We start from the raw sequence: 55654 nt of genomic DNA, 5'->3' as shown, positions 1-55654 counted from the left end.
ACTCAGCTGATCCGACCGAGCAGTTCGTCGGAGATGATCCGCATCTGGATCTCGCTCGTCCCCTCGAAGATCCGGGTGAGGCGCGCGTCCCGCCAGTGCCGTTCCACCTGGAAGTCCGTGGTGTACCCGGCCCCGCCGTGGATCTGGATGCCCTGCGAGGTGACGCGCTCGGCCATCTCGGTCGCGACGAGTTTGCACATCGCCGCCTCGAGCGAGCACCGCCGCCCCGAGTCGATGGCGGTGGCCACCGAGTACATGAGCTGGCGGGCGGCCTCGATGTCCGCGGCCATCTTGGCGATCTGGAAGCGCAGGTACTGGAACTCGCCGATGGGCCGGCCGAACTGCTCGCGGGTCTTCACATAGGCGATCGAGTCCTCGAGCGCGGCGCGGGCGAGGCCGATGGCCCGCGCCGCGGTGTGGGCGCGGCCGACCTCGAGCCCGGACACGGCCAGATAGAAGCCCTTCCCCTCTTCGCCGAGCAGGGCCGAGGCCGGGACGCGGAAGTCGTCGAACGACAGCTCCCAGGTCTGCCAGCCGAAGTACCCGATCTTGCGCACGGGGTTGCCGGTGATGCCCGGCGGGAACCCCCCGCGCTCCTTCTCCACGAGGAAGGCGGAGATCCCACGGTGCGGCTTGTCGGGATCGCGGTGGGGGTCGGTCCGCGCGAAGAGCACGAGGTAGTCGGCCTGGTCGGCGTACGTGCACCACATCTTGGTGCCGTTCACGACCCACTCGTCCCCGTCGCGGACCGCCCGACACGAGATGTTGGCGACGTCGGACCCGGCTTCGGCTTCCGAGAGCGCGTACGCCCCCAGCCACTCGCCGCGCGCGACGCGGGGGAGCAGCCGGGCCTCCTGCTCGGCGGTGAACCCGCCGCCCATGCCGTTGCCGCGTGCCAGCAGGCCCGAGACGGACAACCATCCGCGGGCCAACTCCTCGGCGACGAGGCAGTACTCGAACACGCCGAGGCCCAGGCCGCCGTGCTCCTCGCCGATCATGATCCCGAAGAACCCGATGTCGGCCATCTTCTGCCGTAGTTCGTCGGGGATGTCGCCGCGTTCGGGGTCGAGTCGGTCGGCGACGGGCAGGACCTCCCGTGCGGTGAACTCGCGGGCCAGATCGCGGATCGCGAGACGTTCCGGCGTGAGGTGGACGGGGACGTCGTCGCGCGCGGTGGGCTTGTGGGTCATGCCAGTGATCCTCCGGTCGTCAGGCGGTCGGTGTCCGCTCCGAGTCGGGGCGCGGGCCCGGTGGTGAGGTGTGCGCCGTCGAAGGTGGCCGGGTGGGCGGCGGCCAAATACGGGCCGATGCCGGGTTGGTCGAGGCGGGAGAACAGCGGGTTGGCCTCGAGGTCCCCGTCGGAGACGACCTCGGCGAAGGTGCGGTACCGCTGGTGGAGGACCACCGACTCCGACAGCGCCCGGGCGACCTCGTCGGTCGTGTGGGCCGAGAACCAGCGGGCGAACAGGGCGGCGAGCACCTCGCGGTAGGAGTATCGGTCCGCCTCGGTGGAGAAGTCGGCACCGGTCGCGGTCTCGAGCGCGTCGACGGCCTCGCGGGATCCGGTCAGGCGCGCGAGATCGTGGAAATGTCGGGTCGTCAGGGCGACGATCATGAACCGCCCGCCGTCGCTGGTCGTGAAATCCGTACCGAACGTCCCGTAGACGTGGTTGCCCACCGCCGGACGGGAGGACCCGTCGAGTTGGGGCTCGGTCAGGTACCCGAGCGTGCCCGCGGTGGCCAACGCGACGTCGTCGAGCGGCAGGACGATGTGCCGCCCCCGCCCCGTCCGCTCACGGTCGCGGACCGCGGCGACCACGGCGAGGGCGGCGTGGAGCCCGGCGGCGACGTCCCAGGCGGGGAGGACGTGGTTGACCACCCGGCCGACGCCCTGCCCGGCGCCCCGCCCGCTGCTCTGCGCGTCGCCCTGCCCGGTGATGGCGGGGAAACCGAGGGAGGCGTTGACGGTGTAGTCCACCGCCGGTCGGCCGTCGCGCCGGCCGAGCAGTTCCAGGGTGATCACATCGGGCCGGACCGCGGACAGGACGTCGTGGCTCATCCAGTCGCGGCCGGCGGAGTTGGTCACGAGGATCCCGCCGCCCGCACCGGGCTCGGTGACGAGGTCGCGTAGCGACTGGCGGCCCGCGTCGGAGCGGAGGTCGAGCGTGACCGAGGCCTTGCCGCGGTTCAGGCCGGTCCAGTAGATGGACGTGCCGTCCGGCGCGACGGGCCAGCGGTCGACGTCGGCGGCCCCACCCACCGGATCGACCCGGATGACCTCGGCGCCTAGCTGGGCGAGCGTCAGTCCGCACAGGGGTGAGGCCACGAAACTCGACACCTCGACGACGCGGATGCCGTCGAGGGGAAGTCCCGCCCCCGCGGGAGGAGTCTGGTCCGTCATCGGTGCCTCCGTGGAAGAGGGGCGGTTGAGACACCCCGCAAACGATGATAATAGTTGCTAGCATACAAGCGACGCGCTGGAAGCGGCGGAAGGCGGGCGATGGACACGACGGCGGCCGACCCGGAGGTCTCCGGAGACGATTTCGCGGACATCCTCGCGACGACGCGTGACTACGTCCGCACGGTGGTGCTGCCGCGTGAACGGGAGATCGCCGACGCCGACGAGGTCCCGGCGGATATCCGCGCGGGGGTGGCCGACATGGGCCTGTTCGGTTACGCGATACCGCAGCGCTGGGGCGGCCTGGGGTTGGACCTGACGCAGGACGTCGAGTTGGCGATGGAGTTCGGCTACACGACCCTCGCGATGCGGTCCCTGTTCGGGACCAACAACGGGATCGCCGGGCAGGTGCTGGTGAACTTCGGGACGGACGAGCAGAAGGCGAGGTGGCTGGGGCCGATCGCCTCCGGGGAGGTGATCGCGTCGTTCGCCCTCACCGAGGACGGCGCAGGGTCGAGCCCGGCGGGACTGACCACCAAGGCGGTGCGCGACGGAGCCGACTGGGTGATCGACGGATCCAAGCGTTTCATCACCAACGCGCCGCTCGCGGGCCTGTTCGTCGTGTTCGCCCGGACCCGCCCGGCGGACGCCGACGGCACCGGCATCGCCGTCTTCCTCGTGCCCGCGGACACGCCGGGCGTGACGGTGGGGCCCAAGGACAGGAAGATGGGCCAGGAGGGAGCCTGGACCGCCGAGGTGAGCTTCCAGGGCGTCCGCGTCCCGCACGACGCCCTGGTCGGCGGCGATGAGGACGCGGGCTACCGGGCCGCGATGACCTCGCTCGCGCGGGGCCGCGTGCACATCGCCGCGTTGGCCGTGGGTGCCGCCCAGCGCGCGCTGGACGAGTCGCTCGCGCACGCCTCCACCGCCACCCAGGGCGGGAGGGTGATCGGCGAGTTCCAGCTGGTGCAGGCCATGCTGGCGGATATCCAGGTGGGGGTGATGGCGGGCCGGGCGATGGTCCGCGAGGCCGCCGCGAGGTATCACTCCGGTGAGGATCGCCGGATCGCCCCGTCGGCGGCGAAGCTCTACTGCACCGAGATGGTCGGTCGGGCCGCCGACCTCGCCGTGCAGATCCACGGTGGCAGCGGGTACATCCGCGGCGTCCCCGTCGAGCGGATCTACCGGGACGTCCGGCTGCTGCGCCTGTACGAGGGGACCAGCGAGATCCAGAGGCTCATCATCGGCGGCGGGCTCGTCCGGGCGACCACGCGGGCGGCGGGGACCCGGTGACCGCCGCGGGGTCGGTGGGTGGCTCGCGCGCGGCGGGTGGCGCAGGCGATCCGCGTGCGGGCGGTGACGCCGCCGACCCGCTCCCGCTCGCCGGGATCACCGTCGTCGCGGTCGAACAGGCCGTCGCCGCGCCGCTGGCAACCCGGCACCTGGCCGATCTGGGGGCACGCGTCATCAAGATCGAGCGGGAGGGCGAGGGCGACTTCGCCCGGGCCTACGACGACACCGTTCACGGGCAGGCGTCCCACTTCATCTGGCTGAACCGTGGCAAGGAGTCGATCGAACTCGACCTGGCCACGAGTCGCGGCCGGCGGGTCGCGCTGGCACTGATCGACCGGGCGGACGTCGTCATCAGCAATCTGGCCCCCGGGGCGATGGCCCGACTCGGACTCGGGGCGGCTGAACTGCGCGAACGCAGAGCGGACCTCGTCGTCGTCACCATCTCCGGGTACGGCGGCGACGGGCCGTACCGCGACCGCAAGGCCTACGACATGCTCGTGCAGGCCGAGTCGGGCCTGTGCTCGATCACCGGCACGCCCGAGACCGCCACCAAGACCGGCGTCCCGGTCTCCGACATCGCCACGGGGATGTACGCGCTCTCGGCGATCGAGGCGGCACTGTTCCGCCGGGAGCGGACGGGGCTCGGCGCCGCGATCGAGGTGTCCATGTTCGAGGCCACCGCCGAGTGGATGGGACACCCCATGTACATCCGGATGTACGCGGGGCGGCAGGTCGGGCGGATGGGGTTGTCCCACGCGTCGATCTGCCCGTACGACGCGTTCCCGACCCGGGACGGACAGGTCATGATCGGCGTGCAGAACGACCGGGGCTGGACCGCGTTGGTGCGCGACGTCCTGGGAAGGCCCGATCTGGTCGACGACGAGAGGTACGCCACGAACATCGCGCGGGTGGCCCGGAGGGCGGAGGTGGACGCGCTGATCGGGTCGCTCACCCGCGAGTTCGACTCGGTGGAGCTGGCCGACCGACTGGACCGGTTCGGCGTGCCGGCGGCGCGGCTCAACGATGTCGCCGGGCTGGTCGACCACCCGCAACTCGAGGCGAGGGACCGCTGGCGCGAGATCGAGACCCCGGCCGGAGCGGTCCGCGGACTGCTGCCGCCGATGACGTTCGACGGCGTCGAACTGCCCATGGGCCGAGTCCCGGCGTTGGGCGAACACACCGAGGCGATCCTGGCCGAGCTGGCCGGAGAACTGGACGAAGGGGACACATGATGGGACTTCTCGAGGGCAGGACGGCGGTCGTCACGGGGGCCGCTCGCGGGATCGGGCTCGAGATCGCCCGGACGTTCATCGCGAACGGCGCGCGGGTGGTGATCGGGGACATCGACGACGAGGCCGGTGCCGCGGCGGTCGCCGAGCTGGGCGGTGAGGACCGCGCCCGGTACGTCCATTGCGACGTGCGCGACGGTGACGCCGTCGAGGCGATGATCGACGTGGCCGAGGAGGCGTTCGGACCACTGGGCGTGTTCGTCAACAACGCGGGGATCACCCGCGACGCCACCATGCGCAAGATGACCGAGGACCAGTTCGACGACATCATCGCCATCCACCTCAAGGGCACCTGGAACGGCACCCGCGCGGCCGCCGGGCGCATGCGCGGGCACGGGGGAGGGGCGATCGTCAACATCTCGTCGATCTCCGGGAAGGTCGGGCTGGTGGGGCAGACCAACTACTCGGCCGCCAAGGCCGGGATAGTCGGACTGACCAAGGCCGCGGCCAAGGAGGTCGCCTTCGCGGGGGTCCGCGTCAACGCCGTCCAGCCCGGCCTCATCCGGACCGCGATGACGCTCGCGATGCCCGAGCACATCTGGGAGGAGAAGATGGCCGAGATCCCCATGGGGCGGGCGGCCGAGCCGAGCGAGGTCGCGCAGGTGGTGCTGTTCCTCGCCAGCGACATGTCGAGCTATATTACCGGCACGGTCCTGGAGATCACCGGCGGTCGGCACATCTGAGACCGTCCGCGCTCGTCACCAGGCGAGGTCCCAGCGGATCGGCTGCTCCAACGCCGCCCTGAACTTCTTCTGCAGGTAGACGTGATGGTCGGTGATGTGCTGTGCCATGAGGTCGTGGGCCGCCACGGCGTCGCGGTCGGCGATCGCCCGGTAGATGTCCTCGTGGATGTCGCACGTGTGGTCGCGCTGTCGCTTCGGGTAGGCCACTCCCATCGACGCCCCCGCCAGGATCCCCAGCAGCGCGTCGAAGAGATAGCCGAACAGGACGTTGCCGGAACCCCACGCGATGAGGGCGTGGAACCGCTCGGAATCGTCGGTGAAGGAGTCGCCGTCGACCGCCCCCTCACGTGTGGCCTCGACATTGAGGCGGAGTTCCTCCAGCGCCTCGCGGCTCATCCGCGCGGCGGCCAGTCGCGCGATCGACGGCTCCATCGCCGCCCGCGCCTCCATGATCGTGGAGAACGGGGCGTTTTCGAACTGCATGAGCAGGCTCAGGGCGGCGGCGAGCGTGCCGCCGTCGGGCTGTTGGACGATCGGGCCGCCGCCCGGTCCGGGCTTGAGGGTGATCGCCCCCTGGAGTTCGAGGTACCGCAGGGACTCCCGGAGCGTGCCTCGGCCGACGCCGTACTCCTCCAGCATGAGGTGCTCGGGCGGCAGCCGGTCGCCGACGGTGTTTCCGCGTCGGGCGATGTCCTCGATGATCCGCTTCGCGACCAGCAGCGCGGTCTTCTGCGGACGCGAGACCCCTCCGGGCCCGCGCTGCGCATCGCCTGTCGTATTCATGTGCACCATCATCCTGCACTCACGGCATGAGGACCGTGCAGGCCCAGTCGAGGACGTCCACGTCGCCGTCGGGACGGTGGGCGCGCACGCGCGAGCGCAGATCGAGCGCGGTGCCGCCGCCGGCGAGCGGTACGGCGACCCCCACCTCCAGCTCGCTGGACAGGGTGTCGCCCTCGCGCACGGGACCGGTGTGCTCGCAGGACCGCCAGCCGAGCACCGTCAGCATCGACGGAAGGACGCGCGTGGCCTGGGCGAGCGCGAGGCCGATGGTGTGCCCGCCGTAGACGAGCCGTCGCCCGCCGGCCACGCGCTCGTCGTGGTGCGTCTCGGCGATGTTGAGCGTGAGCCGGGCGAGCCCGGGGGCGCCGGTGACGACGTCCGCGCCCGATCGCAGGACGGTTCCGGGCGCGGGGAGCGGGTCGTCCGCGCCGGGCACCGCGTCGCGGTAGGCCGCCACGTCCCATCCCTCGGGCGCGGTCCACGGGCCGGGGTCGGCGGTGCCGATCGTCGACAGGTCGTCGGCGTGGTCGACGCGCTCGGGGTCGGCGTCGGGGGACAGGGGGAGCATGGCGCAACGGTGGAAGTCCAGGACGGTCCGGCCGCGCTGGTCGGTGGTGGTCATCCGCAGGGCGGCCAGCCCGGTGCTCGGGCGGCCCGGTCGCGGGGTGTTGCGCTTGAGGGCGACCACCTCGGTGCGGGTGGCGAGGGTGTCGCCGAGGTGGGGGAGGCGGTGGAACCGCAGCCCGCGGTAGAACAGGTTGGCCCTGACGCGCTGCGTCACGACGGTCGACTGGCCTATCGCGACGTCGGTGACCAGGCCGGGATGGGCGACAGGTGCGCCGGCGACCGCCGCGCTCAGGTGGTGGTCCAGGGGGAGGCGGAGGCGGTCGCCGAGCGCGGCCTGGTGGGCGGCGGCCATCCCGTCGGTGAGGGTGAGCGTCGGCGCCCGGTCGAAGACCATGCCGCGCGCGAGATCGTCGAAGTAGGGACCGCCCCCTGAATCGATGCGCATGATTATTGACTATAGCGGCGTGGGTGGGGAAGATGGCGGGAGATCGCCGCGGGTGACGGTGGACGGCGTGTGGCGTGGTGACCACGGTGACGTGACGACGACGAGGTGTGACAGGTGCCGGAACTGAACGACGAAGAGTCCTACCTCGTTGCCACGGTCCGGCAGTTCATCGACCGTGAGGTCAAGCCGTCGGTGCGCGAGGTGGAGCAGACGAACGCCTATCCCGAGCGCTGGATCGAACAGATGAAGCAGATCGGGATCTACGGGCTCGCCGTGCCGGAGGAGTACGGCGGGATGCCGGTCTCCATGCCCTGTTACGTCCGGGTCACCGAGGAGCTGGCCCGCGGGTGGATGTCGCTGGCCGGGGCGATGGGTGGGCACACGGTGGTGGCCACGCTCCTGTCGCGGTTCGGGACCGAGGAGCAGAAGTGGGCGTACCTCCCCCGCCTCGCGACCGGCGAGATGCGGGCGACGATGGCGCTGACCGAACCGGGCGGCGGCTCGGACCTGCAGAACATGTCGACGGTCGCCCGCGCCGACGGTGACGAGCTGGTCATCACCGGCGCCAAGACGTTCATCACCAATGCCCGCCGGTCGGGTCTCATCGCGCTGCTGTGCAAGACCGATCCGGAGGCGACCCCGCCGCACCGGGGGATGTCGATCGTTCTGGTCGAACACGGCCCGGGGCTGACGGTCTCGCGCGACCTGCCCAAGCTCGGTTACAAGGGGGTCGAGACGTGCGAGCTGACGTTCGACGGCTACCGGACCAGCGTGGATCGCGTGCTGGGCGGCGAGCCGGGCCGGGGGTTCGCCCAGATGATGAAGGGCCTCGAGACGGGACGTATCCAGGTCGCCAGCCGAGCGCTGGGCGTCGCGGCGGCGGCCCTCGAGGACTCGCTGGCCTACGCGCAGTCGCGGGAGTCGTTCGGGCAGCCGATCTGGAAGCACCAGGCCGTCGGGCACCATCTGGCGAACATGGCCACGACCCTCACGGCCGCCCGGCAGCTCACCCTGTTCGCGGCGGAGAGGTACGACTCGGGTGAGCGGTGCGACATGGAGGCGGGCATGGCCAAGCTGTTCGCCTCAGAGACGGCGATGCAGATCGCGCTGGACGCGGTCCGCATCCACGGCGGGTACGGCTACTCGACCGAGTTCGACGTGGAGCGGTACTTCCGGGACGCGCCGCTGATGATCGTCGGCGAGGGGACCAACGAGATCCAACGCAACGTCATCGCCGCGCAGTTGGTGGCGCGTGGCGGCCTGGGATGAGGAGAGGACTGACATGAGGGTGTTCGAGGGACTGGACGAGGTGTCGGCGGCGATCGGCGAACACGTGGGTCACAGCGACTGGATGGAGATCACGCAGGAGCGCGTCGACGCGTTCGCCGACGCGACCGGGGACCACCAGTGGATCCACGTCGACCCCGCCCGGGCGGCGGAAGGTCCCTACGGCACCACCATCGCCCACGGGTACCTCACCCTGTCGCTGCTGCCCGTGCTGGGCAACCAAGTCATGGACATCCGCGGGTTCTCGATGATGATCAACTACGGGCTGGGCAAGGTGCGGTTCCCCGCGCCCGTCCCGGTGGGCTCCCGGATCCGGGCCGGCGTCGAGCTGACCTCACTCGACCTCAAGCCCTCGGGCGCCCAGCTCACCTCCCTCGTGACGGTCGAGATCGAGGGCGGCGACCGGCCTGCGGTGGTCGCCGAGGCCATCCGCCTCATGGTCGAGTGACCGATCGCCGGCGGGAGGGCAGCGCGGTGACCCCACGGATGGCCGAGGCCCTGGCCGACGTCGTGATCTGCGAGCCGGTACGCACGGCGGTCGGGCGCAGGCACGGCGCCCTCGCGCCACTGCAGGCCGCCGACCTGGCCGCGGCCGCGATCACGGGCCTGCTCGAGCGCACCGGACTCGGCACGGCCGACGTGGACGACGTGATCCTCGGGCAGTGCTACCCCAACGGCGAGGCCCCCGCGCTCGGCCGGGTCGCCGCGCTCGACGCCGGCCTCGACATCAGCACGCCGGGGATCCAGATCGACCGCCGCTGCGGGTCGGGCCTCCAGGCCGTACTCAACGCGGCGATGCAGGTCGCCGTCGGGGCCAGCGACGTGGTGATCGCCGGCGGTGCCGAGTCGATGTCGAACAGCGAGTTCTACGCGCTCGGCCTGCGGGAGGGCGTCCGCGGCGACCGGGTCGAGTTCATCGACCGCATCGCCCGCGGTCGCGTCACCTCCGGTGGCCGCGGTTACCCCGTCCCCGGCGGGATGCTCGAGACCGCCGAGAATCTCCGCGCCGAGTACGCCATCTCCCGGGAGGAGCAGGACGAGCTGGCCGCAGAGAGTCAACGCCGTGCGATCGCGGCGCAGGACGCGGGGGTCTTCGACGAGGAGATCGTGCCGGTGCGGGTCCCGCGGGGGAGGGACGACCTCGTCGTCGTCGACACCGACGAGCACCCCCGGCGGGGCGTCACCACGGACTCCCTCGCCGCACTGCGCCCCGTCCGGTCGCGCGTCGACCCCGACGCGACGGTGACGGCGGGCAACGCCTCCGGAGAGAATGACGGCGCGTCGGTCTGCGTGGTCACCACCAGGCGCCGCGCCGACGAACTGGGCCTGCGCGCCTTCGTGCGGCCCCTCGGCTGGGCCGTGACCGGCGTGCACCCCGCCCGCATGGGCATCGGCCCGGTCCCGGCCACGGCCCGGGTGCTCTCCCAGCTCGACCTCCGGCTGGCGGACCTCGACCTCATCGAGCTCAACGAGGCGTTCGCCGCGCAGGTGCTGGCCTGCCTGCGGGAATGGGAGGCCGACCACGGCTTCACCGCAGCGGATCGCGCTCGGCTCAACGTGCACGGCTCCGGGATCTCCCTCGGGCACCCCGTGGGCGCGACCGGCACCCGGATCCTCACCACCATGGCCCGCGAACTCGTCCGCAGGGACGGCCGCCTGGCGCTGGAGACGATGTGCCTCGGCGGCGGGCAGGGCATGGCGGCCGTGTTCGAGCGGGTCTGACGGCCGGGCGGCGCCGCGCCCCGGCGGAGGGCGCCGGGGGTGCGCACACAGTTCACGCGGACTTAACTACAGGATTGTCATTCAGGCACGCGGGGGAGGCGAAGTCGGCGTAGCGTCGTCACCAACGGTCGGTGGGGAAGCCGACCGTCGGGAGGTCCCAGCCGATGATCGTCTGTTGCGATCGGGAGGGGGCCGGCACCCGGCCCTGTCGTCCCCGGACGACCTGGGCCGACCGGTCCATCCCGACACGACCGCGGGTGCCGCGGCCCAGGAGCACGCCGTGACCGACACCGTCCGTACCTACGTCCTCGACACCTCGGTTCTGCTGTCCGACCCGTGGGCCGTCACCCGCTTCGGTGAGCACCGGGTGGTCCTGCCCATCGCGGTGATCGGCGAGCTCGAGGCCAAGCGCCACCACCCCGAACTGGGCTACTTCGCCCGCGAGGCACTGCGGCTGCTCGAGGACCTCCGCCTGCGTCACGGCCGCCTCGACGGCGACCTGCCGGTCACCGACACGGGCGGCACCCTGAGGGTCGAGCTCAACCACACCGACCAGTCGGTCCTGCCCGCGGGGTTCCGCGACACCGGGAACGACTCCCGGATCCTCGCCTGCGCCCTCAACCTGCGGGCCGAGGGCGCCGACACCGTCCTGGTCTCCAAGGACGTCCCGCTGCGGGTCAAGGCGGGCTCCGTGGGTCTGCCCGCCGACGAGTACCACGCCCAGGACGTCGTCCTCACCGGCTACAGCGGCATCGTCGACCTGCCGGCGACCCAGGAACTCGTCGACACCCTGTTCTCCGCGGGCGGCGTGTCCCCGCTCGCCGCGCGGGCGGCCGGCCTCGACTCCGATACCCCCGTCCACTGCGGGGTGCGGGTTCAGACCGAGTCCTCGTCGGCGCTCGCCCGGACCACGGTGGACGGGGGACTGCGACTCGTCCGCGGCGACGTCGAGGTGTTCGGCCTGCGGGGCCGGTCGGCCGAGCAGCGCATCGCGATCGACTGCCTGCTCGACGAGTCGATCGGCATCGTCTCCCTCGGCGGCCGTGCCGGCACCGGCAAGTCGGCGCTCGCCCTGTGCGCGGGACTGGAATCGGTCCTCGAGCGTCGCCGCCACCGGAAGATCGTCGTCTTCCGGCCCCTGTACGCGGTCGGCGGGCAGGAACTCGGCTACCTACCGGGTAGCGAGTCGGAGAAGATGTCGCCCTGGTCGCAGGCCGTGTTCGACACCCTCGAAGGGCTCGTCAGCGAGAACGTCATCGACGAGGTGATGGATCGAGACATCCTCGAGGTGCTGCCCCTGACCCACATCCGGGGCCGCAGCCTGCACGACTCCTTCGTGATCGTGGACGAGGCGCAGTCGCTCGAACGCAACGTCCTGCTCACCGTGCTGTCCCGGCTCGGAACCGGGTCCCGCGTGGTCCTCACCCACGACGTGGCCCAGCGGGACAACCTCCGGGTGGGCCGACACGACGGGATCCAGGCGGTGGTGGAGAAGCTCAAGGGCCACCCGCTGTTCGCCCACGTCACCCTGAGTCGCTCCGAGCGTTCGGCGATCGCCGAGCTCGTCACCACCATGCTCGAGGAGTTCCAGCCGGACGCCTCGGCCGGTGCGTTGCGGCGCATCCACGCCGCCTGAGGCGGCCCGAGGGGCAGGGCCCGGGCGGGCCCAAGGGGCAGGGCCCGGGTGGAGTCGCCCGGGCCCTGCCCCTGTCCCCGTGTGCGGTGGCGCGGGCTCAGCGCTCGCGGTCGAGGCCGGTCATCCCGAGCACGTCGAGGCGCCGGTCGAGCTCCTCCTCGGTCAGCGGATCGGGCACGAACCCCAGGGCGATGACGGCCTCGCGGATCGTCAGCCCCTCGGCGAGGGCGTGCTTGGCGACCCGGGCGGCCTCCTCGTAGCCGATCGCCGAGTTCAGGGGCGTGACGATCGAGGGGGAGGACTCGGCCAGACGGCGCATCCGGTCGACGTCCGGCTCGATGCCGTCGATGCAGCGCTCGGCGAACAGCACCGACGAGGTGGACAGGATGCGGACGGACTCGAGAACGTTGCGCGCCATCACCGGGATGGCGGTGTTCAGCTCGAACGCGCCGCTCGCGCCGGCCCAGGCGATCGCGGCGTCGTTGCCCACGACCTGCGCGGCGACCTGCGCGATCGTCTCGCACAGGACCGGGTTGACCTTGCCGGGCATGATCGAGGACCCCGGCTGCAGATCCGGCAGGTGCACCTCGGACAGGCCGGTCATGGGGCCGGACCCCATCCAGCGGATGTCATTGGCGATCTTGGTCAGCGAGACCGCGACCGTGCGCAGGGCGCCGGAGAGCTCGACCAGCCCGTCGCGCGCGGCCTGCGCCTCGAACGGGTCCGCGGACAGGCGCAGTTCCTCGAGGCCGGTCAGGGAGCGCAGTTCCTCCACGACGGCGGAGCCGAACCCGTCCGGCGCGTTGAGCCCGGTGCCCGCGGCGGTGCCACCGATCGGCAGCTCACCCACGCGGGGCAGGGTGCCGCAGACCCGCTCGACGCCCGCGCGGATCTGGCGCGCGTAGCCGCCGAACTCCTGGCCCAGCGTGACGGGGACGGCGTCCATGAGGTGGGTGCGGCCGGGCTTGACGACGTCGCGCCACTGCTCCGCCTTCGCCTCGAACGATTCCGCCAGCACGTTCAGCGCCGGCACGAGGTCGGCGATCACGACCTCCGTCGCCGCCACGTGCGTGGCGGTGGGGAACGTGTCATTGGACGACTGCGACATGTTGACGTCGTCGTTCGGGTGGACGGTCACACCCTCGGCCGCACACAGCGAGGCGATGACCTCGTTGGTGTTCATGTTGGAGCTCGTGCCCGAGCCCGTCTGGAACACGTCGACGGGAAAGTGCTCGTCGACCTCACCCTCGGCGATCCGGCCGGCGGCCGCGACGATCGCGTCCACCTTCTCCCGGTCGAGCAGCCCGAGCCGCCCGTTGACGGTCGCGCACGCGGACTTGAGCAGACCCAACGCGCGGATCTGTGCCCGCTCGAGCCCCCGGCCCGAGACCGGGAAGTTCTCGACGGCACGCTGGGTCTGTGCCCGCCACAGGGCGTCGACAGGGACCCGGACCTCGCCCATCGTGTCGTGTTCGATACGGAATTCAGTCTGATCGGCCATACGGCCACAGTAGGCGCGCCCGCCGCGCCGTGCAGGAGCTACGGCGCAGGCGCGGCGGGGCGGGGCGGCGTCAGCGGGCGTCGGCGCCCTGGCCGTAGTCGACCGCCGAGAACTCGCGGAGCTTCTCCATCTTGTGGCGGCCCTCGACGTGCCGGACCGTCCCGGACTTGGACCGCATGACGAGGGACCGGGTGACGGCGCCGTTGGCGCGGTAGCTCACGCCCCGGACCATGTCACCGTTGGTGATGCCGGTGGCGGCGAAGAAGCAGTTGTCGCCCTTGACCAGGTCGTCGGTGCCGAGGATCGCGTCGACGTCCAGACCGGCGTCGACGGCCTTCTGCCGCTCCGCGTCGTCCTGCGGCCACAGCTGGCCCTGGATCTCGCCGCCCATGCACTTCATGGCGCACGCGGTGATGATGCCCTCGGGCGTGCCGCCGATACCCATGAGCATGTCCACCGAGCTGTCCTCGGAGGCCGCGGCCACGCCACCCGCGACGTCGCCGTCCATGATGAGCCGCACCTTGGCGCCGGCCGCGCGGATCTCGGCGATCAGCTCGGCGTGACGAGGCCGGTCGAGCACACACACCGTCATGTCGCCGACGTCGATGTTCTTGGCCTCGGCCACCGACCGGATGTTCCACTCGGTGGACTTGGACAGGTCGATCCGCCCCACCGCGTCCGGGCCGACCGCGATCTTGCGCATGTAGAACACCGCCGACGGGTCGAACATGGCGCCGCGCTCGGCTACCGCGATCACGGCGATCGAGTTGGGGCGGCCCTCGGCCATGAGGCGCGTGCCGTCGATCGGGTCCACGGCCACGTCCACGGCCGGGCCCTCGCCCGTGCCGACCTTCTCGCCGTTGTACAGCATCGGGGCCTCGTCCTTCTCGCCCTCGCCGATCACCACGGTGCCGTCCATGTCCACCGTGGAGATGAGCTCGCGCATGGCGTCGACCGCGGCGCCGTCGCCACCGTTCTTGTCGCCCCGGCCCACCCAGCGCCCGGCGGCGAGGGCGGCGGCCTCGGTCACTCGGACCAGCTCCATGGCGAGGTTACGATCGGGGCGCTTGGCGTCTGACATAGGTGGTCTGGCTCCTCGGGAGGCGGGCGCGGGCGCGACGGGGTCACGCGCGACGCGGCGGGTTGTCGGCGCTCATTGTTCCACCTCCGCGATCAGGCCGGGGGCCACGCGCCGGAGTCGCCCCGGGTGGGTGGGATACTCACAGCCGTGGCCGAGGCGAAACCGAGAATCCTGCAGGGCAACCGCGACATGTTCTGGTCGGTGGTGGTGCTCATGGTCATCTGCGGGCTCTTCGCCGGCGTGGCCGGACTGTGCACGTTCAGCCCGTCCGGCCCCGAGCAGGGGCAGATCCCGCGGTTCGACGCCGAGGCGTCGCTGCGTCAGGACGCCCGCAGCCTCGACTACCCGATCCGCTCGCCCGAGGTCCCGGAGGACTGGACCTCCAACTCCGGTCGCGTCCAGGGCTTCGCCGGCACCACGTCCAGTCACGTCGGCTGGGTGACCGGCGAACGCAGCTACGTGGAACTCGTCCAGTCCGACGCCCCGGCGGACGCCTTCCGCTCCCTGGGCGGCGGCCCCCGGCCGGACCGCACCATGGTGCCGATCGCCGGACGGGAGTGGACGGTCCTCACCGGCGACGACGTCCGCCCCGTGTGGGTGCTCGACCTCGACGACGTCCGCGTGGCCGTGACGGGCTCCGCGCCGACCGATCAGTTCGAGACGCTCGCCGCCGCCGTCCAGGACGCGGAGCCGCTCCCCACGCAGTGATCGCCGACCCCGGGGGAGTGCGCCCGCCCGCACCGCCGGGCGGCGGGCTCAGCCCCGGGCGGTGCCGCCCTCGTCGTCGTCGCCGAGGACCGCGTCGATGCGCGCACGGGCGCCGTCGAGATGCTCGGTGCACCGCGCGGCGAGTTCCTCGCCCCGCTCCCACAGGGCCAGGGACGCGTCCAGGTCCTGCCCGCCGGCCTCGAGGATGCGCACCACCTCGATGAGTTCGTCGCGGGCCTGCTCGTAGCCCAGTTCGGAGACGGGGGTCTGCTCGTCGGACATCAGGACTGCTCCTCGGGGGTGGCGGACTCGGGGGTGTCGGACTCAGGGGTGTCGGACTCAGGGGTGCCGGTCTCGGGTGTAACGGTGGCGGGCGACCCGGTGGTGGCCTGCGCGGGGGTCGTGGTGCGGCCGGCGGCGGGCGTCGACCCCAGCACCGCCGCGGACAGGGCGCCGTCGGAGACCCGGATCCGCAACTGCGACCCGGGCGGGGCGTCGGCGATCGAAGACACCACCCGGCCGTCGTGCACCCCTGCCACCGACTGGACGACCGCGTAGCCGCGGGCAAGCGTCGCCGCCGGGCCGAGGGTGGTCAGGCGCGCCGACAGGTGACCGAGCGACGCGGTCTCCGAGTCGATGATCCGGGTGATGTCCCGCCGCGCCGCCCGCAGCGCCCCGGCGACGACCTCCGCGCGCGAGTCGACGATCCCGTACGGGTTCGCCATGCACGGTCGGGACCGCACCGCGGCGAGCTGGTCGCGCTCACGCTCCACCCACCCGCGCAGGGCCCGGGCGGTGCGGGCGCGGGCCTCGGCGATGCGCCGCCGCTCCTCGACCACGTCGGGGACGACACGCTTGGCGGCGTCGGTGGGCGTGGCGGCGCGCAGGTCGGCGACGAGGTCCGACAGCGGGGAGTCGGGCTCGTGCCCGATCGCCGAGACGACCGGCGTGCGGCACCGCGAGATCGCGCGGATCAGCGCCTCGTCGGAGAAGGGGAGGAGGTCCTCGACCGAGCCGCCGCCGCGGGCGAGGATGATGACGTCGACGACGGGGTCGGCGTCCAGCTCGGCCAGCGCGTCGAGGATCTGTGGCACGGCGGACACCCCCTGCACGGCGGTGTTGCGCACGGCGAAACGCACGTCCGGCCACCGGCCGCGCGCCACCTCGACCACGTCGCGCTCGGCGGCACTGGCCCGGCCCGTGATCAGACCCACGCACGTGGGCAGGAACGGCAGCGGCCGCTTGAGGCGGGGATCGAACAGGCCCTCCGCGGCCAGCGCCTGCTTGAGCCGCTCGATGCGCGCCAGCAGCTCGCCCACGCCGACCGGGCGGATCTCCGAGACCTGGAGCGAGAACGAGCCGCGGCCCGTGTAGAAGCGCGGGGTCCCGCGCACCACGACCCGGCTGCCCTCCGTCACCGGAACGGGTGACTCCGAGATGAGCCGCGGCGGGCAGGTGAGCGTGAGCGAGTTGTCGACGGACGGGTCACGCAGCGTGAGGAAGGCCGTGCGGGTGCCCGGGCGCAGACTGAGCTGGGTGATCTGCCCCTCGACCCACACCGCGCCCAGGCGGTGGATCCACGCGGCGATCTGGTCGGAGACGACCCGGACCGGCCACGGTGACTCGGGGCTGCTCGGGGTGCGGGGGGACGAGGCGCTCACGTGTCGCGGGGGGTGACGCGACCGGTCGGCACGTCCGGATCGTCATCGTCATCCCCGCCACCCCGGCCCGGCCGCGACGACCCGTAGACCCGGTAGGAGACGTCCAGGACCTCGTCGGTCTCGTCCTCGTCGAACGTCGCCCACTCCGGCTGATCCGATCGGGCGGGGAAGACCGTGGCGAGCACCCTGTCCCCCTTGACGGCGAGGTCGGTGAGGGTCTGCCCCGCGTGCAGGTATGACTGCACCAGGCCGCCGGCGACCCGCACGGGCACGCCGGGCAGCGAGGACACCGCCTCGATCGCGCGGCCGGGCAGGGCCACGACACGCTCGGCCGCGGTGGCGGCCAGACCGATCGAGGCGCGGGTGAGGAAAAGTGGTCGGAGCATGCGGACCTCTCTGCCGGGGGGCGTGGAGGGAGGCGTAATGGTCGAAATCCAGTATGAACCGTACCCTGGGGGCATGACCGAGCAGACCGACATGATCGCCGAACCGGCAACCAAGCGGGTACTACTCGCGGAACCGCGCGGCTACTGTGCCGGCGTCGACCGAGCCGTCGAGACGGTTGAGAAAGCCCTGGAGAAGCACGGGGCGCCGCTGTACGTCCGCAAGGAGATCGTCCACAACAAGCACGTCGTGGAGTCCTTCACCGACCAGGGCGTGATCTTCGTCGACGAGACCGACGAGGTCCCGCGCGGGGCGAACCTCGTGTTCTCCGCCCACGGGGTCTCGCCCGCGGTGCGCGAGAGCGCCCTGCAGCTGGAGCTCAACACCTTCGACGCCACCTGCCCGCTCGTGACCAAGGTGCACACCGAGGTCAAGCGCTTCGCCCGCGAGGGCTACCAGATCCTCCTGGTGGGTCACGAGGGCCACGAGGAGGTCGAGGGCACGGCCGGGGAGGCGCCCGACGTGGTGACCCTCGTCGACGGGCCCGAGTCGGTCGACGCTCTGGAGATCCCCGTCGACACGGAGAAGCTCATCTGGCTCTCCCAGACCACCCTCAGCGTCGACGAGACCATGGAGACGGTCCGCCGCCTCAAGGAGAAGTACCCCACGCTGGTCGACCCGCCCTCGGACGACATCTGCTACGCCACCCAGAACCGCCAGACCGCGGTCAAGGCGATGGCGCCGCAGTGCGATCTCGTCATCGTGGTGGGCTCGCAGAACTCGTCCAACTCGGTGCGCCTCGTGGAGGTCGCCCTCCAGGCCGGCGCCCGCGACGCGCACCTCGTGGACTACGCCAAGGAGGTCGACACCTCCTGGTTAGAGGGCGTGACCACCGTCGGTGTGACCTCCGGCGCCTCCGTGCCGGAGGTTCTCGTGCGCGGGGTGCTCGACCTGCTGGCCCGGCACGGCTACAACGACGTCTCGCCCGTCCGGACCGCGCAGGAGACCATCACCTTCGCGCTGCCCCGCTCGCTGCGCGCCCCGCAGAAGGCCTGACCGGGTCGCCCGTGATCCGCGGGCGCAGCAGCGAATCCCACGCGCCGCCCCGGTGCGCCCCGCCTCAGCGGCGGGCGTGTGCCGGGGCGGTGCGCTGTAGGTACGGGGCCGGCGGGCGGGCGGCGCGGGGCTCCAGCACGAACGCCCGGATCAGGGCGAGTACGACGACGACCACGGTCGTGCCGATCATCAACGGGAAGCGGGTCGCCAACGGCAGGGCGACCGAGATCACCTGACCGCGGGAGAAGACGTCCGCTCCCGAACCCGCCCCGGAGATCACGTAGACCAGCGGTACCAGCAGCGCCATGATGATCGGCGGCTGCACGCCGGCGACGAACACCGAGCGACGCGCCACCGCGAGCACCGACACCACGCACCCGAGCACGTAGGCGACCGCGAAGCCGGCGCCCAGCTCACCCGCGCCGGAGTCGATCGCGACCCCGGTCAGCGCGATGGCGACGGCCAGCAGCACCGCGGTCCAGGCCGGTAGACCGCGCCACGAGGACACCACGGACCTCTCGTCCGCGGGCACCCGACCACTCCTGCGTCTGCTCACGGGAGAAGACTCTAACCGCCCAGTCGACGGGCGAGGAAACGGCCGAAACGGCGCAGCGGGTTGGGTCTGGCCGCCTCCTCCTCTCTCGGGGAGGGGCGCCGGCCGGTGACCGCCTTGGAGTCGACGACCCCGGGCTCGGGCGGCAGCTCCTCCGACATCGGCGGAGCGGTGGCGCTCGCATCTCCGCCCGCCTCGGCGTGGCCCCCGGACGGGGAGGCCCCCGCACCACCCGGAGCCCCGGCGGGGACCCCGCCGACCGCGGTGGAGCCCGGCGGGGCGATGTCCGGGCGCTCGTCGATCATCCCGGCCATGATCGCGGTGCTGCTCTTGCGCAGCGCGGCGAACCGCGAGCTGGACATCTCACCGAGCCAGGCGGTCAGACGGCCCTCGTCGGTCGCGGAAGCCAGATCCGAGGCGGTGACGTCCCCGGTGCGGAGGTCGATCTGCTCGTTGATGTACCGGATCACCACCGCCACCACTGCGAGGATCGGCACCGCGAGGAACGCGCCGATGATGCCGAACAGCGTGCTTCCCGCGGCCACACCGAGGAGGATGACGCCCGGGTGCAGGTTCATCGCCCGCGACTGCAGGATCGGCTGGAGCACGTTGCCCTCGATCTGCTGCACCGCGATGATCACCACGAGGACGATGATCGCCGTGGTGAACCCGTTGGCCACCAGCGCGATCAACACCGCCAACGCGCCGGCCGTGAACGCACCGACGATCGGGATGAACCCGGCGATGAACGTGATGACCGCCAGCGCCCACGCCAGCGGCACCCCGAGGATCACCAGGGCCAGACCGATGAGTACGGCGTCGACGAACGAGACGATCGCCTGGGCACGGATGTATCCGCCCAGCGTGTTCCACGCCCGGGTGAGGACCTCGGTGAGGTGACGGCCGGCGGTGCGCCCGGTGTTGCGGCGCACGAACGGCAGGAACCGCGGCCCGTCCTTGATGAAGAAGAACGTCAGCACCAGGACCAGGACGAGCGTGACGAGGAGGGAGCCCACCGCGCTGACCCCGGAGAACACGCCCGAGGCGATCTGGTCGCCCCGGTCCTGCAGCGTCGAGCTGAGCTGGTCGAGCACCCCGTCCAGCTGCTCGTCGCGGATGTTGAGCGGCGGACCCCGGAGCCAGTCCTGCACCTCACCGATCGCCTCGGACGTCTGGTCGGCGAGCTGCACGCTCTGCTGCACGATCGACGGCGCGATCAGTGCGATGACACCCGAGAGGAGCCCGAGCGCGCCGACGATCGACAGCAGCGCGGCCAGCGACTTGGGCACCTTGTGCCGCACCATCCAGCCCGTGGGAGGCCACAGGACGGTGGAGATGATCAGCGCCAGCAGGATGGGCAGGATGCCCACCCACAGGGCCCCGCCGATCCGCGAGACCAGCCAGCCCGCGACGAGCAGGATCGCCAACCGCAGCGCCCAGTCCGTGACCCATCGTCCGCCGAGGCCGATGAGGACGGACCTGTCGACGTGCTGTTCCTGATCCTCGACGGGGGGATGCGGTTTCGGCTCGTCGCTCATGAGTGTCATCTTGTCAGAGGCCGCGTCGGGGCGCTCCCGTCACGGCTCCGACGGCCGAGGGGGAGGGCCGGCGGTGGCTGTCCGTAGACTGTGCCCTCGTGAGCCTCACCCTCGGAATCGTCGGACTGCCCAACGTCGGTAAGTCGACCCTGTTCAACGCCCTGACGAACAACGACGTCCTCGCGGCGAACTACCCGTTCGCCACCATCGAGCCCAACGTCGGCGTGGTCGACCTGCCCGACCCGCGCCTCAACCGGCTCGCCGAGATCTTCGGCTCCGAGCGGATCCTGCCCGCCGTGGTGTCGTTCGTCGACATCGCGGGCATCGTCAAGGGCGCCAGCACCGGCGAGGGCATGGGCAACAAGTTCCTCGCCAACATCCGCGAGGCCGACGCCATCTGCCAGGTCGTCCGCGTCTTCGACGACCCGGACGTCATCCACGTGGACGGCAAGGTGGACCCGATGGCCGATATCGAGGTGATCGCCACCGAGCTGATCCTGGCGGACCTCGAGACCATCGAGAAGGCCCTGCCGCGTATCGAGAAGGACGCCCGTAAGGACAAGTCCCTGGTGGCCCAGCTCGACGAGATCCGCAAGGCCCAGGCGGTGCTCGAGGACGGGCGCACCCTGTTCAAGGCCCAGGACGAGATCGACCGCGGCCTGCTGCGCGACCTGCACCTGATGACCGCCAAGCCGTTCCTCTACGTCTTCAACGCCGACGAGTCCGTGCTCACCAGCGACGAGCGCAAGGCCGAGCTCAGCGCCGCCGTCGCGCCCGCGGACGCGGTCTTCCTGGACGCCAAGGTCGAGGCCGAGCTGCAGGAGCTCGACGAGGACGACGCCATGGAACTGCTGGAGTCGATCGGCCAGACCGAGCCCGGCCTCAACGCGCTGGCCCGCGCCGGCTTCCACACCCTCGGCCTGCAGACCTACCTCACCGCCGGCCCCAAGGAGTCGCGCGCCTGGACGATCCGCAAGGGCGACACCGCCCCCAAGGCCGCCGGCGTCATCCACACCGACTTCGAGAAGGGCTTCATCAAGGCCGAGATCGTCTCCTTCGACGACCTCGACGCCGCCGGGTCCATGGCCGCGGCCAAGGCCGCCGGCAAGGTCCGCATGGAGGGCAAGGACTACGTCATGGCCGACGGCGACGTGGTGGAGTTCCGCTTCAACGTCTGAGACCGCGGCGCAGACGCGGCGGCGGTCTGCGCGGTCCGCGGTGAGATCAGCGGGCCAAAATCGAGCACGAACGGTCAAGCCGATGGCGGCCCGCTCCGCTGATAATCAAGGCATGACCGCACGACGCCCGGGACGAGATCGCCTCCGCGAGCTGCTCGACGCCGTCCTCGTCGAGCACGAGGGCGCTGCAGTCGTGGGCACCCTCGCTGCCGGAGCCCATTCGTCGTCGTTCCACTTCACTCGTCAGGTGAGCCGGGCGGCCGGGGAGGCGCCGGCGGCGCTGCGGCGTCGCGTCCTTCTCGAGCGCGCGGCCTGGGAGCTCCAGCGGGGACGGACCGTCACCGACGCGGCGTTCGCGGCGGGGTACGACTCGGTCGAGGGCTTCTCGCGCTCCTTCTCCCGGGCGTTCGGGTGTCCTCCGAGCGCCATGTCCCGCGCGCACGAGCGCGGGCACTGGTTGCCGGCGCCGAACGGCATCCATTTCCACTCCCCGACGGTGCTCTACGTCGATGTGGGGCGGGAGGTGTCGGCCGGAGACGTCGTCGCCCTGATGGTCCGCCACGACCTCGAGGACACCGATGCGCTGCTCGCCGCCGCCGAGGAGGTCGACGACGACGAATTCCGGCGCGAGAGGATGCCGGACCACCGCGTGCTCGAGTGGTCAGGGGACGAGACCTCGCTCGCGGACGTCCTGCACCACCTGGCCCTGGACAAACTGCCGTGGCTCGCGTGCATCGAGGGTGATGACGAGCCTGATCTTTCCGCGGCAACCGACGTCCCGTCTCTGCGCCGGCGGCACTCGGAGATCGCCGCGCGGTGGCTGGCGCTCACACGCGATGTGGAACGGCGTGGAGCATGGGGCGACCGGGTGATCGACGCGCTCTGCGACCCACCCGAATCCTTCCTGCTCTCTCAGATCGTCGCCCACACTCTCACCTTCGCGGCCCATCGCCGCCAGCTCGCCCGGTGGATGCTCGCGCAGGCGGGCGTCGACATCAAGGGCCTCGATCCCGATCCGATCATGTGGCACCGCCGCGCCTCAGGAGGACTGTCATGACCCGCTACCGCTACTACACCGCCACGACCCTCGACGGATTCCTCGCCGACGACGACCACTCCCTGGCCTGGCTCTTCAAGCAGGACATCGACGAGAACGGGCCGGGCAGCACCGACGCGTTCCTCACGGAGGTGGGAGCCCAGGTCATGGGGTCGTCCACCTACACGTGGGTCCTCGAACACGACCGCGACTGGCTGCCCGAGATCCCCACCTTCGTGTTCACCCACCGCGATCTCGAGGCGGCGAATGACCACATCTCGTTCCTCGCCGGCAGCCCCGCCGATCATCGCGCGACGCTCGTGGCGGCGGCTTCCGGCCGCGACGTGTGGGTCATGGGCGGGGGAGGGCTGGCAGCCGAGTTCGCCGGGGCGGGGATGCTCGACGAGGTGGTGGTCTCGATCGCACCCGTGACCCTCGGTTCGGGCAAGCCGCTCTTCGGCGGCGCCTTCGACCTCGAGCTAAAGGGGTGCGAGCGCAACCGCGACTTCGTGGTCGCGCACTACGACGTCCGGGGGCCGCTGACGAACCAGTGACGCCGGGGCCGCCCCCCCGTGACGGGTCAGGTGCACGAGCCGGCGAGCTCTCGGCGAACGAGGTGCGTGCCAGCGCTGAGCGCGCTGAGCTTGGCAAGTGCGACGTCCCGGGGCAGCGGTGCCATCCCGCAGTTCGTGCTCGGCATGAGGTTCTCCGCGTCGACGAACTCCAGCGCCTTGCGGAGGGTCTCCGCGACCTCCTCTGGGGTCTCGACCTGCTCGCTGGCCACGTCGATCGCCCCGAGCATGACCTTCTTGCCGCGGACCAGCTCGACGAGATCCACCGGGACGCGGGAGTTGTGGCACTCCAGGGAGATGATGTCGATGTCGGACTGCTGCAGCAGCGGGAACGATTCCTCGTACTGGCGCCATTCCGATCCGAGGGTGGCCTTCCATTCGGTGTTGGCCTTGATGCCGTAGCCGTAGCAGATGTGGACCGCGGTCTCCGCGCGCAGTCCTTCGGCCGCGCGCTCCAGTGCCGCCACACCCCAATCCTTGAGCTCGTCGAAGTAGACGTTGAAGGCGGGCTCGTCGAACTGGATGATGTCGACCCCCGCAGCCTCGAGTTCGCGGGCCTCCTGATTGAGGATCGTCGCGAACTCCCACGCCAGCTTCTCGCGGCTGCCGTAGTGGCTGTCGTAGAGGGTGTCGATCATCGTCATGGGGCCGGGCAGGGCCCACTTGATGGGCTGGTCGGTCTGGGTGCGCAGGAACGCGGCGTCGTCGACGAACACCGGCTTCTCCCGGCTCACGGCGCCCACGACTGTCGGCACGCTGGCGTCGTACCGGTCGCGGATCCGGACGGTCTCGCGCCGCTCGAAGTCCACCCCGTCGAGATGCTCGATGAAGGTCGTGACGAAGTGCTGGCGGGTCTGCTCGCCGTCGCTGATGATGTCGATGCCGCGATCGCCCTGCTCCTTGGTGGCGATACGCAGCGCGTCCTGCTTTCCCTCGGCCAGCTCGGCGCCCTCCAGCCGCCAGGGTGACCAGAGGGTCTCGGGCTGCGCGAGCCACGAGGGCTTGGGCAGACTGCCGACGGTCGTGGTGGGGAGTAGGTGATCCATGGTGGTCTCTCCTGCGGCGCTCATCCGACGAGCACCGGGTAGCGGGCGGCCCACTGCTCGAGCAGGGCGCCGTGGGGGGTCATGAGGACCTCGTCGGTGTACGCGCCCTGCTTCTTGGCGAGCTGACTGCGCTCCTGCCGGTCGTACACGATCGGGGTGGGCGTGAAGTCCGGGTGGTCCAGGCTCGGTCGGTAGACCTCGCCGGCGGGGGAGTGCGCGTTGTAGATCTCCGGCCGGTAGATCTTCTGGAAGGTCTCCATCACGGCGATGGTGCCGGCGAGCTGCAGGTCCGAGTAGTCGTCGAGCAGGTCTCCCCGGAAATAGAAGGCGAGCGGGGCGACGCCGCCGGGCGGCAGGAAGTATCGGACCGACAGGCCCATTTTGGCGAAGTACTCGTCGGTGAGGGAGTAGTCGTCCTGGGCGTACTCCACGCCCAGGGCCGGATGCTGGTTCCCGGTGCGGTGGTAGGTCCGGCTCGTCGAGACGCTGATGCAGATCACGGGTGTCGCGTCGAAGCGCTGCCGGTAGGCGGGGGAGTCGATGAAGTGTTGGAAGAGCGCCCCGTGCAGGTCACCGAAGTCGTGCGGGACGGTGAACCCATCGCCCCCCTGGTTGGCCGCCGGGAGCCGGACGCTGAAGTCGTAGTCGCGGACGTAGGAGGAGAAGTTGTTCCCCACGATCCCCGGCAGGCGGTCGCCGGTGCTCCGGTCGAGGATCGTCACGTCCAGGACCTCGATCAGCGGGAACTCGAGGTTCTGCTGGTCGGCGGTGAACTGAAGAGCGGCGGAGACGATCTCGAGCTCCACGGCGTAGCGGTCGCGGTCGGGGTTGTCCCGGGGCGCGAGTTCGTTGATCCGGTCGTTCATCATCGCCAAAGCCGCGCGGAGGTTGAGCTGACGGTGTTCGCCCCGGGCCAGGTTCGCGAAGTTCGTGGTGGTACGGGAATCTTCCGACGGGGAGTAGTTCTCGTCGAAGGGGGTGGTGCTGATGCGATACGTGAAATCGTCCGACATGGACATCCAATTCTGAGGTCGGTCGGCCGGGCTCGGCACTGCGGAAACTGTGGGCCTCCATCTTGCAGTCCCAGTTCAGGTATCGGGTAACTACTACTCGCTATGAATCTCTATAGTTAATGCCTATGGCGCGCGACTCCCGGGGGATCACCCTGCAGCAACTGACCTACTTCATCGAGGTCGCGGCGGAGGGCTCGATCACCGGCGCGGCCGAACTGCTCTACGTCGCCCAGCCGACCATGTCCGCCGCGATGAAGGACCTCGAGTCGCGAGTGGGTCGCACGCTGCTCTCCCGTTCAGCACGCGGTGTCACTCTGACCGAGGAGGGTGCGGAGTTCCTCGGGTACGCCAGGCAGGTCGTCGAGCAGATGTCGCTGTTGGAGCAGCGGTATCTCGGGCAGCCGCCGTCCCGCCGCCTGCTCGGGGTCTCGGCCCAGCACTACTCGTTCGTGGTCGAGGCGTTCATCCGGATGGTGCAGGCAGGCGACGCGGAGCAGTACGAGTTCTCTCTCCGGGAGACCCGGACCTGGGACATCATCGAGGACGTGCGGACGCTCCGCAGCGAGCTCGGCGTGCTGTTCCGGAACGACTTCAACCGGAAGGTCATCGACAAGCTTCTCCGCGACTCCGGTCTGGTGTTCCACCCGCTCTTCGACGCGGTGCCGCACATCTTCATCTCGCGGCAGAACCCGCTCGCCGCGCGGGACCGGGTCACCCTCGACGACCTGACGGACCTACCCCGCCTCACCTTCGACCAGGGCGCGAACAACTCGTTCTACTTCGCGGAGGAGATCCTCTCGACTCGGTCGAGCAAGCGGGACATCCGGGTCTCTGACCGCGCGACGATCTTCAACCTCATGATCGGTCTCGACGGCTACACGATCTCCACCGGGATCATCAGCGACGATCTCGACCCGGAGATCGTCGCGATACCGCTCGAGGTGGACGAGAGCATCGAGATCGGTTGGATCAGCCATTCCGGGATCCCGCTGACCGATCAGGCGCAGCGCTACCTCGCCGAGGTCCGCGCTGTCGTCACCGACTACGGGGTCGAGCTCATCGAGGCGTCCTGACAGCGGCTGGGGTCAGCGGGACCCGGCTCGCGGTTACGATCAGTTCGTGTCGACGTACGTGGGGGTTCCCAACGGCTCGGCGGAGTCGTCCGCGTATGCGGTGAGCCTCGTTCGTGGCCGTCCGCACGTGGCCCTCATGCCGGGGGACTCGACCGACATCAGCGAATGCGCCGGTCGGCAGTGACCACCGCAGAGACCGAGCCGGCCACCGTGGCGAAGGTGGTCGCCTACGTGATGCACGAGGGCAGGCTCCTCGTGTTCACGCACGACGATTTTCCGCAGGCCGAACTCGGCGTCCAGGTTCCCGCCGGGACGATCGAACCCGGTGAGGCGCCCGCGGAGGCCGCGGTCCGGGAGGTCGCCGAGGAGACCGGGCTGCGCGCCCGCGTGGTCCGACCGTTGGGAAGTGGACTCTACGACTTCCGGCCGACGAAACCCGAGATCCACGAGCGGCACTTCTTCCATCTCGAACCCGAGGACCGGTCGCTGCCCGAGCGATGGTCGGCCGGGGAGCCGCATCCCCGGGGCGGCGGTACGAGCCCAGCGTGGACATGCTTCTGGATCCCACTGGAGCGCGCGCACGTCCTGAGTGCGGGGTTCGGTGCACGCCTGGGCGGGCTCTGCGAGCCCGCCGGGGGCGGGCGAGCGTGACGGCCGCGCGGCGCGTCCTGGTGGTGGGTAGCTCCGGTTCGGGCAAGACGACGACGGCGAAGAGGATCGCGGACAAGTGCGGAATTACCCACATCGAGCTCGACGCGCTGCACTGGGGGCCCGACTGGACCGCGGCCACGGCGGACGAGATGCGCGAACGGGTGCTCCGGGCGATCGAGGGCGGCTCCTGGGTGGTGGACGGCAACTACCGGTCCAAGATCGGCACGCTCGTGTGGGATCGCGCTGACACCATCGTCTGGGTCAATCCGTCCCGCCTGGTGGCGTTGTCGCGGGCGTTTCGGCGAACCGTGAGGCGCGTGGCGACCCGGCAGGAGCTGTGGAACGGTAACCGCGAACGCTGGTCGTCTCTGATGTTCTGGCGGGGCGAGGAGTCCCTCCTCTGGATCGCCTGGTCGCTGTATCCCCGAACGCGGGACCGCTACGAGGCGGCGATGAAGGAACCGGCGAACGCACACCGCCGGATGTACCGGGTGCGCGGCGCGCGGGACCTCAACCGCGTCCTCGCTGCACTGGGGTCGACCTCCGCGACCCTCGATCCGCCCGGCCCGACGGGGACTTCCTGACCCGGCGATCGCGATGCCGTCCACCGGCTACCCCTCGACCCACCCGGGCGGCGGATCGGTCGCCTCATCCCCGAGCCGCCATGTCGAGTCGGAATCACTGAACGCCGACGGACGACCGTCGACCTGCTCGGCTCGGAGGCGCATACGGGAGTACCACTCGACGTAGGCGACGTCGTCGGCGGACGTGACCGCCGCCGCGGAGCCGAGGTGCCGCAGGATCTCGTCCGCGACCCGGTCGACGGTGGTCTCCGGGCCGATCCGCAGGGTTCCCACGGTGGGGAAGCCGCCCGCGGAGACGGTGAATACGGCATCGTCGCCCCGCGGCGGGAAGCTCACGCCACCCGTCAGGTTCGCCGCGGGGGTCACCGCGAAGCGCCAGTACCCGACCGGGCCGTGGTGAGGAATTGCGCGGAGACCGGTGAACCCGCGGCCGTGCAGGCATTCCACGGCCGCGAGTAGGAGCTTCCAGTCCGAGTGTGACCCTTCGGTCTCGGCGCCGGATTCGTACTGGGTGGGCATCGGGCTCCTGAGTATGCGCGTGCGGCTGACGGGCACCGTGCACCATGCCAGCCGGGTCGGACATCGCAGTACAGTCGCGCCCATGGTGCACTCCCACGACCGACAGGTGCTCCGGGACGCCGTTGGTGGACGACGCGCTGTGTCGGCGATCCCGCGCCGGCCCTCGCCGCTGGGCGGCAGGCGTCCCACCCGGGAGGATCTCGCCGCGTTCGCGGGCCTGCGCGAGGACGGCATGGACGATCTTCTGCCGGTCGACCCCGGCGCGCTGCGACTGCTCATCGTGGGCATCAACCCCGGGCTGTGGACCGCGGCCGTCAACGCGCCGTTCGCCCGCCCCGGAAACCGGTTCTGGCCCTCGCTCCACCGAGCCGGCCTCACGAAACACCTGGTGGACGCCTCGACGGGGTTGTCCGAGGCGGACGAGGAGAGGGTGGTCTCGGCAGGGATCGGGATCACCAACTTCGTCGGGCGCGCCACGGCGCGCGCCGACGAGCTGTCCCGGGAGGAACTGCGCGCGGGCGGAGTACGGCTCGCCGAACGCGCTCGCCGATTGCGTCCGGATGTCGTGGCGGTCGTGGGGATCACCGCGTTCCGGATTGCGTACTCGCTGCCCCGCGCGAGCTCCGGCCGACAGGACCCCGGGTCGGTGCCGGATTGGCCGGCGGGGGTCGAGCTGTGGGTGGTGCCCCAGCCGAGCGGTCTCAACGCCCACGAGACCGTCGACTCTCTGGCCGATCACTGGCGGCGGGTGTGGGCCGAGGTCCCTGGTCGCACCGGGCCGGCCGGGCGCTGGGACGGCGATCGTTCGGCCGGCGGCTGACCTGTTGACCCTCTGTATCCTGGGGTGACGAGACGGACCGGGAGAGCGACGATGGCTGTGTTGGTACAGGTGAACTTCCCGATGCAGGGACCCTGGGGATCGGAGATGGCCGAGGCCTTCCGGGGGCTGGCGGAGTCGATCAACGCCGAACCGGGTTTCATCTGGAAGGTCTGGATCGAGGACGAGCAGGCCGGGCGGTCCGGCGGGATCTACCTCTTCGACACCCGCGACCACGCCGAGGCCTACGTCGCGATGCATACCGAACGCCTGGCCGGGTTCGGGATCACCGAGGTGAGCGCCACCTTCTCGGACGTCAACGAACCCCTGAGCACGCTCAACCGGGCCACGCTGGCCTGAGCCCGCCGGCACGAGGTCACAAGACGTGGCACGTGGAGAGCGCGCGGCCCGACGGTGGTCCTCCCCGGCGGCGGGCGGCCGCGGGCGGCGTTAACAGGGGTCGGTGTAGCCGGCCGTCGGGGAGAGCACCCGGGCGTTACCGCCCCGGGCCTGCTTGTCGCGGCAGAGTGCGGCGGTGTTGTGGCCGTGATCGATGTAGACCGGGTACACGCGGGCCCCGCCCACCTCTGCGCGGAGCGACGGGCACTGCCCCGGGGTCATGAACTCGGCCCCGGGATGGCGGTCGAGGAGAGCCGCGATGCCGGACTGGGGATCAGGGCTCTCGATGTAGGACTCCACGATGAGGATCCCCCGGCCGTCGCAGGGCGGCGCCGACGCGGTGACCAGCCGCCCGGAGGAGGTGCGAACCCCACTGACAAGACCAGTGGCGCCGATGAATTCAGGGGGCTGGGCGTTGGGTTGGTCCCGCGCGCCGGACCGTGCGGACGGCTCCCTGGTCCCAGCGGAGGGGTGGTTCGCGTAGTCGGTCTCCGCCAGGACCGGGCCCGTGGTGGTGATCGCCTGCTCCGGGCCACTCACCGTGAAGCTGTTCGCCCCCGTACGGCATTCGAGCGTGGAGGCGTCCGGTTTCGCGCAGCGGAGGTCGCCGATCTGCACCGCCTGCCCGGTGTCCAGGCGCGCCGAGACCGGCGGGACTCCCTCGACGAACGTGTAGCGCAGACCCACAGCGCCGAGCTCGATCGCGCCCGGGCGGCCCGGGAAATGCTCGGTCAGGTCCGGGACCTCGGGTGCGGGCCGGCCCGTGCAGGTCACTCCGTCCTGGTCGGCGACGCACAGTCCCACGTTCGGCCCGCCGGTGGAGTAGTTCCAGGCGTAGGCCCCCGGATTTCGTGGCGCCGCGAAGTCGGCCGGATCCACCTCGGTGAGCTGGGCCTGCTCCGGGGCGGGGGAGGTCGCCACGGTCACGGTGGTCGTGCCGGCAGGGCGGGCAGGAGACCCGGAGGTCTGGCCGGCGGGGTCCCCGTTCACCTCGCCCGGCTGTCCGGCCGAGCACCCCGCGATCAGCAGCGCGGCACCGAGCCCCGCGAGCACCCGGACGGCGCCCGCGGCGCGGCGCCGTTTCATCGCTGCGCTGCCCGTCGGAGATTCTTCGCGGTGGTTGGTCATGAGTCTCCTCGCAACTGGTCGTCAGGGCAGCGGGCGCGCCCGGCTGCGGCGTGAGGCCACAGTCGCACAGAGCTCCGACACCAGGGGCGGCAGACGCAGTCCCCGGAGGGGGCGGCGGCGGGGGAGCAGCAACTCGACCGGTATCCCCGGGCGCCTGGATGAGCCCGGCGTTCGGCAACTGACCACCGGGTCGTCGTCGCCGTCGTCGTCCCCCGGGTCGGCGGAGACCACCGCGCCCCCGTCGGAGTTTTTCCGGCGGGGGCGCGGTCGGTTGGGGCGGACGGGCCCGGGTCAGTGCGCGGGAACGGCTTCCGGTTCCGCCGAGGCGCGGGCGTTCAGGTAGCTGCTGATCGCCAGACGGTTGATCGCCGAGCGGCTGACGATGCCCACCATCCGGCCGCCGTCGCCCAGGACCGGCACCTTCTTGAGGTGGGCGTCCGACAGCGCGGCCACGGCGTCGGCGATCGACGCGCCCGCATCGATCGTCACGACCTCACGCGTCGCCAGCCGCATCACGTTCAGGTCCGCCAGATCGGCCATCGCGTCGGCCAGGTCCTCGTCGGCCCCGATCGCGTACGAATAGATCGAGGTGGACGACGGGTGCGCCGCCGAGAGGTACCGCATGACGTCGCCGTCCGAGAGAAAGCCCGCGAGCGAGCCGTCGGGATCCAGGACCGGGGCGCCGGAGATACCGCGAGCGCCGAACATCGTGATGGCCCCGAGGACCGTGTCGGTGGAGGAGAGCGCGTACACGTCCGACTTCATGATCTTCTCGACCGTGTCCGCCGGGTGCACCCCGGCGTCGGCGGCCGCGGGGCGGACGGTGCGCGCCGCCCGCGAGGCGGCGAACGCCAGCGCGATGCCGATGAGAGAGACCACGACGACGACGCCGACGGCGCTGCGGAAGCCCGTGAGCAGCGACTCGAATTCATCCATGCCGGAATCGAGGTTGGCGCCCGACACGGCGCCATAGATGCCGGCCGCCAGCGAGGTGCCCACACAGCCCGCGATCTGGAAGCTCGTCGAGACGACCGTGACGCCGTGCGGGGCGGACTCCCGGTCCAGGCTGGACAGGGCGAAGGTCTGCGACGGCCCGATCACGAGCGCGGTGGCCAGCACCGCAGGGATGTAGAGCACGCCGAACAGCAGGATCGACGAGTGACCGGCGGCGATGCCGACACCGGTGACGAACACGGCCATCACCAGGAAGCCGAGCGGGATCGACCAGCGGCCACCGTGCCGGTCGAACAGACGGCCGGCCACCGGCCCGGCCACCACGGTGAGCAGGATGCCCGGGGCGAGGGTGAGGGAGGCGCCGAGCGGGGAGACGCCCTGCGCGGCCTGCAGGAACAGGGGGATCACGACGTTCATCGCGAAGACGAACACCAGGCCCAGCATGGTCATCAGGACGCCGAGGACGAACGCGCGGTTGGAGAACGGCCGCATGTCGATCAGCGGGTGCGCGATCCGGCGCTGGCGGACGACGAACACCCACAGTGCGGCGAGGCCGACGACCGCCGAGAGCGCGGCGTACACCGGGGCGCCGCCGAACGCGGCGGAGATGCCGTAGAGGATGCCCACCAGGGCCACGGCGACGAGCAGGAACGACGGGATGTCCAGCACGGGGCGGCCCAGGTCGGCCACGGTGCGCAGCGCGATCGCACCGGCGATCAGGACGAGCAGGGTCAGCGCGCCGAAGACCCAGAGCAGGGTGGTCCAGGGGGCGAACGTCAACAACACCCCGGAGAGCACGATCGCCAGTGAGGGGCCCAGCGTGGTCATTGCGGCCATGATGCCCATGTTCAGGCCCAGCTTCTCGCGAGGTGAGACGGCCAGGGTGATGTTCATGCCGATGGGCGTGAGCAGGCCCGTCCCGATGGCCTGGAGCAGGCGCGCGATGAGCAGCACAGCGAAGGAGGGGGCGAGGGCGCCCACCACCGACCCGACCACCATGATCGCGACGACCGCGACGAAGAGCTGTCGGGTCGGGAAGCGGTGATACAGCACGTTCGAGACGGGGACGAACACCGCCGCGACGAGGAGGTAACCGGTGGTCAGCCACTGGACGGTGTTCACGTCGACCCCGAAGTCCGCCATGATCGGCGTGAAGGCGACGTTGAGGAAGGTCTCGTTGAACGTGGCGAGGAACGCGGCGGCCGCCGCGACGGCGATCATCCAGCCGGCACGGCCGGGGACAGGCGCAGGGGCAGTACGGGATGAGGGCAAGGAGTCTCCTGACGTCCGGCGGGTGGGGCGATCGACCGTGCCGTGTCAGAAGGTCCCTGCGTGGACCCTCGCGTGTCGTGTCATCGATACGAGATGGTGGCCATGAATGGCGCCGTTCAACGTAGCAGATTATTTTCCGGCGCATAAGCGGCCGGAGAACGCAGGCGCGCCCCGCCGGATCTCTCCGACGGGGCGCGGTGGGTGTGCCGGCTCTTCAGCCCGGATCAGGCGAAGGCGCTGTCCAGGTGAGCGTTGAGCGTGGCACTGGGGCGCATCGCGCTCTTCAGCTTCTCGGAGTCGGGCCGGTAGTAGCCCCCGAGGTCGACCGCGTTGCCTTGCACCTCCGTCAGCTCCTGCAGGATGGTGTCCTTGTCCGCCTCGAGCTTCTCGGCGAGCGGGGCGAACCGGGAGGCCAGCTCCGTGTCCTCGGTCTGGTCGGCCAGCTCCCGGGCCCAGTACAGGGCGAGCCAGAACTGGCTGCCGCGGTTGTCGAGCTCGCCGGTGACGCGCGAGGGTGACTTGCGGTTCTCCAGCAGCTTGCCGGTCGCGGTGTCGAGAGCCTTGGCCAGGATGGTGGCCTTGGGCTTGTCGTACTTGCGACCGAGGTCCTCCAGGCTCGCGCCGAGCGCGAGGAACTCGCCGAGCGAGTCCCAACGGAGGTGGTTCTCCTCCACCAGCTGCTGGACGTGCTTCGGGGCGGAGCCGCCCGCGCCCGTCTCGTAGAGCCCGCCGCCGGCCATGAGCGGCACGATCGACAGCATCTTGGCGCTGGTGCCCAGCTCGAGGATCGGGAACAGGTCCGTGAGGTAGTCACGCAGGATGTTGCCGGTCACCGAGATGGTGTCCAGGCCACGCCACGCGCGCTCGAGGGTGTACCGCATGGCGCGCACCTGGGACATGATCTGGATGTCCAGGCCCTCGGTGTCGTGCTCGGCGAGGTACTTGTTCACCAGGGTGATCAGGTTGTTCTCGTGCGGCCGGTACGGATCCAGCCAGAAGACCGCCGGCATGCCGGAGGCGCGGGCGCGATCCACGGCCAGCTTGACCCAGTCGCGGATCGGGGCGTCGTTGACCGTGCACATGCGCCAGATGTCCCCGGCCTCGACGTTCTGCGACAGCAGGACCTCACCGGTCGCGGCGTCGACGATGTTGGCCACACCGTCGTACTGGACCTCGAAGGTCTTGTCGTGGCTGCCGTACTCCTCGGCCTTCTGGGCCATGAGACCGACGTTCGGCACGGTGCCCATGGTGGTGGGGTCGAACGCACCGTTGGTCTTGCAGAAGTTGATGATCTCCTGGTAGATCCGCGCGAACGTGGACTCCGGGATGACGGCCTTGGTGTCCTTCTTGCGGCCGTCGGCACCGTACATCTTGCCGCCGATGCGGATCATCGCCGGCATCGAGGCGTCGACGATCACGTCGGAGGGGGAGTGGAAGTTGGAGATGCCGCGCGCCGAGTCCACCATCGCGAGCTCCGGCCGCTGCTCGTGGCAGCGGTGGAGCTCCTCGATGATCTCCTCCTTCTTGGCGGACGGGAGGTTCTCGATCTTGGCGTAGAGGTCGCCCATGCCGTTGTTGACGTTGATGCCGAGCTCGTCGAACAGCTCGCCGTACTTGGCGAAGGCGTCCTTGTAGAACACGCGGACGGCGTGCCCGAAGACGATCGGGTGGCTCACCTTCATCATGGTGGCCTTGACGTGCAGCGAGAACATGACGCCGGTCTCCTTGGCGTCGTTCAGCTGCTCCTCGTAGAACTCCAGCAGAGCCTTCTTGCTCATGAACATGGAGTCCACGACGGTGCCGGCCAGCAGGGACTCCGTCTTGAGGACGTGGGTCTCGCCGTCCGGCGTCACGACCTCCATCCGGACGTCGCAGTCGCGGTCCAGGATCATCGACTTCTCACCGGCGTAGAAGTCACCGTGGGTCATGTGCGCGACGTGGGTCTGCGAGGCCATGGACCACTTGCCCATGGAGTGGGGGTTCGCGCGGGCGTACTCCTTGACGGCCTTGGGGGCGCGGCGGTCGGAGTTGCCCTGGCGGAGGACCGGGTTGACCGCGCTGCCGAGAACGCCGGCGTATCGCGCCGCGACGTCCTTCTCCTCGTCGGTCTGCGGATCCCACGGGTAGTCCGGGATGTCGTAACCCTGCGACTGCAACTCTGCGATTGCGGCGGTGAGCTGCGGCACGGAGGCGCTGATGTTGGGCAGCTTGATGATGTTGGTGGACGGGTCCTGGGTCAGGCGTCCCAGCTCGGCCAGGTTGTCCGGGATCCGCTGCTCGTCCGTGAGGCGCTCCGGGAACGCGGCGAGGATGCGCGCGGCCACCGAGATGTCGCTGGTGGTGACATCGATATCGGCGGCGTCGGCGAAGGCGCTGACCACGGGCAGGAACGCCTCGGTCGCGAGGCGGGGGGCCTCATCGGTCAGGGTGTAGATGATCTTCTGTCTGCCATCGGTCATAGGTATCGACTCTTTCGTTCGTGCTGATCGTGTTCTTGTGGAACGTCTCGCGGCACCATCATCCCCCGAGTCGCACCGCAGTGGCCAACGCCACCCGGGGACAGCACGGGACTGGGCCGACGACGCGTGGGTCTCGCGGTCGTCCCGGCACCGCGTCCAGTGTGGTCCACCACGCGCCCGCGCGCGTCCTCTTACCGTCCGATCACCCCTGTTCGTCGGGCACGCGGCGGGCCCGTCGAGGACCCCTACCCGGGCGTCGATCCTCCCGGAGGCGCCGCGGACCGACGGCCGGCGGACCACGCGGCCCACAGGCGGTGGTAGATCCCCCCGTGGGCGACGAGCTCGTCGTGGGTGCCGCTCTCGACGATGCGCCCGGAGTCCATCACGAGGATGGTGTCGGCGCGGGAGGCCTGGTCGAGACGGTGGGCGATCACGAGGGCGGACCGGTCGCGGGTGACCTCGTCGGCCGCGCGCTCCAGCGCCTCCGCCCCGGCGGAACCGGCCTCCGCCGTGGCCTCGTCCATGACGATGACCGCGGGGTCGAGCAGCAGCACGCGCGCCAGCGCCAACTGCTGGGCGGCGACGGGGTCGAGCTGCACGCCCCGCGCACCCACGACCGTGTCGAGCCCGTCCGGTAGCCGCTCGAACCATCCGGTGGCGTTGACCCGGTCGAGCGCGTCCAGCAGCTCGGCGTCCGTGGCCTCGGGCCTGGCCAGGGTGAGGTCCTGCCGCAGCGTGCCGGAGAAGACGTGCACCTCCTGGCTGACGGTGGCCAGTCGGGCGATGCGCTCGCGGTCCGACAGGGACGACACCGGGTGGCCGTCGACGAGGACGTCGCCGGTGTCGGGGACGAGCAGTCCCGCCAGTAGTGCGGCGACCGTCGTCTTGCCGGCGCCGGACGCCCCGACGATCGCGACGGTCTGACCGGGCGAGATGGTGAAGTCGATGTCGCGTACGGCCCAGGATCCGCCGTAGCTGAAGCTCACGCCGCGCAGTTCGACCCGGCCCTGGGGCGCGTCGACGCCGCTGTCGGGGACCGGCGCGGGCGGGTCCACCACCACGCCGACGATCCGTGACAGGGACGCGTAGCCCGACTGGACCACGTCGAGGATCCGCATGAAGGTCATGAGCGGGCCCCGCAGGCGGATGATCATGAGCACCGCCCCGGTGACGGCGCCCACGGTCAGCGCCCCGGTGTCGACCAGGTGGTAGCCCACCGTCAGGGCGATCGCCAGCATGAGGAACTCGCCGACGAGCACCCAGACGTTGAGCACGAGCATCGTCGTGCGGGCCCGGATGGCCTTGCGCACCACGTCCCAGGACGCGTTGCCGATCCCGGTGTGCATGCGCCCCTCGAGCGAGAACGCACGGACCGTCGCCCGGCCGCGGATCGCCTCGAGGACCCGGCGCGCCCGCTCCGCCATCGCCGCCCGCTCGGCGGCGTAGCGGTCCGGTGCCTTGGCGAGGTAGCGACGCGCGGCGAGGTAGTAGAGGGGGGCGACGACGAGGGGGACGACGAGGAACTGCCAGTCCAGGGCGAACAGGGCGATCACGGTCGCCACCACCGTCAGGGCCGAGGTGGACAGCGTCGGGACGGTCTCGGTGACAGCGGAGGACAGCTCGGCCACGTCATCGGTCGACCTGCTGACGAGGTCGCCGGAGCCCGCGTCCTCCACTCGGTGGGTGGGCAGTCCCAGCGCGGTGCCGACCATGTCCTGCCGCAGGTTCGCGATGACCCGCTCCGACAGCCTGGCCACGAGGTAGAAGCCGCCCGCGCTCAGGGCCGCGCCGCCGACCGCCGCCGCCAGCAGCTGAGCCCCGATCGCCCACAGCGACCCCTCGGTGTGCCCGGAGACCAGGTCGACGATCCGGCCCATCAACTGGGGGATGAGCACACCCGCCGTCGCCCCCAGGCTCAGCAGGACCACGGCCAGCGCGAGCCACCGCCGGGCGTGCCTCACCCGGGCCAGTTGCCGGGCCACCTCGCGACGGACCTCGCCCGCGGAGGCCACGGGGAACCGCAGCGCCGTGTCGGTCTTGACGGGGGGAGTCGTGCTCGTCGTCGTCATCCCCCGACCCCCACCGACAGGCACCGCGCCGTCGCGCGGAGGCCGTCCACGCCCAGGCGGGAATCCGCCACGGCGTTCCACGCCGGGGCCTGGCTGAACACGATCGTGATCCGCCCCGCCCGCTCGCGGGCGAGGTTGTCCGCGATGGCCTGCTCGGTCACGGAGTCCACCGCGGTGGTGGGGTCCTGCAGCACCAGTACCTCCGGGTCGAAGGCGACGGCCCGCGCGAGCGCGACACGCTGTCGCTGGCCGCCCGAGAGCATGCGGCCGTTCTCGCCGACCCGCTTGTCCGGGCCGCCGGGGATGTCGTCGCAGCACGCCGTCCGAAGTGCGTGCTCGGCGACGGCGCGGTCGGGGTGGACGTTGTCGGCCACGCTGCCGTCGAACAGGTCGGCGGCGTGGGGCACGACCACCACGCGGGTGCGCGGAAGGGATTCGAGGAGATGGACGAGGTCCGGATCGGTGCCGTCGACCACCGTCAGGCCCGGGGGCAGCGCGCGGATGAACTGCTCCGCGGTCGCGGCGTCGGCCTCGGTGAGGCGCTCGAAGTCCGCGCCGAGCACCTCACGGATCCGCCGGCCGGAGGCCTCCGCCGACGCCCACCGGGACGCGATGTTGCGGCCGAACATGGTCATGGGGACCACGAGGAACTGGGTGAGTCCGACGACGGTGATGAGCTCGCCGATGGTGACGTGGCCGGCGAGGGCCAGCGCGCCCGCCGCGAGGCCGAGCGTCGAGACGAAGACCGCCCCGGTCGCCTCCGTGGCCGCGTTGAGCCGGGCCTCGGCGGCGTCGGCGTGAACGGTCTTGCGGTAGGCGTCGTCCGAGACCTCGTCGTACCGCCGCCGCACCGTGACGATCGCGCCGAGCCCCTTGAGGATCCGCAGGCCCTGGACGACGTCCGTCGCCGTCGCGGCAGCCTGGGCGATCGCCTGCTGACGCGCGATCGACCGGCTCTGCAGCGGACGCGCGACCCGCAGCGCGACGATCACCAGGACCGGGCCGCCGATCAGGGTCGCCAGGCTCAGCCACGGGTTGATGGTGAACATCATCGCCGCGCCGTAGGTGATGGCCGCGGCCTCGGCGACCGGCATGACGGTCATCATGACGATGTCCCCGACGCGGGTGGTGTCCGAGGACGCGATGGACAGCAACCCGCCCGCCGTACGCTCCCGGCCGGCGAACCCGCGCGGGTCCTGGATGCGGTCGGTGACCGCCGTGCGCAGGTCGTGGCTGACGAGCTGCTGGCTGCGGACCAGCATGAAGCGGGCGGTCCAGTTGGCGACCATCGCCACGAGGAACACGCACGCGAGCACGCCGATCCAGAACCAGAGGCGGTTCAACCGGCCGGTCGCGATCGCGTCGTCGACCGCCCGGCCCACGACGACCGGCGTGATCCCGTTGCACACGAAGCCCACGGCCATGCCGGCCGAGGCGATGAAACTCCACGGGCGCTGGGACAGCGCCACCTTGAGGGTCCACCTCGGGGCGTCGACCGCCGGGAGCCTGGACCGACGTCCACCCGGGCCGGGGAGCGCGGCGTAGTCGACGATGCTGCCCGCCTCCGGGCCGTGAGAGAAGTCGGGCACGAGGGCCGATGTTACCGGCGGGAAGCCCGGGGTCCGTCATCCGCGACCGGGGCCCCGCCGCAGCTCACCCGGCCGCCCGTCCCGGCTGCCGTCCGCGCACGGCGCGGCCCCCGACGATCTCCACGGTGTCGACGTCCGCGACGCCGAGAGCCAGCAGCGCCTGGCCCGAGGCGTCGAGCTCGTCCTCGATCGTCCGCAGCCATCGGCCGACCACCTCGTCCGGGAGGCGGCGCCGGGCGGACAGGCCCAGGACGAACCCGGGCGAGGCGATCGCCGGCAGTACCGCCATCGCCTCGCGGCGTTCGCGCGAGGTGCACAGCCAGTCCACGTCGCTGACGAGGACGGGCGCGGGTAGGCCGACGTCGTGCTCGTCGCACGGGAGGATGAGCATCGTGTTCCGGCCGCGGTCGTGGTGGCCGATGATCAGGTCGATCACGCCCGCGGCGAGCGGGGCGTCGTCGAGCGGCAGTGTGGTCCAGTTGTCGGGGAGGTCCTCGAATCTCATGCCCCGAGTCTGGGCGCGTCCGACCCGCGGCGACAGGGTCCGGGCGCCGATTGTGGGGCGCCGGCCCGGCCCTGTGGAGCGCGCGATCCGGTGGAACCTCCCGGCGGTGTCAGGCGTCTGCCGCGGGTTCGTGGCGGAATCCCACCTTGATGGTCACCTGCCAGTGGGTGACCCCGCCGCCGTCGAGCTTGCCGCGGACGGACTGGACCTCGAACCACTCCAGGTTGCGCAGGGTCCGTGACGCTTCCGCGACCGCGTTGGCGATGGCCTGGTCCGTCCCGTCCGGTGACGACCCGACGATCTCGGTGATGCTGTAGACGTGGTTCATGACTGGCCTCCCTGGCGCGACACGAGCGGGTTGGGGGTGTGACGCGTCTCACTGTACGGCGGTTCGGGGCGCGGTCCACCGGCGTAGGGTCGGGACAGAGACGCCACGCCTTTCCCGAGGAGGAACCAGATGACAGACGTACGTGCACGGGCCACCACGCTGGCCGAGCTCCACGAGTCGGGCGAACTGGCCGTCCTGCCCACCGTGTGGGACACCTGGAGCGCCCGCGTCGCCGCCGATGCCGGCTTCCCGGGCCTGACGGTGGGCAGTCACCCCGTCGCCGACGCCACCGGCAGTGCGGACGGGGAGAAGATGGACTTCTCCGAGTACCTGGGCGTCATCTCACGCATCGCGGCCGCGGTGCCGGTCCCCGTCAGCGCGGACGTCGAATCCGGATACGGGCTGGACCCGGCCGAGCTGATCACCCGCCTGCTCGACGCCGGCGCGGTGGGGGCGAACATCGAGGACGTCGTGCACCGCGAGGGCAAGCGGGTCCGGGACCGTCAGGAACACGCCGACTACATCGCCGCGGCCCGTCGCGCTGCCGACGACGCCGGGGTCCCCTTCGTGATAAACGGCCGCACCGATGCCGTGAAGCTCGGGACCGACGTCTTCCCCGACCCGGTGGCGGAGGCAGAGGCCCGCATCATCCTCATGGAGGACGCCGGGGCACGATCGGTGTACCCGGTGGGCGTGACGACCGCCGACCAGCTCACGCGCCTGGTGCAGGCCGTGACGATCCCCGTCAACGCGACCGCCCATCCGGTGAAGGGCCACGGCGCGGGCGACCTCGCCACCCTGAAGAAGCTCGGAGTACGTCGGGTGTCCTTCGGGCCGCTCTGGCAGATGTGGCTCGCCGAGGTCTCCGCCGACCAGCTCGGCGCCTGGCTGCCGGCGGACGACTGACCGGGCATCGGCCGTGAACCGGCAGCGGGGCGGGCCGGACGGTGGGACGGTGGGTGCATGACCTCCGCCCCGGAACCCTCCCTCCCGGACACCACGGACTGGACGACCGTGCTCGACGCGGGCTGTGACGAGTGCGGCTACCGGCCTCACGACCCGGCCGCCACGAGCGACCGCCTGGCCTCCGCCCGCGACCGCTGGCGCACCGTGCTCCGCCGTCCCGGAGTCGAGGCGCGGCCGGCTCCGCGGGTGTGGTCGCCGCTGGAGTACGCGGGTCACTGCCGCGACCTCATCGAGGTCCTGGGGGAGCGAGTCGCGGCGATGCTCGACCGCGCCGAGCCGACGTACGCCGACTTCGACGGTGAGCAGGCTGTCGTCGAGCACGAGTACTGGCGGAGCGACCCGGATGACCTCGCCCACCGCCTCGACGCCGCCACGTCGCGGGCGCTGCAGATCCTCGACCGCGTCGCCCCGGCGGACCGGGACCGCACCGGTCGCCGCGGCGACGGCTACATCTTCACCGTTGCGTCCCTGTGCCAGTACATCGTGCACGACGTCGAGCATCACCTGCACGACGTCGACGGGTGAGAAGAGGCGGTTCACCCCGACGCGGCGGCGCGGCAGGATAACTTCGTCTCCAGTGGGCCATATACGTCGGTAGAGGACGGGCCCGAGGACCCACCCGAGGAGACGGACCTTGCACGACACGGCCGATCAGCGCACCGTCGGCGGACGGCGGGTCCTCGGCGCCCTTCTGGCCCTCGCATCCATCGCCCTGGGCGCGACAGTGATCTTCGTCCACCTCGGCCTGCCGGTGATGGTCACCCTGGCGGGCGCGGGAATCGTCGTCGTCGGACTCGCCACCGTCTCCGGTGTCGACGGCGCCGGCCGCTCCGGACGGTGGGCACGCCTGGTGGCCGGGCTCGCCGCCGTGGCGGCGGGGGTCGTCGTGCTCGCGTGGCGCGCGGCCAGCCTGCGCACCCTGTTGTGGGTCATGGTCGCCGCGCTGGTCGTGCACGGACTCCACACCGTCGTCTCGGCCTGGCGCAGGGGCGCGGACCGGCGGGCGGCGGGGCTGTTCAGCGGCGCCGCAGCCCTCCTGCTGGGGCTGCTGTGCCTGGTCTGGCCGGTGCTCGCGGTGCACCTGATCCGGTACGCGGTGGGGGCGTGGCTGGTGTTCGTCGGGTTGCGGGCGCTGGTCGAGCTCGTCGTGGAGCGGCCGCGGGCCCGGTTCCGCGCCGGCCGCCGGCGGGTGCGCGCGTGGGCGCGCACGGCCGGGGCGGTGGCGGCGTTCCTGGTGGTGCTCGCGTTGACGATCGGCAGCGCGGTCCTGCTGCGCGGCGATGACCGGCCCGAGCCGGACGATTTCTACACGGCGGTCGAGCCATTGCCGGGGGAGCCGGGGGTCCTCCTGCGCGCGGAGACCCTCACCGCGGGCGTGCCCGCCGGCGCCGAGGCCTGGCGGATCCTCTACACGACCACCCGGCCCGACGACTCGGTGACCGTGGCCAGTGGAGTGGTGATCGCGCCGACGGACCGGGGCGCGGGCGAACTGCCCGTGCTCAGCATCGCCCACGGGACGACCGGCATCGTGCCACGGTGCGCGCCCTCGCTGAGCCCCACCCCGTTCGCCGACGGTGCGGCGGCCGCCCTCGAGCAGATGGTCACCGAGCGCGGGTGGGCCGGGGTCATCTCCGACTACGTGGGCCTGGGCACCGCCGGCATGCACCCGTATCTGGTGGGGCGGGCCGAGGCGCGCAACGTCCTCGACGCCACCCGCGCCGCGCAGCAGCTCGACGGGCTCGACCTGGGTACCGACACCGTGGTGTGGGGCCATTCGCAGGGCGGCCACGGCGCACTGTGGACGGGGCAGATCGCCGGCGACTACGCGCCGGAGCTGACGCTGCGTGGGATCGCCGGCATGGCACCGGCCAGCGACCTGTACCGCCTGGCCGACGAGGACAAGGACAGTGTCGGCGGCAAGACCGTCTCGGCGTACATCGCCACGTCGTGGAACGAGATCTACCCCGAGCTCGACCTGACCGGCCACCTCAATCCGGGCACGGCGCACGGGGTCGGGAAGATCTCCGACCTGTGCTTCAACGAGAAGGACGTCATCGCCGCACTCCTGCGCGGGACGCAGATACCCGAGCAGGTCTTCCCGGACTCCGTACTCGAGGGCGGGCTCGGCGATCGACTGCGGGAGAACTCGCCGACCGGCCCGTGGCCCGCGCCCGTCCTCGTCGCGCAGGGCCTGGCCGATCCGCTCGTGACGCCGACGATGCAGCAGGACTGGGTCGCCGGTCGCTGCGCCGCGGGCGATCCGATCGACTTCCGCACCTACCCCGGGCTCGACCACATGGGGCTGGTGGCCGCCGACTCGCCACTCACGCCGCAGCTGGTGCAGTGGACCCTCGACCGCTGGGCCGGGGCGGCGCCCACCCCGACCTGCTGATCGCCTTGCTCCGCACCCCTTGACGTGGGGCGGGAGCGGAATACGATCAGACGATGGACGCGGGAGACCACGCCGCACCGCGGGTGCGGGTGCACAACTTCTCGGTGTCCCTCGACGGGTTCGGGACCGGCGAGGGGCAGAGTCTCGAGGCGCCGTTCGGGCACGCCGGGCACCGGCTCATGGAGTGGGCGCTCGCCACGCGCACGTTCCAGGAGATGGGCCTGCACGGGAAGCAGCGGCCGACCGTCGGCGTGGACGAGGCGTTCGCGAGCCGGTGGAACACCGGGGTCGGGGTGGAGATCATGGGCCGCCACAAGTTCGAACCGACCCGGGGCGCCCCGGATGAGAAGTGGCGTGGCTGGTGGGGCGAGGATCCGCCGTTCCACACCCCGGTCGTGGTGTTGACCCACCACCCGCGGCCCGTGATGGAGATGGACGGCGGCACCAGTTTCCACTTCCTCGACGCCTCACCCGCCGAGGCTCTGGACTACGCCCGCGGTCTCGCCGAGGGTGGTGACGTGCGCCTCGGGGGCGGCGCCACGACGATCCGGCAGTTCCTCGCCGCGGACCTCGTGGACGAGATGCACGTGGTGGTGGTCCCGATCCTGCTGGGGCGGGGCGAGTCCCTGTGGGCCGGGCCGGAGGGCTTGGAGGGGCTGGAGGAGCGCTTCCACATCGAGTCCACGCCGTCGCCGAGCGGCGTCACCCACCTCAGTTTCTGGCGGGACCGCTGACGGGGGCGTGGGCGAGTGCCCGGCGGGTCACGAAATGTCGGGGCGCGCCGGTGACGGGATCGTCGAACTCGAGTTCGCGGGCGAGGAGCTGCAGCGGGAGGTCGGGGTCGTCGGGCGCCTCGGGCAGCAGGTCGGGGTAGCGGCGGTCACCGAGGATGGGGATCCCCAGCGCGGCCAGGTGCACGCGTAGCTGGTGGAGGCGCCCGGTGCGGGGCCGCAGGATCGTGTGGACGACGGGGTGCCCGCCGGGGCCGAGGCCGGTCGCGAGCACGTCGACAAGCGTCTCGGAGTTGGGCGGCAGCTCGGGGTGGAGGGTGACGCGCAGTTCGCCGCGCCGCGACCGGATGTGCTCGCGGTGGGTGACGGGCACGGGCCGGCCGCCGAGTGTCGGGGCGTCGGGGTCCCATCCGGGTGGGCGCGGGGACACGGCCTCGTAGACCTTGCTGACCTCGCGCCGTTCGAACATCGACTGGTAGGCGCCGCGCGTGTCCGGGCGGGCCGAGAACATGACCAGGCCGGCGGTCTCGCGGTCGAGGCGGTGGATCGGCGTGAGTGCGTCGTTGCGCAGGCGTAGGCGCAGCCGGACCAGGGCGGTCTCGCGGAGGAACCGGCCGGAGGGGGTGGTGGGGAGGAAGTGCGGTTTGTCGACGACGACGAGGTGGTCGTCCCGGTACAGGATCTCCTCCCGGTACGGCAGAACGGGCTCATCGGGCAGGTCGCGGTGGTACCAGACGAACTCGTGGGCGCCCAGCGGGGTGTCGTGGTCGATCGCCCGGCCGTCGGCGCCGACGATCTCGCCCGCCGAGATCCGGCGCCGCACCTCGCCGGGGTCGAGATGGTCGAACCGGGAGTCGAGATAGTCGGCGATGCCCGCCCACGGACCCTCGGCGGGCACGCGCAGCCGGGTGGGGCCGACGCCGTCCCGGACCGGCAGTGGCGGGGTCGTGGACATGGCTGCCATCCTCCCACTCCGGCAGCTGCCGGATCACGCGGTGAGGATCCGGGTGAGCTGGTCCAGGGAATCGAGGACGAGATCGGCCCCCGGCGCGTCGCTGCGCGACTGTATGAGCGCCCACGGGCCGCGTCGCAGGAAGGCGGTGCGCATCCCCGCGGCACGGGCGGGGAGGATGTCGTTGTCGAGCCGGTCCCCGACGTAGAGGATCCGCCCCGCCTCGGCCCCGGCGCGGCGGGTGAGCGCGGCGAAGAACTCCGGGTCGGGCTTGGCGACGCCGAGATCGTGCGACGAGACGGTCAGGTCGGTCTCGATCCCCAGGTCGGCGAGCCGGTCGACCACTCCGGCGGGCTGGTTGGCGGCGATGCCGATCCGCATCCCCGCGATGCGCGCGGCGCGCAGGCAGTCCAGGGCGTCCGGGTAGAGGTCGGAGAGGCAGGGGACGAACGGGCGGACCGGACGACCGGTGCCGAGCACCGACCACACCTCGCGGTGGTCGCGTCCCCGCTCGATCAGCGACCCGAGCGCGGCCATGAGTGTGAACGGGGTCGCGCCGATCTCGCGGGCGTGGTCGGTCCACATCCGGGTCTCGTCGACCAGGGTCTCGCCCACGTCGAAGACCAGGATCTCGACGCCCTCGGGCAGGCGTTGCCGACCGACCGGGTCCTCGTGATGCTCCACCGCACGATGGTGCCACGGGCGCAGCGCCCGTCGCGCGCACGGCGCGGCGCCGGGTCGCGCACGAGGCGACGCTGCCCGGTCCGGCCCGGCTCGTGCGCCGAATAGGGTGTAGCGGCACGGCAGTGGTGGTTCCAGGGCGAGAGCGGAGGAGGCGGTGATGACATCGCGCGAGACCGACTCCGTTCCCGGGTGCGGTGAGGACGGCCGACCTGTCATCGGCCCGGTGTCCGCCCCTGCGCTGCACGTCATGTCGTGGAACGTCCGTCGGCCGGTACCCGATGTTCTGACGCGCGCGGCGGACAGGTGGCGGCACCGCGCCCCGCGCGTGCGTGCCCTGCTGGCGTCGGAGCGACCGACCGTGCTGTGCGCGCAAGAGGTGGTGGCCGAGCAGGTCGCCGTGATCCTCGACGGGCTCGGCCGGGACTACTCCGTCGTCGGCCGGGGCCGGTCGGCCGACGGCGGGGGAGAGGCCTGCCCGGTCTTCTTCGACAGCCGCCGCCTGGAGCTGGTGGACTGGGAGCAGACGGCGCTCTCGGCGACACCCGAGCGCGCCGGATCGGTCTCCTGGGGCAACCTCTTCCCCCGGGTGCTGGTGCAGGCGCGCCTACGCGATCGGGCCACCGGGCACGAGGTGCTCGTGGTCAACACCCATCTCGACCCCCTCTCGGCCCGCTCCCGCCTGCGTTCCGTGCGGGCCGTGCTGGACGCGGTCACCGGCCGGGGCCTGCCGGCCGTCGTCACCGGGGACCTCAACGCGGGACCGGCGAGCGGTACGGTGCGCGCCCTCCTCGAGGACGGGATGCTCGCGGACAGCTGGGAGGCCGCGCGGACCCGACGGACCGACCGGTGGGGGACCTACGCCGGATACCGGCCGCCGCGCCGCGGCGGCGAGCGGATCGATTGGATCCTCACCACCGGCGGGCTCACCGTCACCGACGCCGCGATCCATGCGTCGCCCCACCTCGGCGGGTGGCCGTCCGACCACCTGCCCGTGCAGGCCGTCGTGCGTCACGGCGTCGGGGGCCCGGGCGGGCACAATGGGACGGGAGCAGACGGACGAGACGAGGGAGGTGCCGGACCGACGTGATCGACAACTTCCTGCGACCCGCGCGGAGCGGTGCCGAGCACACGGCGGACGCCCTGCGTGTGCTCGGGGTTCTCAGCGTGGTGCTGGCCCTGCTCTTCCACGGGCTCACCGACGCCGCGATCGTCGCGTTCACCCTGCCGGGCCTCATGCTCGCGCGGTTCCTCGGGATGCGCGCGTGGGCCGACATCACCGTCTCGATCACGCTCCTCGTCGCCGCCTGGAGCAACGTCGTCGACCTCTACCGGACCGTCGGGTGGTGGGACATCCCCGTCCACTTCGTCCTGGCGGGTGCGTTGGCGGTGGTCGCGTACCTGTTCTGCGCGCGCGCCGGGATCGTCAGAGCACCGGGCGCCCGCGGGTTCGGGCTCGCGGGCGCGGTCGTGGTCACCACGGCGCTCGGCCTCGCGCTGGGAGCTCTGTGGGAGATGGTCGAGTGGTTCGGGTACGCCTACCTCACCGACGAGATCTACGTGACCTACGAGGACACCGTCGGCGACCTGGCGGCGGGCGGATTCGGCGCGCTGCTCGCCGGCGTGCTCATGGCCCGTGGCCCCGGGCTGCTGCTCCCCGCTGCCACGCCGCCCGCCCGGCCGGTGCCCTCCTCCCGGCACCGGTAGGTCCCGGCCCGCCCGACCCGCGTGCGACCTGCGCTGCTCGCGACGAGATGCGTCCTCGTCGTCGTCATATACGCCCGGTGAGGCGCGCGGTGTAGAGTTCTCCTGCCTGAAAGATCCCGGCTGGTGTGGTTATTCCAGCCCTCGGTACTCCCGAGATGCAAGCACGCCCCCGGCGTGAACCCGAGGCGCCCCGATCCCACGACAGGGTGGACGGTGGCGCCGTCACGAGTACCGTCGGCGTCCGCCGTTCCCGGAACAAGGAACAGCAGATGGACAAGAAGAGCATCCTCCTCTCGCAGGTCATCATGACCTTCCTCATGGCCTCGACGATGTCGGGCATCATGGGCCTGATCATCGTCGGGCCCTCCATGGAGTGGCTGGCCTCGTGGCCCAAGCAGTTCGCGATCGCGTGGCCGGTCGCGTTCGCGCTCACCATGGTTGCCTGGCCCGCCTCCATGGCGCTCTCCAGCAGAATCCTGGCGCGCGGCCGCACGGACGAGGTGGCCGCCGGCGCCTGAGACCGGCGACCGGACCGGTGCGTCGAGGCGGTCCCCCCAGCTCAGCGGCGGGCGGCCCAGCGGCGGGCGGCTCAGCGCCGGGTGGCCACCCGACGGTCGTCCCCGGCGCGGACCACCTCGGCGAGAACCGGGAAAGCCAGCACGGTGACCGCGCCGGCCGCCACGAGGACCGACGCGATCTCCGCGGTCATCAGGCCGTTGTCCACGGCGACCTGCGTGACCGCCACGATGATGGGCAGGCCCGTCGCGGCGTAGAGCCCCACCCGGGCCCGGTCCCGGGGCGAGACGAGGTCGGGATGGGCGCGCAATACGGCCTCGCCCAACCACACCCCGCCGCCGCGCAGGACCAACATGCTCGCCACCGCGGACAGCAACAGCCACGGCGCGTCGGCCACCGCGCCCACACTGATCCCCATGCCCGATACGACGAAGAACACGGGGATGAACACCGTGTAGCCCACGGTCTCGAGCTGGCTCAGCAGGACCTCGGAGAGGTCGCGGCGGGGACCGTCGGCCGGGCGCGGCGTCCGCACGTCGAACCCGGCGACCAGGCGTCGCAGGATCATCCCCGCGGCGAACGCGCCCAGGACCACGTCGAGCCCGAACACCGTGGCCACCACCATCATCGAGGCCAGCAGCAGGATCACCGTCCGCATCGCCAGCTGGCTCGTCGACGTGGTGCCCCGGATCATCGCGCGCCCCAGCGCAGGGATGGTCAACAGCCGCGCCGGCACGGCCAGGATCACCAGCGCCGCCACCACGAACAGGCCCACGGCGACGGCCGAGGACACGACGTCGCGCGTCCCGAGTAGCAATGCCATGACCAGCACCGGTCCCAACTCGCCGACCGCGCCGTGCGTGAGCACGGCCCGCCCGACCGGGGTGGAGTCGTGGCCGGCGCCCTTGAGGATCGGCAGCAGGGTCCCGATCGCGGTGGAGGTGAGCAGCAGGCCGATCGCCACCGCGGTCTCCCAGCGACCCGAGACCAGCCACCCGACCCCGGTCGCCAGGACGACGCCGACCAGCCAGCTGAGCAGCGCGCGGCGACCCGGCCGGCCGGTGAGCGACGACACCTCCAGCTCGAACCCGGCGAGCAGGAACAGCAGACCCAGGCCGATCTCCGCGAGCAGCGCCACGCCACCGGACTCCGCCGCCACCCCCAGCCCATCGGGTCCGATGAGCATCCCGCCGACGAGCAGCAGCACCACTCCGGGGACCAGCGAGCGCGTGAGGCCGGAGAGCAGGGGCGCGGCCCACACCACCAGCGCGACCCAGAACAGGGAGACCAGTTCGGTCGAGGAGGGTTCCGCGGCCAGGAGGGTGGTGGTCACGAACCGGCCTTTCCGCGTCGACAGATGAACAGGAGCTTAGTGCAGCCCCCGGGCCGGTGGGCGGTTTCGTCCGGCGTGGCGGCGTGCGGTGACGGCGGCCCGCACCACCGCTGGGCCGGGCTTCTGCCACACTCGGGGGTCACGACGGCGGATCCCGGTCGACCCGCCGCGAGCGCCGACGAGGGAGGCCCCGTGGGGATCTCGATACTGTGGTTCCGCCGCGATCTGCGCCTGTCCGACCACCCGGCGCTGCTCGCGGCAGTGGAGGCGGGGGACGAGGTGCTGCCGGTCTTCGTCCGCGACCCCGCCCTGCTGCCCCGGGCCGGGGCGCGAGCCGACCGATTGGCGGCGTCGGTCGCGGCGCTGTCGGACGACATCGGCGGAGCGCTCGTCGTGCGTGCCGGCGATCCCGCCCACGTCATCCCCGGGCTGGCCGCGCTCACCGGTGCCCGCGAGGTGCACGTCAGCCGCGAGTCCACGCCCTACGGACGACGTCGGGACAGACGGGTCCGCGCCGCGCTCGAGGCCGACGGTCGGCGTCTGGTCGAGACGGGGTCGCCGTACGCCGTCGGGCCCGGTCGCGTCCTCAACGGCAGCGGCCGCCCGTACCAGGTGTTCACCCCGTTCTCACGCGCGTGGCGCGAACACGGGTGGCCCGGGCCCGGGCAGCGGCCCCGGGACGTCCCCTGGGCGGCCACACCCGCCGGGGAGCTCCCCGGAGACGACGGTGACGGGTGGGGACGCGTCACGGCGCGTGGCACGGGTGCCGGCGCGGCCGGTGACGCGGGGGAGGCCGCGGCCCTCGCCCGGTGGCGGGCCTTCCTCGAGCAGGACCTGGAGCACTACGGACAGCAGCGCGACCGCCCCGATCTGGACGCCACGAGCCGCCTGTCCGCGCCGCTGAAGTACGGCGAGATCCACCCGCGCACGATCCTGACCGATCTCGCGGCGCACCCCGCCGCCGACGGCGAGGGGGCCCGCCGCTTCGTCACCGAACTCGCCTGGCGGGAGTTCTACGCCGACGTCCTGTGGCACCAGCCCCGTTCCGCCTGGACAGACCTGCGTGACGCCCTCGCCGGGATGCCGTATGACCAGGGTTCCGAGGTGGAGGACTTCGTGGAGGCCTGGCGAGAGGGGCGGACGGGGTACCCGTTCGTCGACGCGGGCATGCGTCAGCTCCTCGCGGAGGGCTGGATGCACAACCGCGTCCGGATGGTCACCGCGAGTTTCCTCGTCAAGGACCTGCACGTGTGGTGGCCGGTCGGCGCCCGTCACTTCCTGGACCACCTGCTCGACGGCGACCTCGCCTCCAACAACCACGGATGGCAGTGGGTGGCCGGCACGGGGACGGACGCCTCGCCGTTCTTCCGCGTCTTCAACCCGGTCACCCAGGGGCGGAAGTTCGACCCGGACGGGGAATACGTCCGCCGGTGGGTCCCCGAGCTACGCCACCTGCCCGGCGCGGCCGCGCACGAGCCCTGGCGGTGGCCCGACGGGCACGACCACGGGTATCCGGAGCGGATCGTCGACCACGCCGAGGAGCGGGTCGAGGCGCTGCGCCGGTACGACCTCGTCAATGACGGCCACCGCTGACAGGTCGGGGCGCGTCGGCGTCCCGCGGTGGGTCCGCCCACGCGGACCCGTGGACAGTGCCTAGGCTGGGCGCATGAGCGCCGGAACCGACACCCCACGTCCAGGACACGCCGCCACCGACCACGGTGCCGACATCAAGCCCCGCAGCCGCGATGTCACCGACGGGCTCGAGAAGACCGCCGCCCGCGGGATGCTCCGCGCGGTCGGTATGGGCGACGACGACTGGGCCAAGCCGCAGATCGGCGTGGCCTCCTCGTGGAACGAGATCACCCCGTGCAACCTCTCGCTCGACCGACTCGCCAAGGCGGTCAAGGAGGGGACCCACGCCGGCGGTGGCTACCCGCTCGAGTTCGGCACCATCTCGGTGTCCGACGGCATCTCCATGGGCCACGAGGGGATGCACTTCTCCCTGGTCTCCCGTGAGGTGATCGCCGACAGCGTCGAGACCGTCATGAGTGCCGAGCGGCTCGACGGCTCGGTGCTGCTCGCCGGCTGCGACAAGTCCCTGCCCGGCATGCTCATGGCCGCCGCGCGGCTCGACCTGGCGAGCGTGTTCCTCTACGCCGGCTCGACGCTGCCCGGGTTCGCCACGCTCTCCGACGGGACGGAGAAGCAGGTGACCATCATCGACGCGTTCGAGGCGGTCGGGGCCTGCTCGCGCGGGCTCATGAGCCGCGAGGACGTCGACACGATCGAGCGGGCCATCTGCCCGGGCGAGGGCGCGTGCGGCGGCATGTACACCGCCAACACCATGGCGAGCGCCGCCGAGGCGCTGGGCATGTCCCTGCCGGGCAGCGCGTCGCCGCCGGCCCCCGATCGCCGGCGCGACGACTACGCCAAGGCGAGCGGCGAGGCCGTGGTCGACCTTCTGCGGAAGGGCATCACCGCGCGCGACATCATGACCAAGGAGGCCTTCGAGAACGCGATCGCCGTGGTCATGGCCTTCGGCGGGTCCACCAACGCCGTGCTGCACCTGCTGGCGATCGCCAGCGAGGCCGAGGTCGAGCTCACCCTCGACGACTTCGCCCGCATCGGCGCCAAGGTCCCGCACCTGGCCGACGTCAAGCCGTTCGGCGCGCACGTCATGACGGACGTGGACAAGATCGGCGGCGTGCCCGTGGTCATGCGTGCCCTGCTCGACGCGGGTCTGCTCCACGGCGACTGCCTCACCGTGACGGGCCGGACCGTCGCCGAGAACCTCGCCGACATCGCCCCGCCGGACCCGGACGGCAAGGTGCTGCGCGCGATGTCCGAGCCGATCCACCCGACCGGTGGGATCACGATCCTGCGCGGGTCACTCGCTCCCGAGGGCGCGGTGGTCAAGTCCGCCGGCTTCGACTCCGACGTCTTCGAGGGCACGGCCCGCGTCTTCGAGCGCGAGCGCGCGGCCATGGACGCCCTCGAGGACGGCACCATCACCGCCGGTGATGTCGTGGTGATCCGGTACGAGGGACCCAAGGGCGGCCCCGGCATGCGCGAGATGCTCGCGATCACCGGTGCGATCAAGGGCGCGGGGCTGGGCAAGGACGTCCTGCTCATGACCGACGGGCGCTTCTCCGGAGGCACCACCGGCCTGTGCGTGGGACACATCGCCCCGGAGGCCGTGGACGGGGGACCGATCGCGTTCGTGAGGGACGGCGACCGGATCCGCCTGGACGTCTCGCAGGGGACCCTCGAGTTGCTGGTGGACGAGTCCGAACTGCGATCCCGGCGCGAGGGGTGGGAGCCCCTGCCGCCGCGCTACACCCGCGGCGTCCTCGCCAAGTACTCGAAGTTGGTGCAGTCCGCCTCGACGGGCGCCATCTGCCGCTGAGGCGGGGTGCGCGGCGTACCCCACCGCCCGTGGGGCGGCGTCGGTCAGCCTCCCCTGGCCATGGAGAGCATCCCGGCCAGGGTGAGGCCTGCCTTGTTGCCGCCGTCGCAGAGGATGTCGGTCCCGGTGAGGTAGCCGGGCTTGTCGGACGCACAGAAGGCGAGGAGTTCGGCGATCTCCTCCGGTGTACCGAACCGCTTGAGCGCGGCCAGGCCGACCATGCGCTCCGATCCGCTCTTCTTCTCGAGGCGCCCCATCTCGGTGTCGAAGCTGCCGGGAGAGACCGAGAGGACGCGGGCGTCCTTCTCGCCGAACACCGCCGCCATGCGCTCCGAATACCAGATGACGAAGGCCTTGCTCAGTGAGTAGGCGGCGCCCGGAGCGCCCCGGCCCGGCGCCAGGGTCGCCATGCGGGTCAGGGCCGAGACCATCCGCTCCGGCTCGCTCGTCGCCCGGCGGAAGGCGGGTACGGGCCGCAGGAACGACGGCAGCAGGTGCCCGGCGATCGAGGACACGTTGACCAGGGCCGAGCCCGGGGCCGCCACGGACAGCGCCGCCCGGGTGACGTGGACCGTCCCGAGGGCGTTGACCCGCACGATCTTCTCCGCGTCGCCCATCAGGGGACTCACGCCGGCCGTGTGCACCACCGCACGGAGCCGCCCCGACGCCTGTGCGCGGGCGAAGGCCGCGTCCACGGACGCGCGGTCGGTGATGTCGCAGACCACGCCGTCCGCCTCGACCCCCAGGGAGGCCAGGCGGTCCACCGCGTCGGCGAGCCCGGCGGCATCGAGATCCGCGAGGACGATCCGGTGGTCGCGGCCGAGGATCGCAGCGGTCGCCAGGCCCATCCCGCCGGTTCCGCCGGTGATGATCGCGGTGTGGGTCACGTGTGGTCTCCTGTCCGTCAGGCGGGCGCGGGCGACGATCGTGACCCGGCGCGAGGTGGAGTGGGTCAGTCCAGGACGGTGCCGTCGTCGAGGTGCGAGAGGGAGCCGCCGTCGGGCCGCTCGCCGGTGGCGAGGTACACGATGCGGTTGGCGATGCTCACGGTGTGGTCGGCGAACCGCTCGTAGTAGCGGGCCAGCAGTGCGAGGTCCACGGCGCTGACCGACCCGTGGGGCCAGTCCTCGGTGGAGATCTCCCGCATCAGGTCGGCGTGGAGCTGGTCCACGGCGTCGTCCTCGGAGTCGAGGGTGCGGGCCTCCGCGGCGTCGTGGTCGGTGAGGAGGGTGGTGAGTCGGCGGGCCAACTCGACGTCGCGCTCCGCCATCTCGCGGATGAGGGGCACGACGGGCTGGGGAACGACCGCGTGGGGGTGGCGTCGCCGGGCGACCCGGGCGATGTGGCCGGCCAGCGCGGCCATCCGGGTGAAGTGCTCGACGATGTAGATCCCGGAGACCACCTGGCGGAGATCGCCCGCGACCGGCGCCTCGAGGAGCAGCAGCTCGAACGCGTGCTGCTCGCTCATCTCGCGGAGGTCCTCGAGCTCCGCGGCGCCGTCGATCACCTCGGTGGCGGCGACCTCGTCGGAGTCGAGCAGGGCGGCGGTGGCCCGCTCCAACAGGCGGGTGTTGGTCTCGCAGAAGCGGACCAGCTGGTCCTCGAACTCGTCGAGCTTGGATCGGAAGACAGTGCGCATGACACGACTGTAATCGCGCTTTCCGGAGCCCGACGTCCCGTTCTCCCACTGTTCACCGGGCAGCCCTCCGGAAAGGGGGAGCGCCGCCGGGAATAGTTAGACAGAACAGTCTGTTCTCCCTACCGTGGGGCGATACGAGTCGAGGCCCCCGGAAAGGACCACCCCCCAATGACCCTCTTCCTGTACGAGATCACCCCGTCTGCGGAGCAGCAGGCCGAGCCGACGGCGCTGATCGAGTCCATCGCGTCGACCCTGGCCGGGGCCGGCGCCGAGGTCATCGAGACCCAGATCACCAAGGGCGCTGCCCGCGTGTTCACGATCGTCGAGTTGCCCGATGACGAGAACGGCGCCTGCGCCGTGGAGGCGCCCGCGCTGGACGCCGCCGCGATCGGCGCCGCGGAGGTCACCGAGCCCGCGCAGGTGCGGCTCGTGGGCACCGATCTCGAGACCATCAAGGCCGCCCGGCCCGAGGCCGGGTACCTGGTCGAGTGGGACATCCCCGCCGAGATCGACATGGACACCTACCTGACGCGCAAGAAGGAGAAGTCCCCGAAGTACGCGGAGATCCCCGAGGTCTCGTTCCTGCGCACCTACGTCCGCGAGGACACGGACAAGTGCCTGTGCTTCTACAACGCCCCGGACACCGATGCGGTCGTCCGCGCCCGTGAGATCGTGTCCACCCCCATCTCGCGTCTGCACGAGCTGGCATGAGCAGCCCCGCGACCGACACCATCACCCACGACCTCGGGGCACCCAGGGCCCGGCTCACCGCGGGTGAGTTCGGCAGCGTCGAGGTGGCGGGTCTCGTCGCGGTGATCGACTCCGTCGCCGCCCGCGCCTCCGCACTCGACCGGGACGAGGCGGACCTGCGCGAGGACATCGCCGCACTCGCGGCTCTCGGCCTGTTCGACGTGGATCGCACGCCGGTCGCCGTCGCGGCCGCGATCATCGAGGCGGTGGCGACGGAGAGCCTGGCCGTCGCGTTCGGCGCCTGGGCGCAGCGGATGACCGCCGCCTATCTGCGGCACGCGTCCGAGCGCTCCGACGCGGCGGCCCGGACCTACCGGGCCGTCGCGGACGGCACCCGCCCGGGGGTCACCGGGATGGCGGCCGCCCAGCGGCAGGTCGTCGGCCTGGGCAACGTCCCGATCACGGCGACGAAGGTCGACGGTGGCTACCGCGTCGACGGGCCGATCGCCTGGGCGTCCAACGTCTACCCGGACAGCACCATCGTGCTCGCCGCCAACACCGAGGACGGGCGCAGTCTCGTGCTCACCTTCGAGGCCTCGGCACCGGGTGTGGAGATCCGCAACGCCCCCGATCTGCTGGCCCTCAACGCGACGGCGTCGACGATGATCGGTCTGGACGGCGTGGTGGTCCCGGACGAGCAGGTCCTCGGCGAGGACCTCGCGGACTTCCTGTCCGGTGTCCGGCCGCAGTTCCTCATCCTGCAGGCCGCCTTCTGCTCCGGTGTCGCGGCGCGGTCGCTGACGGAGGCCGAGGGGCGGCTCGAGGGGCTGGGTGCCTTCTACTCCGGTGAGCACACCGAGCTCG

General features: G+C 71.5%; 55 protein-coding genes (1 of these 55 only partly in view). 29 read left to right on the top strand and 26 right to left on the bottom strand.

The features are described from left to right. Nucleotides 1-2 precede the first annotated feature (2 nt). Nucleotides 3-1190 carry an acyl-CoA dehydrogenase family protein gene (locus tag RWK90_RS02980; RefSeq protein ID WP_314034511.1) on the bottom strand — a complete coding sequence of 396 codons (1188 nt, stop codon included), beginning with the start codon at nt 1188-1190 and terminating at the stop codon, nt 3-5. Continuing rightward, a complete protein-coding gene (locus tag RWK90_RS02975; RefSeq protein ID WP_314034509.1) occupies nt 1187-2401 on the bottom strand; it encodes a CoA transferase in 1215 nt (404 codons plus the stop codon). Before RWK90_RS02975 ends, RWK90_RS02980 begins: the two co-directional genes overlap by 4 nt. Nucleotides 2402-2500: 99 nt before the next feature. Here RWK90_RS02975 and RWK90_RS02970 point away from each other — a divergent pair, with 99 nt between their 5' ends. From RWK90_RS02970 to fabG, 3 genes are all read left to right on the top strand, one after another. Then, a complete protein-coding gene (locus tag RWK90_RS02970) occupies nt 2501-3691 on the top strand; it encodes an acyl-CoA dehydrogenase family protein (RefSeq protein WP_314034507.1) in 1191 nt (396 codons plus the stop codon). A gap of 95 nt (nt 3692-3786) precedes the next feature. After that, a complete protein-coding gene (locus RWK90_RS02965) occupies nt 3787-4923 on the top strand; it encodes a CaiB/BaiF CoA-transferase family protein (protein ID WP_314034770.1) in 1137 nt (378 codons plus the stop codon). Further along, nucleotides 4923-5663, top strand: coding sequence for a 3-oxoacyl-ACP reductase FabG (gene fabG / locus RWK90_RS02960; RefSeq protein ID WP_314034505.1), 741 nt, complete (start codon nt 4923-4925; stop codon nt 5661-5663). The genes RWK90_RS02965 and fabG overlap by 1 nt, the downstream gene beginning before the upstream one ends. 15 nt (nt 5664-5678) lie before the next feature. Here fabG and RWK90_RS02955 read toward each other — a convergent pair whose 3' ends face one another. Together RWK90_RS02955 and RWK90_RS02950 are read right to left on the bottom strand one after the other, a co-directional pair. Next, nucleotides 5679-6446, bottom strand: coding sequence for an FCD domain-containing protein (locus RWK90_RS02955; RefSeq protein WP_314034503.1), 768 nt, complete (start codon nt 6444-6446; stop codon nt 5679-5681). 19 nt (nt 6447-6465) lie between these two features. Further along, complete coding sequence (locus RWK90_RS02950) at nt 6466-7458, bottom strand: MaoC family dehydratase (protein ID WP_314034501.1); 993 nt, start codon at nt 7456-7458, stop codon at nt 6466-6468. Nucleotides 7459-7572: 114 nt separating this feature from the next. Here RWK90_RS02950 and RWK90_RS02945 point away from each other — a divergent pair, with 114 nt between their 5' ends. The 4 genes from RWK90_RS02945 to RWK90_RS02930 all read left to right on the top strand — a co-directional run bounded on the left by RWK90_RS02945 (nt 7573) and on the right by RWK90_RS02930 (nt 12103). Further along, a complete protein-coding gene (locus RWK90_RS02945) occupies nt 7573-8727 on the top strand; it encodes an acyl-CoA dehydrogenase family protein (protein ID WP_314034499.1) in 1155 nt (384 codons plus the stop codon). A 13-nt stretch (nt 8728-8740) separates the two neighbouring features. Further along, on the top strand, nt 8741-9193 hold the full coding sequence (locus RWK90_RS02940; RefSeq protein WP_314034498.1) for a MaoC family dehydratase: 453 nt from the start codon (nt 8741-8743) through the stop codon (nt 9191-9193). Between the two features lie 38 nt (nt 9194-9231). Continuing rightward, nucleotides 9232-10467, top strand: a complete 1236-nt coding sequence (locus RWK90_RS02935; RefSeq protein WP_314034768.1) for an acetyl-CoA C-acetyltransferase — start codon at nt 9232-9234, stop codon at nt 10465-10467. A 280-nt stretch (nt 10468-10747) separates the two neighbouring features. Then, the gene (locus RWK90_RS02930; protein WP_314034496.1) at nt 10748-12103 is read left to right on the top strand and encodes a PhoH family protein; all 1356 of its coding nucleotides are present in this window, start codon (nt 10748-10750) and stop codon (nt 12101-12103) included. A gap of 97 nt (nt 12104-12200) precedes the next feature. On the opposite strand, the gene RWK90_RS02925 is transcribed toward RWK90_RS02930, so the two are convergent. After that, nucleotides 12201-13604: a class II fumarate hydratase gene (locus RWK90_RS02925; protein ID WP_314034494.1), complete on the bottom strand. Its 1404-nt coding sequence runs from the start codon at nt 13602-13604 to the stop codon at nt 12201-12203. Nucleotides 13605-13674: 70 nt separating this feature from the next. Further along, a complete protein-coding gene (gene glpX / locus RWK90_RS02920; protein WP_314034492.1) occupies nt 13675-14685 on the bottom strand; it encodes a class II fructose-bisphosphatase in 1011 nt (336 codons plus the stop codon). A gap of 147 nt (nt 14686-14832) precedes the next feature. Between glpX and RWK90_RS02915 the strand changes: the two genes are divergently transcribed. Continuing rightward, a complete protein-coding gene (locus tag RWK90_RS02915) occupies nt 14833-15393 on the top strand; it encodes a DUF4245 domain-containing protein (RefSeq protein WP_314034490.1) in 561 nt (186 codons plus the stop codon). A gap of 48 nt (nt 15394-15441) precedes the next feature. Here the strand turns inward: RWK90_RS02915 and RWK90_RS02910 are convergent, their stop codons facing one another. The 3 genes from RWK90_RS02910 to RWK90_RS02900 are packed head-to-tail and all read right to left on the bottom strand — an operon-like array spanning nt 15442 to nt 17440. Continuing rightward, a complete protein-coding gene (locus RWK90_RS02910; protein WP_007631335.1) occupies nt 15442-15675 on the bottom strand; it encodes an exodeoxyribonuclease VII small subunit in 234 nt (77 codons plus the stop codon). Further along, on the bottom strand, nt 15675-17054 hold the full coding sequence (gene xseA / locus RWK90_RS02905) for an exodeoxyribonuclease VII large subunit (protein WP_314034487.1): 1380 nt from the start codon (nt 17052-17054) through the stop codon (nt 15675-15677). The genes RWK90_RS02910 and xseA overlap by 1 nt, the downstream gene beginning before the upstream one ends. After that, nucleotides 17051-17440, bottom strand: a complete 390-nt coding sequence (locus tag RWK90_RS02900) for a hypothetical protein (protein WP_314034485.1) — start codon at nt 17438-17440, stop codon at nt 17051-17053. The genes xseA and RWK90_RS02900 overlap by 4 nt, the downstream gene beginning before the upstream one ends. A gap of 73 nt (nt 17441-17513) precedes the next feature. On the opposite strand from RWK90_RS02900, the gene RWK90_RS02895 reads away from it, so the two are divergent. Beyond that, nucleotides 17514-18494: a 4-hydroxy-3-methylbut-2-enyl diphosphate reductase gene (locus tag RWK90_RS02895; RefSeq protein WP_314034484.1), complete on the top strand. Its 981-nt coding sequence runs from the start codon at nt 17514-17516 to the stop codon at nt 18492-18494. Between the two features lie 64 nt (nt 18495-18558). Here RWK90_RS02895 and RWK90_RS02890 read toward each other — a convergent pair whose 3' ends face one another. Together RWK90_RS02890 and RWK90_RS02885 are read right to left on the bottom strand one after the other, a co-directional pair. Next, complete coding sequence (locus tag RWK90_RS02890; protein ID WP_314034482.1) at nt 18559-19050, bottom strand: DUF6542 domain-containing protein; 492 nt, start codon at nt 19048-19050, stop codon at nt 18559-18561. 11 nt (nt 19051-19061) lie between these two features. Then, nucleotides 19062-20585, bottom strand: a complete 1524-nt coding sequence (locus tag RWK90_RS02885; RefSeq protein ID WP_314034480.1) for an AI-2E family transporter — start codon at nt 20583-20585, stop codon at nt 19062-19064. Nucleotides 20586-20683: 98 nt separating this feature from the next. Here RWK90_RS02885 and ychF point away from each other — a divergent pair, with 98 nt between their 5' ends. From ychF to RWK90_RS02870, 3 genes are all read left to right on the top strand, one after another. Further along, a complete protein-coding gene (ychF, locus tag RWK90_RS02880) occupies nt 20684-21763 on the top strand; it encodes a redox-regulated ATPase YchF (RefSeq protein WP_314034478.1) in 1080 nt (359 codons plus the stop codon). 112 nt (nt 21764-21875) lie between these two features. Then, the gene (locus tag RWK90_RS02875; RefSeq protein WP_314034476.1) at nt 21876-22820 is read left to right on the top strand and encodes an AraC family transcriptional regulator; all 945 of its coding nucleotides are present in this window, start codon (nt 21876-21878) and stop codon (nt 22818-22820) included. Continuing rightward, nucleotides 22817-23353, top strand: coding sequence for a dihydrofolate reductase family protein (locus RWK90_RS02870; RefSeq protein ID WP_314034474.1), 537 nt, complete (start codon nt 22817-22819; stop codon nt 23351-23353). The genes RWK90_RS02875 and RWK90_RS02870 overlap by 4 nt, the downstream gene beginning before the upstream one ends. Nucleotides 23354-23379: 26 nt before the next feature. Here RWK90_RS02870 and RWK90_RS02865 read toward each other — a convergent pair whose 3' ends face one another. Continuing rightward, nucleotides 23380-24417 (bottom strand): methionine synthase, encoded by a 1038-nt coding sequence (locus tag RWK90_RS02865; RefSeq protein WP_314034472.1) that lies wholly within the window; start codon nt 24415-24417, stop codon nt 23380-23382. Nucleotides 24418-24437: 20 nt separating this feature from the next. Beyond that, a complete protein-coding gene (locus tag RWK90_RS02860) occupies nt 24438-25430 on the bottom strand; it encodes a putative oxygenase MesX (RefSeq protein WP_314034470.1) in 993 nt (330 codons plus the stop codon). Between the two features lie 125 nt (nt 25431-25555). On the opposite strand from RWK90_RS02860, the gene RWK90_RS02855 reads away from it, so the two are divergent. The 4 genes from RWK90_RS02855 to RWK90_RS02840 are packed head-to-tail and all read left to right on the top strand — an operon-like array spanning nt 25556 to nt 27738. Then, nucleotides 25556-26503 (top strand): LysR family transcriptional regulator, encoded by a 948-nt coding sequence (locus tag RWK90_RS02855; protein WP_314034468.1) that lies wholly within the window; start codon nt 25556-25558, stop codon nt 26501-26503. Nucleotides 26504-26549: 46 nt separating this feature from the next. Further along, nucleotides 26550-26687: a hypothetical protein gene (locus RWK90_RS02850; protein WP_314034467.1), complete on the top strand. Its 138-nt coding sequence runs from the start codon at nt 26550-26552 to the stop codon at nt 26685-26687. Further along, nucleotides 26684-27154, top strand: coding sequence for an NUDIX domain-containing protein (locus tag RWK90_RS02845; RefSeq protein ID WP_314034465.1), 471 nt, complete (start codon nt 26684-26686; stop codon nt 27152-27154). The genes RWK90_RS02850 and RWK90_RS02845 overlap by 4 nt, the downstream gene beginning before the upstream one ends. Next, nucleotides 27151-27738, top strand: a complete 588-nt coding sequence (locus RWK90_RS02840; RefSeq protein WP_314034463.1) for an AAA family ATPase — start codon at nt 27151-27153, stop codon at nt 27736-27738. The genes RWK90_RS02845 and RWK90_RS02840 overlap by 4 nt, the downstream gene beginning before the upstream one ends. Nucleotides 27739-27765: 27 nt before the next feature. Here the strand turns inward: RWK90_RS02840 and RWK90_RS02835 are convergent, their stop codons facing one another. Continuing rightward, a complete protein-coding gene (locus RWK90_RS02835; RefSeq protein WP_314034461.1) occupies nt 27766-28257 on the bottom strand; it encodes a hypothetical protein in 492 nt (163 codons plus the stop codon). An 82-nt stretch (nt 28258-28339) separates the two neighbouring features. Here RWK90_RS02835 and RWK90_RS02830 point away from each other — a divergent pair, with 82 nt between their 5' ends. Both RWK90_RS02830 and RWK90_RS02825 read left to right on the top strand, forming a co-directional pair. Next, complete coding sequence (locus RWK90_RS02830) at nt 28340-29077, top strand: mismatch-specific DNA-glycosylase (RefSeq protein WP_314034459.1); 738 nt, start codon at nt 28340-28342, stop codon at nt 29075-29077. 51 nt (nt 29078-29128) lie between these two features. After that, nucleotides 29129-29434, top strand: coding sequence for a monooxygenase (locus RWK90_RS02825; protein WP_314034457.1), 306 nt, complete (start codon nt 29129-29131; stop codon nt 29432-29434). Between the two features lie 90 nt (nt 29435-29524). On the opposite strand, the gene RWK90_RS02820 is transcribed toward RWK90_RS02825, so the two are convergent. The 7 genes from RWK90_RS02820 to RWK90_RS02790 form a co-directional block, all read right to left on the bottom strand. Next, the gene (locus RWK90_RS02820) at nt 29525-30601 is read right to left on the bottom strand and encodes a hypothetical protein (RefSeq protein WP_314034455.1); all 1077 of its coding nucleotides are present in this window, start codon (nt 30599-30601) and stop codon (nt 29525-29527) included. 291 nt (nt 30602-30892) lie between these two features. Then, nucleotides 30893-32776: an MFS transporter gene (locus tag RWK90_RS02815; protein WP_314034454.1), complete on the bottom strand. Its 1884-nt coding sequence runs from the start codon at nt 32774-32776 to the stop codon at nt 30893-30895. 275 nt (nt 32777-33051) lie between these two features. Further along, the gene (locus RWK90_RS02810; protein WP_314034452.1) at nt 33052-35286 is read right to left on the bottom strand and encodes an NADP-dependent isocitrate dehydrogenase; all 2235 of its coding nucleotides are present in this window, start codon (nt 35284-35286) and stop codon (nt 33052-33054) included. A gap of 245 nt (nt 35287-35531) precedes the next feature. Beyond that, nucleotides 35532-37355, bottom strand: a complete 1824-nt coding sequence (locus tag RWK90_RS02805) for an ABC transporter ATP-binding protein (RefSeq protein WP_314034450.1) — start codon at nt 37353-37355, stop codon at nt 35532-35534. Next, the gene (locus RWK90_RS02800; RefSeq protein WP_396230255.1) at nt 37352-38944 is read right to left on the bottom strand and encodes an ABC transporter transmembrane domain-containing protein; all 1593 of its coding nucleotides are present in this window, start codon (nt 38942-38944) and stop codon (nt 37352-37354) included. Before RWK90_RS02800 ends, RWK90_RS02805 begins: the two co-directional genes overlap by 4 nt. Before the next feature lie 64 nt (nt 38945-39008). After that, complete coding sequence (locus RWK90_RS02795) at nt 39009-39449, bottom strand: hypothetical protein (RefSeq protein ID WP_314034447.1); 441 nt, start codon at nt 39447-39449, stop codon at nt 39009-39011. Nucleotides 39450-39558: 109 nt separating this feature from the next. Next, a complete protein-coding gene (locus RWK90_RS02790; protein WP_314034445.1) occupies nt 39559-39777 on the bottom strand; it encodes a dodecin in 219 nt (72 codons plus the stop codon). A 129-nt stretch (nt 39778-39906) separates the two neighbouring features. Here RWK90_RS02790 and RWK90_RS02785 point away from each other — a divergent pair, with 129 nt between their 5' ends. The 4 genes from RWK90_RS02785 to RWK90_RS02770 all read left to right on the top strand — a co-directional run bounded on the left by RWK90_RS02785 (nt 39907) and on the right by RWK90_RS02770 (nt 43869). After that, nucleotides 39907-40683: an isocitrate lyase/phosphoenolpyruvate mutase family protein gene (locus tag RWK90_RS02785; protein WP_314034444.1), complete on the top strand. Its 777-nt coding sequence runs from the start codon at nt 39907-39909 to the stop codon at nt 40681-40683. Nucleotides 40684-40740: 57 nt separating this feature from the next. Beyond that, nucleotides 40741-41268 carry a DinB family protein gene (locus RWK90_RS02780; protein WP_314034442.1) on the top strand — a complete coding sequence of 176 codons (528 nt, stop codon included), beginning with the start codon at nt 40741-40743 and terminating at the stop codon, nt 41266-41268. A 109-nt stretch (nt 41269-41377) separates the two neighbouring features. Then, nucleotides 41378-43135 (top strand): lipase family protein, encoded by a 1758-nt coding sequence (locus RWK90_RS02775; protein WP_314034439.1) that lies wholly within the window; start codon nt 41378-41380, stop codon nt 43133-43135. 53 nt (nt 43136-43188) lie between these two features. Further along, a complete protein-coding gene (locus tag RWK90_RS02770) occupies nt 43189-43869 on the top strand; it encodes a dihydrofolate reductase family protein (RefSeq protein WP_314034437.1) in 681 nt (226 codons plus the stop codon). Here the strand turns inward: RWK90_RS02770 and RWK90_RS02765 are convergent. Then, nucleotides 43847-44821, bottom strand: coding sequence for a pseudouridine synthase (locus RWK90_RS02765; protein ID WP_314034435.1), 975 nt, complete (start codon nt 44819-44821; stop codon nt 43847-43849). The two genes, RWK90_RS02770 and RWK90_RS02765, sit on opposite strands and share 23 nt — an antisense overlap. Nucleotides 44822-44854: 33 nt before the next feature. Continuing rightward, complete coding sequence (locus RWK90_RS02760) at nt 44855-45502, bottom strand: HAD family hydrolase (RefSeq protein ID WP_314034433.1); 648 nt, start codon at nt 45500-45502, stop codon at nt 44855-44857. 157 nt (nt 45503-45659) lie between these two features. Here RWK90_RS02760 and RWK90_RS02755 point away from each other — a divergent pair, with 157 nt between their 5' ends. The 3 genes from RWK90_RS02755 to RWK90_RS02745 all read left to right on the top strand — a co-directional run bounded on the left by RWK90_RS02755 (nt 45660) and on the right by RWK90_RS02745 (nt 47724). Then, nucleotides 45660-46589, top strand: a complete 930-nt coding sequence (locus RWK90_RS02755; RefSeq protein WP_314034431.1) for an endonuclease/exonuclease/phosphatase family protein — start codon at nt 45660-45662, stop codon at nt 46587-46589. Further along, nucleotides 46586-47206, top strand: a complete 621-nt coding sequence (locus RWK90_RS02750) for a hypothetical protein (RefSeq protein WP_314034429.1) — start codon at nt 46586-46588, stop codon at nt 47204-47206. Before RWK90_RS02755 ends, RWK90_RS02750 begins: the two co-directional genes overlap by 4 nt. A gap of 269 nt (nt 47207-47475) precedes the next feature. Continuing rightward, the gene (locus RWK90_RS02745; RefSeq protein ID WP_314034428.1) at nt 47476-47724 is read left to right on the top strand and encodes a DUF2798 domain-containing protein; all 249 of its coding nucleotides are present in this window, start codon (nt 47476-47478) and stop codon (nt 47722-47724) included. A gap of 71 nt (nt 47725-47795) precedes the next feature. On the opposite strand, the gene RWK90_RS02740 is transcribed toward RWK90_RS02745, so the two are convergent. Continuing rightward, the gene (locus RWK90_RS02740) at nt 47796-49055 is read right to left on the bottom strand and encodes a cation:proton antiporter (protein ID WP_314034425.1); all 1260 of its coding nucleotides are present in this window, start codon (nt 49053-49055) and stop codon (nt 47796-47798) included. A gap of 198 nt (nt 49056-49253) precedes the next feature. Here RWK90_RS02740 and RWK90_RS02735 point away from each other — a divergent pair, with 198 nt between their 5' ends. Both RWK90_RS02735 and ilvD read left to right on the top strand, forming a co-directional pair. After that, nucleotides 49254-50648, top strand: a complete 1395-nt coding sequence (locus tag RWK90_RS02735; protein ID WP_314034764.1) for a deoxyribodipyrimidine photo-lyase — start codon at nt 49254-49256, stop codon at nt 50646-50648. A gap of 73 nt (nt 50649-50721) precedes the next feature. Continuing rightward, nucleotides 50722-52461 carry a dihydroxy-acid dehydratase gene (ilvD, locus tag RWK90_RS02730; RefSeq protein WP_314034423.1) on the top strand — a complete coding sequence of 580 codons (1740 nt, stop codon included), beginning with the start codon at nt 50722-50724 and terminating at the stop codon, nt 52459-52461. Between the two features lie 44 nt (nt 52462-52505). Here the strand turns inward: ilvD and RWK90_RS02725 are convergent, their stop codons facing one another. Then, the gene (locus RWK90_RS02725; protein ID WP_314034421.1) at nt 52506-53348 is read right to left on the bottom strand and encodes an SDR family oxidoreductase; all 843 of its coding nucleotides are present in this window, start codon (nt 53346-53348) and stop codon (nt 52506-52508) included. Between the two features lie 65 nt (nt 53349-53413). Next, the gene (locus RWK90_RS02720; RefSeq protein WP_314034419.1) at nt 53414-54100 is read right to left on the bottom strand and encodes a PhoU domain-containing protein; all 687 of its coding nucleotides are present in this window, start codon (nt 54098-54100) and stop codon (nt 53414-53416) included. 168 nt (nt 54101-54268) lie between these two features. Here RWK90_RS02720 and RWK90_RS02715 point away from each other — a divergent pair, with 168 nt between their 5' ends. Together RWK90_RS02715 and RWK90_RS02710 are read left to right on the top strand one after the other, a co-directional pair. After that, complete coding sequence (locus tag RWK90_RS02715; protein ID WP_314034417.1) at nt 54269-54811, top strand: DUF4242 domain-containing protein; 543 nt, start codon at nt 54269-54271, stop codon at nt 54809-54811. Then, on the top strand, nt 54808-55654 hold the 5' portion of the coding sequence (locus tag RWK90_RS02710) for an acyl-CoA dehydrogenase family protein (protein ID WP_314034415.1). Its footprint extends 272 nt past the window's final position; only the first 847 of its 1119 coding nucleotides appear in the window; it begins with the start codon at nt 54808-54810; its stop codon lies beyond the right edge, outside the window. The genes RWK90_RS02715 and RWK90_RS02710 overlap by 4 nt, the downstream gene beginning before the upstream one ends.

The sequence above is a fragment of the Dietzia sp. CH92 genome (assembly GCF_032248695.1).
Taxonomy (GTDB): domain Bacteria; phylum Actinomycetota; class Actinomycetes; order Mycobacteriales; family Mycobacteriaceae; genus Dietzia.
Note: the sequence above shows the minus strand (reverse complement) of the source record. Positions and strands in the feature narration are given on the sequence as shown.

What these genes read in the sequence shown, in the direction of transcription:
- RWK90_RS02980 (WP_314034511.1), bottom strand. Translation starts at nt 1,190, where the DNA reads ATGACCCACAAGCCCACCGCGCGCGACGACGTCCCCGTCCACCTCACG.
- RWK90_RS02975 (WP_314034509.1), bottom strand. Translation starts at nt 2,401, where the DNA reads ATGACGGACCAGACTCCTCCCGCGGGGGCGGGACTTCCCCTCGACGGC.
- RWK90_RS02970 (WP_314034507.1), top strand. Translation starts at nt 2,501, where the DNA reads ATGGACACGACGGCGGCCGACCCGGAGGTCTCCGGAGACGATTTCGCG.
- fabG (WP_314034505.1), top strand. Translation starts at nt 4,923, where the DNA reads ATGGGACTTCTCGAGGGCAGGACGGCGGTCGTCACGGGGGCCGCTCGC.
- RWK90_RS02955 (WP_314034503.1), bottom strand. Translation starts at nt 6,446, where the DNA reads ATGAATACGACAGGCGATGCGCAGCGCGGGCCCGGAGGGGTCTCGCGT.
- RWK90_RS02950 (WP_314034501.1), bottom strand. Translation starts at nt 7,458, where the DNA reads ATGCGCATCGATTCAGGGGGCGGTCCCTACTTCGACGATCTCGCGCGC.
- RWK90_RS02940 (WP_314034498.1), top strand. Translation starts at nt 8,741, where the DNA reads ATGAGGGTGTTCGAGGGACTGGACGAGGTGTCGGCGGCGATCGGCGAA.
- RWK90_RS02935 (WP_314034768.1), top strand. Translation starts at nt 9,232, where the DNA reads ATGGCCGAGGCCCTGGCCGACGTCGTGATCTGCGAGCCGGTACGCACG.
- RWK90_RS02925 (WP_314034494.1), bottom strand. Translation starts at nt 13,604, where the DNA reads ATGGCCGATCAGACTGAATTCCGTATCGAACACGACACGATGGGCGAG.
- glpX (WP_314034492.1), bottom strand. Translation starts at nt 14,685, where the DNA reads ATGTCAGACGCCAAGCGCCCCGATCGTAACCTCGCCATGGAGCTGGTC.
- RWK90_RS02910 (WP_007631335.1), bottom strand. Translation starts at nt 15,675, where the DNA reads ATGTCCGACGAGCAGACCCCCGTCTCCGAACTGGGCTACGAGCAGGCC.
- RWK90_RS02900 (WP_314034485.1), bottom strand. Translation starts at nt 17,440, where the DNA reads ATGCTCCGACCACTTTTCCTCACCCGCGCCTCGATCGGTCTGGCCGCC.
- RWK90_RS02895 (WP_314034484.1), top strand. Translation starts at nt 17,514, where the DNA reads ATGACCGAGCAGACCGACATGATCGCCGAACCGGCAACCAAGCGGGTA.
- RWK90_RS02885 (WP_314034480.1), bottom strand. Translation starts at nt 20,585, where the DNA reads ATGAGCGACGAGCCGAAACCGCATCCCCCCGTCGAGGATCAGGAACAG.
- RWK90_RS02875 (WP_314034476.1), top strand. Translation starts at nt 21,876, where the DNA reads ATGACCGCACGACGCCCGGGACGAGATCGCCTCCGCGAGCTGCTCGAC.
- RWK90_RS02870 (WP_314034474.1), top strand. Translation starts at nt 22,817, where the DNA reads ATGACCCGCTACCGCTACTACACCGCCACGACCCTCGACGGATTCCTC.
- RWK90_RS02865 (WP_314034472.1), bottom strand. Translation starts at nt 24,417, where the DNA reads ATGGATCACCTACTCCCCACCACGACCGTCGGCAGTCTGCCCAAGCCC.
- RWK90_RS02860 (WP_314034470.1), bottom strand. Translation starts at nt 25,430, where the DNA reads ATGTCGGACGATTTCACGTATCGCATCAGCACCACCCCCTTCGACGAG.
- RWK90_RS02855 (WP_314034468.1), top strand. Translation starts at nt 25,556, where the DNA reads ATGGCGCGCGACTCCCGGGGGATCACCCTGCAGCAACTGACCTACTTC.
- RWK90_RS02835 (WP_314034461.1), bottom strand. Translation starts at nt 28,257, where the DNA reads ATGCCCACCCAGTACGAATCCGGCGCCGAGACCGAAGGGTCACACTCG.
- RWK90_RS02830 (WP_314034459.1), top strand. Translation starts at nt 28,340, where the DNA reads ATGGTGCACTCCCACGACCGACAGGTGCTCCGGGACGCCGTTGGTGGA.
- RWK90_RS02825 (WP_314034457.1), top strand. Translation starts at nt 29,129, where the DNA reads ATGGCTGTGTTGGTACAGGTGAACTTCCCGATGCAGGGACCCTGGGGA.
- RWK90_RS02820 (WP_314034455.1), bottom strand. Translation starts at nt 30,601, where the DNA reads ATGACCAACCACCGCGAAGAATCTCCGACGGGCAGCGCAGCGATGAAA.
- RWK90_RS02815 (WP_314034454.1), bottom strand. Translation starts at nt 32,776, where the DNA reads ATGATCGCCGTCGCGGCGGCCGCCGCGTTCCTCGCCACGTTCAACGAG.
- RWK90_RS02810 (WP_314034452.1), bottom strand. Translation starts at nt 35,286, where the DNA reads ATGACCGATGGCAGACAGAAGATCATCTACACCCTGACCGATGAGGCC.
- RWK90_RS02805 (WP_314034450.1), bottom strand. Translation starts at nt 37,355, where the DNA reads ATGACGACGACGAGCACGACTCCCCCCGTCAAGACCGACACGGCGCTG.
- RWK90_RS02795 (WP_314034447.1), bottom strand. Translation starts at nt 39,449, where the DNA reads ATGAGATTCGAGGACCTCCCCGACAACTGGACCACACTGCCGCTCGAC.
- RWK90_RS02790 (WP_314034445.1), bottom strand. Translation starts at nt 39,777, where the DNA reads ATGAACCACGTCTACAGCATCACCGAGATCGTCGGGTCGTCACCGGAC.
- RWK90_RS02785 (WP_314034444.1), top strand. Translation starts at nt 39,907, where the DNA reads ATGACAGACGTACGTGCACGGGCCACCACGCTGGCCGAGCTCCACGAG.
- RWK90_RS02780 (WP_314034442.1), top strand. Translation starts at nt 40,741, where the DNA reads ATGACCTCCGCCCCGGAACCCTCCCTCCCGGACACCACGGACTGGACG.
- RWK90_RS02770 (WP_314034437.1), top strand. Translation starts at nt 43,189, where the DNA reads ATGGACGCGGGAGACCACGCCGCACCGCGGGTGCGGGTGCACAACTTC.
- RWK90_RS02765 (WP_314034435.1), bottom strand. Translation starts at nt 44,821, where the DNA reads ATGTCCACGACCCCGCCACTGCCGGTCCGGGACGGCGTCGGCCCCACC.
- RWK90_RS02755 (WP_314034431.1), top strand. Translation starts at nt 45,660, where the DNA reads ATGACATCGCGCGAGACCGACTCCGTTCCCGGGTGCGGTGAGGACGGC.
- RWK90_RS02745 (WP_314034428.1), top strand. Translation starts at nt 47,476, where the DNA reads ATGGACAAGAAGAGCATCCTCCTCTCGCAGGTCATCATGACCTTCCTC.
- ilvD (WP_314034423.1), top strand. Translation starts at nt 50,722, where the DNA reads ATGAGCGCCGGAACCGACACCCCACGTCCAGGACACGCCGCCACCGAC.
- RWK90_RS02720 (WP_314034419.1), bottom strand. Translation starts at nt 54,100, where the DNA reads ATGCGCACTGTCTTCCGATCCAAGCTCGACGAGTTCGAGGACCAGCTG.
- RWK90_RS02715 (WP_314034417.1), top strand. Translation starts at nt 54,269, where the DNA reads ATGACCCTCTTCCTGTACGAGATCACCCCGTCTGCGGAGCAGCAGGCC.